Origin of the sequence: uncultured Pseudacidovorax sp., from assembly GCF_913773995.1 — a bacterium.
Taxonomy (GTDB): Bacteria; Pseudomonadota; Gammaproteobacteria; order Burkholderiales; family Burkholderiaceae_C; genus Xenophilus.
Window position 1 is genome coordinate 1 of sequence record NZ_CAJYES010000033.1, and the last position, 55656, is coordinate 55656.

General features: G+C 70.0%; 53 protein-coding genes (1 of these 53 only partly in view). 24 read left to right on the top strand and 29 right to left on the bottom strand.

From position 1 onward, the window contains the following. Positions 1 to 165: 165 nt before the first annotated feature. Both QZ772_RS02920 and QZ772_RS02925 read right to left on the bottom strand, forming a co-directional pair. The gene (locus tag QZ772_RS02920) at positions 166 to 966 is read right to left on the bottom strand and encodes an SDR family oxidoreductase (RefSeq protein ID WP_295522859.1); all 801 of its coding nucleotides are present in this window, start codon (positions 964 to 966) and stop codon (positions 166 to 168) included. A gap of 102 nt (positions 967 to 1068) precedes the next feature. Next, the gene (locus tag QZ772_RS02925; RefSeq protein WP_295522861.1) at positions 1069 to 1860 is read right to left on the bottom strand and encodes a UPF0149 family protein; all 792 of its coding nucleotides are present in this window, start codon (positions 1858 to 1860) and stop codon (positions 1069 to 1071) included. 104 nt (positions 1861 to 1964) lie between these two features. Here QZ772_RS02925 and QZ772_RS02930 point away from each other — a divergent pair, with 104 nt between their 5' ends. Together QZ772_RS02930 and QZ772_RS02935 are read left to right on the top strand one after the other, a co-directional pair. Then, positions 1965 to 2846: a hypothetical protein gene (locus QZ772_RS02930; RefSeq protein WP_295522863.1), complete on the top strand. Its 882-nt coding sequence runs from the start codon at positions 1965 to 1967 to the stop codon at positions 2844 to 2846. A gap of 162 nt (positions 2847 to 3008) precedes the next feature. Next, positions 3009 to 3752: a TetR family transcriptional regulator gene (locus tag QZ772_RS02935; protein WP_295522865.1), complete on the top strand. Its 744-nt coding sequence runs from the start codon at positions 3009 to 3011 to the stop codon at positions 3750 to 3752. 13 nt (positions 3753 to 3765) lie between these two features. On the opposite strand, the gene QZ772_RS02940 is transcribed toward QZ772_RS02935, so the two are convergent. The 5 genes from QZ772_RS02940 to QZ772_RS02960 form a co-directional block, all read right to left on the bottom strand. Next, positions 3766 to 4977, bottom strand: coding sequence for an ABC transporter substrate-binding protein (locus QZ772_RS02940; protein WP_295522867.1), 1212 nt, complete (start codon positions 4975 to 4977; stop codon positions 3766 to 3768). 91 nt (positions 4978 to 5068) lie between these two features. Then, complete coding sequence (locus QZ772_RS02945) at positions 5069 to 6097, bottom strand: aromatic ring-hydroxylating dioxygenase subunit alpha (protein ID WP_295522869.1); 1029 nt, start codon at positions 6095 to 6097, stop codon at positions 5069 to 5071. Between the two features lie 432 nt (positions 6098 to 6529). Beyond that, entirely contained in the window at positions 6530 to 7093 is a 564-nt protein-coding gene (locus tag QZ772_RS02950) for a Crp/Fnr family transcriptional regulator (RefSeq protein WP_295522871.1), read from the bottom strand. Beyond that, positions 7081 to 7803: a ligase-associated DNA damage response endonuclease PdeM gene (pdeM, locus tag QZ772_RS02955; RefSeq protein WP_295522873.1), complete on the bottom strand. Its 723-nt coding sequence runs from the start codon at positions 7801 to 7803 to the stop codon at positions 7081 to 7083. Before pdeM ends, QZ772_RS02950 begins: the two co-directional genes overlap by 13 nt. 179 nt (positions 7804 to 7982) lie before the next feature. Then, positions 7983 to 10700 (bottom strand): ligase-associated DNA damage response DEXH box helicase, encoded by a 2718-nt coding sequence (locus QZ772_RS02960; protein WP_295522875.1) that lies wholly within the window; start codon positions 10698 to 10700, stop codon positions 7983 to 7985. A gap of 259 nt (positions 10701 to 10959) precedes the next feature. On the opposite strand from QZ772_RS02960, the gene QZ772_RS02965 reads away from it, so the two are divergent. After that, positions 10960 to 11931 (top strand): tripartite tricarboxylate transporter substrate binding protein, encoded by a 972-nt coding sequence (locus QZ772_RS02965; RefSeq protein WP_295522878.1) that lies wholly within the window; start codon positions 10960 to 10962, stop codon positions 11929 to 11931. A 100-nt stretch (positions 11932 to 12031) separates the two neighbouring features. Beyond that, positions 12032 to 12841 (top strand): GntR family transcriptional regulator, encoded by an 810-nt coding sequence (locus QZ772_RS02970; protein WP_295522880.1) that lies wholly within the window; start codon positions 12032 to 12034, stop codon positions 12839 to 12841. Here QZ772_RS02970 and QZ772_RS02975 read toward each other — a convergent pair. Both QZ772_RS02975 and QZ772_RS02980 read right to left on the bottom strand, forming a co-directional pair. Next, complete coding sequence (locus QZ772_RS02975; RefSeq protein WP_295522882.1) at positions 12832 to 14619, bottom strand: ATP-dependent DNA ligase; 1788 nt, start codon at positions 14617 to 14619, stop codon at positions 12832 to 12834. The two genes, QZ772_RS02970 and QZ772_RS02975, sit on opposite strands and share 10 nt — an antisense overlap. After that, the gene (locus tag QZ772_RS02980) at positions 14616 to 15695 is read right to left on the bottom strand and encodes a ligase-associated DNA damage response exonuclease (RefSeq protein WP_295522884.1); all 1080 of its coding nucleotides are present in this window, start codon (positions 15693 to 15695) and stop codon (positions 14616 to 14618) included. Before QZ772_RS02980 ends, QZ772_RS02975 begins: the two co-directional genes overlap by 4 nt. Positions 15696 to 15862: 167 nt before the next feature. Here QZ772_RS02980 and QZ772_RS02985 point away from each other — a divergent pair, with 167 nt between their 5' ends. The 13 genes from QZ772_RS02985 to hpxZ all read left to right on the top strand — a co-directional run bounded on the left by QZ772_RS02985 (position 15863) and on the right by hpxZ (position 28163). Further along, positions 15863 to 16768, top strand: coding sequence for a LysR family transcriptional regulator (locus tag QZ772_RS02985; RefSeq protein WP_043117510.1), 906 nt, complete (start codon positions 15863 to 15865; stop codon positions 16766 to 16768). 165 nt (positions 16769 to 16933) lie between these two features. After that, the gene (locus QZ772_RS02990; protein ID WP_295522887.1) at positions 16934 to 17980 is read left to right on the top strand and encodes a tripartite tricarboxylate transporter substrate binding protein; all 1047 of its coding nucleotides are present in this window, start codon (positions 16934 to 16936) and stop codon (positions 17978 to 17980) included. Then, a complete protein-coding gene (locus tag QZ772_RS02995) occupies positions 17980 to 18909 on the top strand; it encodes a polysaccharide deacetylase family protein (protein WP_295522889.1) in 930 nt (309 codons plus the stop codon). The genes QZ772_RS02990 and QZ772_RS02995 overlap by 1 nt, the downstream gene beginning before the upstream one ends. Before the next feature lie 63 nt (positions 18910 to 18972). After that, positions 18973 to 19683 (top strand): GntR family transcriptional regulator, encoded by a 711-nt coding sequence (locus tag QZ772_RS03000; protein ID WP_294377268.1) that lies wholly within the window; start codon positions 18973 to 18975, stop codon positions 19681 to 19683. A gap of 64 nt (positions 19684 to 19747) precedes the next feature. Next, on the top strand, positions 19748 to 20446 hold the full coding sequence (locus QZ772_RS03005; RefSeq protein WP_295522893.1) for an aspartate/glutamate racemase family protein: 699 nt from the start codon (positions 19748 to 19750) through the stop codon (positions 20444 to 20446). A 192-nt stretch (positions 20447 to 20638) separates the two neighbouring features. Beyond that, complete coding sequence (locus tag QZ772_RS03010) at positions 20639 to 21841, top strand: ring-opening amidohydrolase (RefSeq protein ID WP_295522895.1); 1203 nt, start codon at positions 20639 to 20641, stop codon at positions 21839 to 21841. A gap of 5 nt (positions 21842 to 21846) precedes the next feature. Further along, positions 21847 to 23247 (top strand): amidase, encoded by a 1401-nt coding sequence (locus QZ772_RS03015; protein ID WP_295522897.1) that lies wholly within the window; start codon positions 21847 to 21849, stop codon positions 23245 to 23247. Continuing rightward, positions 23244 to 24617, top strand: a complete 1374-nt coding sequence (locus QZ772_RS03020; protein WP_295522899.1) for an FAD-dependent monooxygenase — start codon at positions 23244 to 23246, stop codon at positions 24615 to 24617. Before QZ772_RS03015 ends, QZ772_RS03020 begins: the two co-directional genes overlap by 4 nt. Before the next feature lie 32 nt (positions 24618 to 24649). Continuing rightward, positions 24650 to 25186, top strand: coding sequence for a glyoxalase (locus tag QZ772_RS03025; RefSeq protein ID WP_295522902.1), 537 nt, complete (start codon positions 24650 to 24652; stop codon positions 25184 to 25186). After that, positions 25173 to 26159, top strand: a complete 987-nt coding sequence (locus QZ772_RS03030; RefSeq protein ID WP_295522904.1) for an ABC transporter substrate-binding protein — start codon at positions 25173 to 25175, stop codon at positions 26157 to 26159. The genes QZ772_RS03025 and QZ772_RS03030 overlap by 14 nt, the downstream gene beginning before the upstream one ends. Before the next feature lie 8 nt (positions 26160 to 26167). Continuing rightward, on the top strand, positions 26168 to 27004 hold the full coding sequence (locus QZ772_RS03035) for an ABC transporter ATP-binding protein (RefSeq protein ID WP_295522906.1): 837 nt from the start codon (positions 26168 to 26170) through the stop codon (positions 27002 to 27004). Then, the gene (locus QZ772_RS03040) at positions 27001 to 27762 is read left to right on the top strand and encodes an ABC transporter permease (RefSeq protein ID WP_295522908.1); all 762 of its coding nucleotides are present in this window, start codon (positions 27001 to 27003) and stop codon (positions 27760 to 27762) included. The genes QZ772_RS03035 and QZ772_RS03040 overlap by 4 nt, the downstream gene beginning before the upstream one ends. Positions 27763 to 27773: 11 nt before the next feature. Continuing rightward, positions 27774 to 28163: an oxalurate catabolism protein HpxZ gene (gene hpxZ, locus QZ772_RS03045; protein WP_295522910.1), complete on the top strand. Its 390-nt coding sequence runs from the start codon at positions 27774 to 27776 to the stop codon at positions 28161 to 28163. 114 nt (positions 28164 to 28277) lie between these two features. Here the strand turns inward: hpxZ and QZ772_RS03050 are convergent, their stop codons facing one another. From QZ772_RS03050 to QZ772_RS03125, 16 genes are all read right to left on the bottom strand, one after another. Further along, positions 28278 to 28994, bottom strand: a complete 717-nt coding sequence (locus tag QZ772_RS03050) for a DUF3617 family protein (RefSeq protein WP_295522912.1) — start codon at positions 28992 to 28994, stop codon at positions 28278 to 28280. Positions 28995 to 29122: 128 nt separating this feature from the next. Next, positions 29123 to 30250, bottom strand: a complete 1128-nt coding sequence (locus QZ772_RS03055; protein WP_295523003.1) for a Gfo/Idh/MocA family oxidoreductase — start codon at positions 30248 to 30250, stop codon at positions 29123 to 29125. Positions 30251 to 30327: 77 nt separating this feature from the next. After that, a complete protein-coding gene (locus tag QZ772_RS03060) occupies positions 30328 to 31353 on the bottom strand; it encodes a sugar phosphate isomerase/epimerase (RefSeq protein WP_295522914.1) in 1026 nt (341 codons plus the stop codon). Positions 31354 to 31366: 13 nt separating this feature from the next. Further along, entirely contained in the window at positions 31367 to 32329 is a 963-nt protein-coding gene (locus QZ772_RS03065; RefSeq protein ID WP_295522916.1) for a substrate-binding domain-containing protein, read from the bottom strand. Positions 32330 to 32479: 150 nt separating this feature from the next. Beyond that, the gene (locus QZ772_RS03070; protein ID WP_295522918.1) at positions 32480 to 33508 is read right to left on the bottom strand and encodes an ABC transporter permease; all 1029 of its coding nucleotides are present in this window, start codon (positions 33506 to 33508) and stop codon (positions 32480 to 32482) included. Then, a complete protein-coding gene (locus tag QZ772_RS03075; RefSeq protein ID WP_295522920.1) occupies positions 33495 to 35018 on the bottom strand; it encodes a sugar ABC transporter ATP-binding protein in 1524 nt (507 codons plus the stop codon). Before QZ772_RS03075 ends, QZ772_RS03070 begins: the two co-directional genes overlap by 14 nt. 22 nt (positions 35019 to 35040) lie before the next feature. After that, positions 35041 to 36210, bottom strand: a complete 1170-nt coding sequence (locus QZ772_RS03080; protein WP_295523006.1) for an ROK family protein — start codon at positions 36208 to 36210, stop codon at positions 35041 to 35043. Positions 36211 to 36474: 264 nt separating this feature from the next. Continuing rightward, a complete protein-coding gene (locus QZ772_RS03085) occupies positions 36475 to 36894 on the bottom strand; it encodes a F0F1 ATP synthase subunit epsilon (protein WP_294377223.1) in 420 nt (139 codons plus the stop codon). Positions 36895 to 36908: 14 nt separating this feature from the next. Next, positions 36909 to 38315, bottom strand: a complete 1407-nt coding sequence (gene atpD, locus QZ772_RS03090; RefSeq protein WP_295522923.1) for a F0F1 ATP synthase subunit beta — start codon at positions 38313 to 38315, stop codon at positions 36909 to 36911. Positions 38316 to 38367: 52 nt separating this feature from the next. After that, on the bottom strand, positions 38368 to 39252 hold the full coding sequence (atpG, locus tag QZ772_RS03095; RefSeq protein WP_295522925.1) for a F0F1 ATP synthase subunit gamma: 885 nt from the start codon (positions 39250 to 39252) through the stop codon (positions 38368 to 38370). Positions 39253 to 39272: 20 nt separating this feature from the next. Then, positions 39273 to 40826: a F0F1 ATP synthase subunit alpha gene (gene atpA / locus QZ772_RS03100; RefSeq protein ID WP_017762130.1), complete on the bottom strand. Its 1554-nt coding sequence runs from the start codon at positions 40824 to 40826 to the stop codon at positions 39273 to 39275. Between the two features lie 50 nt (positions 40827 to 40876). After that, positions 40877 to 41407: a F0F1 ATP synthase subunit delta gene (locus QZ772_RS03105; protein WP_295522928.1), complete on the bottom strand. Its 531-nt coding sequence runs from the start codon at positions 41405 to 41407 to the stop codon at positions 40877 to 40879. 10 nt (positions 41408 to 41417) lie between these two features. Then, positions 41418 to 41888, bottom strand: coding sequence for a F0F1 ATP synthase subunit B (locus QZ772_RS03110; protein ID WP_017762128.1), 471 nt, complete (start codon positions 41886 to 41888; stop codon positions 41418 to 41420). Between the two features lie 37 nt (positions 41889 to 41925). Then, the gene (gene atpE / locus QZ772_RS03115; protein WP_038200332.1) at positions 41926 to 42180 is read right to left on the bottom strand and encodes a F0F1 ATP synthase subunit C; all 255 of its coding nucleotides are present in this window, start codon (positions 42178 to 42180) and stop codon (positions 41926 to 41928) included. A gap of 82 nt (positions 42181 to 42262) precedes the next feature. Next, entirely contained in the window at positions 42263 to 43141 is an 879-nt protein-coding gene (gene atpB / locus QZ772_RS03120) for a F0F1 ATP synthase subunit A (RefSeq protein WP_017762126.1), read from the bottom strand. 26 nt (positions 43142 to 43167) lie between these two features. Further along, on the bottom strand, positions 43168 to 43656 hold the full coding sequence (locus tag QZ772_RS03125) for an ATP synthase subunit I (protein WP_295522930.1): 489 nt from the start codon (positions 43654 to 43656) through the stop codon (positions 43168 to 43170). 117 nt (positions 43657 to 43773) lie between these two features. On the opposite strand from QZ772_RS03125, the gene QZ772_RS03130 reads away from it, so the two are divergent. The 5 genes from QZ772_RS03130 to QZ772_RS03150 all read left to right on the top strand — a co-directional run bounded on the left by QZ772_RS03130 (position 43774) and on the right by QZ772_RS03150 (position 47802). Then, a complete protein-coding gene (locus tag QZ772_RS03130) occupies positions 43774 to 44649 on the top strand; it encodes an aminotransferase class IV (RefSeq protein ID WP_295522933.1) in 876 nt (291 codons plus the stop codon). After that, positions 44646 to 44945, top strand: a complete 300-nt coding sequence (locus QZ772_RS03135; RefSeq protein ID WP_295522935.1) for a DUF493 family protein — start codon at positions 44646 to 44648, stop codon at positions 44943 to 44945. The genes QZ772_RS03130 and QZ772_RS03135 overlap by 4 nt, the downstream gene beginning before the upstream one ends. A 68-nt stretch (positions 44946 to 45013) precedes the next feature. After that, the gene (gene lipB, locus QZ772_RS03140; protein WP_295523008.1) at positions 45014 to 45667 is read left to right on the top strand and encodes a lipoyl(octanoyl) transferase LipB; all 654 of its coding nucleotides are present in this window, start codon (positions 45014 to 45016) and stop codon (positions 45665 to 45667) included. Between the two features lie 31 nt (positions 45668 to 45698). Beyond that, positions 45699 to 46709 carry a lipoyl synthase gene (lipA, locus tag QZ772_RS03145; RefSeq protein ID WP_295522937.1) on the top strand — a complete coding sequence of 337 codons (1011 nt, stop codon included), beginning with the start codon at positions 45699 to 45701 and terminating at the stop codon, positions 46707 to 46709. A 136-nt stretch (positions 46710 to 46845) separates the two neighbouring features. Further along, positions 46846 to 47802 (top strand): AEC family transporter, encoded by a 957-nt coding sequence (locus tag QZ772_RS03150; protein ID WP_295522940.1) that lies wholly within the window; start codon positions 46846 to 46848, stop codon positions 47800 to 47802. A 50-nt stretch (positions 47803 to 47852) separates the two neighbouring features. On the opposite strand, the gene QZ772_RS03155 is transcribed toward QZ772_RS03150, so the two are convergent. From QZ772_RS03155 to QZ772_RS03165, 3 genes are read right to left on the bottom strand one after another with little or no spacing between them, the layout of a single operon-like run. Then, positions 47853 to 48734, bottom strand: coding sequence for a hypothetical protein (locus QZ772_RS03155; RefSeq protein ID WP_295522942.1), 882 nt, complete (start codon positions 48732 to 48734; stop codon positions 47853 to 47855). A gap of 14 nt (positions 48735 to 48748) precedes the next feature. Next, positions 48749 to 49720 (bottom strand): tripartite tricarboxylate transporter substrate binding protein, encoded by a 972-nt coding sequence (locus QZ772_RS03160; RefSeq protein WP_295522944.1) that lies wholly within the window; start codon positions 49718 to 49720, stop codon positions 48749 to 48751. Between the two features lie 32 nt (positions 49721 to 49752). Then, positions 49753 to 51267, bottom strand: coding sequence for a sulfatase (locus tag QZ772_RS03165; RefSeq protein ID WP_295522946.1), 1515 nt, complete (start codon positions 51265 to 51267; stop codon positions 49753 to 49755). A 74-nt stretch (positions 51268 to 51341) separates the two neighbouring features. On the opposite strand from QZ772_RS03165, the gene QZ772_RS03170 reads away from it, so the two are divergent. After that, the gene (locus QZ772_RS03170; protein WP_295522948.1) at positions 51342 to 52352 is read left to right on the top strand and encodes a LysR family transcriptional regulator; all 1011 of its coding nucleotides are present in this window, start codon (positions 51342 to 51344) and stop codon (positions 52350 to 52352) included. Here the strand turns inward: QZ772_RS03170 and QZ772_RS03175 are convergent. Then, positions 52342 to 54426, bottom strand: a complete 2085-nt coding sequence (locus QZ772_RS03175; RefSeq protein WP_295522951.1) for a family 43 glycosylhydrolase — start codon at positions 54424 to 54426, stop codon at positions 52342 to 52344. The two genes, QZ772_RS03170 and QZ772_RS03175, sit on opposite strands and share 11 nt — an antisense overlap. A gap of 246 nt (positions 54427 to 54672) precedes the next feature. On the opposite strand from QZ772_RS03175, the gene QZ772_RS03180 reads away from it, so the two are divergent. After that, positions 54673 to 55656 carry the 5' portion of a porin gene (locus QZ772_RS03180; protein ID WP_295522952.1) on the top strand. It continues 165 nt past the right edge of the window, so 984 of the gene's 1149 nt are visible here — the first part of the coding sequence; its start codon is at positions 54673 to 54675; its stop codon lies beyond the right edge, outside the window.

Here is a 55656-nt window from a genome sequence, read left to right on the forward strand (position 1 = left end):
GCGCCACCGGGATGTGGACGAGTCCGAAGCTGATGGCGCCCTTCCACAGGACGCGCGGGCTGGATGCGGGCATGGCAAGGCTCTCCGTGCGGGGGAGCGCCAATCTAGGCCGACCTGCCCAGCATGGCCTGTAGGAGGAAGAAGCCGCCGCCCGCCGTGCGGCGCCTACACCACGATGGGCGTGACCGCGCCATCCATCGCCAGCACCGCACCGGTGACGTAGCTCGCTCGCGCCGAAGCGAGGAACAGCACCGCATCGGCCACCTCGCGCGCCTCCGCAATGCGGCCGAGCGGCAGCTTCGCCGTGGACTGCGCCAGAGCCTCCTCGGGCGAGACACCCTGCTGGGCGGCCTGGGCCTTCAGCCCTTCGTGCAGCCGCTCAGTGGCGGTGAGGCCGGGATTGACCACGTTCACCCGCACGCCCTTGCCGGCATAGGCGTTGGCCAGGCCCACACTGGCGAGCATCAGGGCCGCATTGGCCGAACCGCCGGGCAGGTGGATCGGGCTGGCCACCTTGCCGCCCGCGCCCACCACGTTGACGATCGCCCCGCGCCCGCGCGCGGCCATGCGCTTGATGAGCGGGTCCATCATGTGGATGTAGGTGAAGTACTTGGCCTGCATGGCGGCCTGCCAGTGGGCGGCCTCGAGTTCCTCGGCCGGTGTCCGGCGGGCGGCACCCGCCGAGTTGACCAGCACGTCGACCGGGCCGTGCGATTTCTCGATCCGGTCCAGCACCGCGATGGCGGCCTGCGGGTCGCTCAGGTCGGCCGCGAAGGTGGCGACCATGCGCGCCGCATCGGCCCGGGCATCGGCGAGCGCCAGCGCCGCGTCGACCAGCCCCGCCTCGTGGCGGGCCACCAGGCTGACGCGAGCGCCCTCCTGCAGAAATCCCCGTGCGCAGGCCAGGCCGATGCCCTTGCTGCCACCCGTGATCAAGACATGTTTGCCGGCAAGTTCGAGGTCCATGGCTGCATCGTCCGCATCGGGCGGGCCCTGTCAAACGAAGGTGGCAATGCCCCTGCCGGGCGCTGCGGTGTCACGCGGCTGTCAGGCCTTCGCCCTGCGGGCTCAGGCGCCGTGGCACTTTTTGTATTTCTTGCCGCTGCCGCAGGGGCAGGGATCGTTGCGGCCGGGCTCGTCGGCGCGGCGCACGGCCTGCACGCGCGGGCCCAGGCTGCGCCAGAGCTGGCGCAGGTCATACACGGCCCAGATGGCTTCGCCGAAGTCGTCCAGCCGCTGCTGGCTGACGGTGGGCGGGCCGTCTTCGGCGTACATCGACAGCGCGGGCGGGTGGGTGTCGTCTTCCGCCAGCGTGGCGATGCAGTCCAGGCCGTCGGCCAGCATCTCGGCCACCTCCTTGTCGCGCGGCGGTGCCCAGTCCTCGGACCAGTGCTCGACCGCGGCCAGGAAGCCCAGGGCCCACACCTGTGCGAAGGAAGGCAGCTCGCCCTCGGGCGCTTCGGCGCGCTCCTCGGGCGGCAGGGCGGCGATGGCGCCGCGCAGGTCCAGGCATTCGGGCTGGAAGCAGCGGTCGTCGTCCAGCGACTGCACATCGGCCGCGTCCAGGGCGGTCTGCATCTCGTGCCAGCGGCGCTTCCAGCGCCAGACGAACTCCATGTGCTGGGCCGGGGAGAAGCCGGGGCCGAAGAGCGCGGGCCAGTATTCGCTGGGCTCGACCACGCGGCGGGTGCAGACCAGCGCGGCCATGAAGCCGTCGCAGAACTCCCACTGGGGGATGTCCTCGTCGTGCTCGCGCATCGCATCGAGCGCGTCGTCCAGGGCGTCGAAGTCCTCGGGCGTCAGGGGAGGCAGGGCGGCAGCGGGGCCGACTTCGGCCGGCTGGGGGATGTCGGAAGTCATGGGAAAAGGTGTCGGGGAATGCCCCCTATGATGCAGCACACCGGGCCGCCGGCCGGCGAGCGCCTCTGGCGGCCCTGCGGCCGGCCCGGCCGATTCCCGTTTTCATGGCAGCGCTTCGCCCCTCCTTTCGACGTTCCTCGTCCTCTACCCCCCGCCGCGACGACGCCGCCGGCGGCGAGGCCCCGCCCCGGCGCGACCCGCATGCCTTCCTGCGCGAGATGCTGCCGCGCCAGGCGCGCAGCGTGGCCGACCACCGCCTGGACGACCGACGGGTCTGGCTCAAGAAGGCCGGCCCGCGCCACGGCCCGCTGCGCTACCGGCTGCTGTCGCTGATCGCCCGCACGCTGCGGCTGGAGGTGCTGACGCCCGTGCCCAATCCCGGCGGCACCGCGGCCATCGGCATCGAGGCCGCGCGCCTGCGCAGCCTGGCGGCCAGCGGCCTGCGGGTGCCCGAGGTGCTGGCCGAGTTGCCCGAGGGCCTGCTGATCAGCGACCTGGCCGGCACCGGCCGCGGCGCGGCCATGCTGATGGAACGCCTGGAGCAGGCCGCCACCCAGGGCCCGGCCGTGCTGCTCGCTGCCTGGGCCCAGGGGCTGCAGGCCATCGCCCATGTGCATGCCCGCGGCCAGTACCTGAGCCAGGCCTTCGCCCGCAACATGGTGCTGTGCCCCGATGGCGAGATCGGCTTCATCGACTTCGAGGACGACCCCGGCGCCACGCTGCCCACCGACCAGTGCCAGGCCCGCGACTGGCTGAGCTACCTGCACTCGACGGGCGCGCTGATCCTGGCGGCCGGCCCGCAGGCCGCCGCGGCGCACTGGCAGACGGCCATGGACGCGGCCGAGCCCGGCGTGCGCGAGCGCGTGGCCGAAGCGGCCCGCCGCATGCGCTGGCTGCGCCACCTGCCCAAGGGCCGCCGCTGGGGCCGCGACACGCAGCGCGTGCGCGCCGCGGCGGTGCTGCTGGGGCGTTGGCACGCGGGCTGAACGGGCGCCCCAGCAACCGAAGGAAGCGCTTGCGCGGGCAAGCTTCGAGCCACGACCTACCTTGCCCGATCGCCGGCGCTTCGCAGAGAACCCCATCGAGGAGGGCCTGCGCGAGAATCGCCCTCCGCCCGCCATCCAGCGCCCTGCAGGGCCCAGGTCAACGTGACCGAGAAGAACACCGCCTCCGCCGCCAACAAGTCCTCCCGCAACCGCCGCGCCATGCCGGTCGCGGACACAGCCCCGGCGCCCGCCGCGGGCGGTCCCACGCGGCGCGTGAGCGCCCGGGTGCCCGAAGAACAGATCGAGCACCGCATCCTGGCCGCCGCCATCGCCGAGTTCGCGGAGCACGGCTTTGCCGGCGCGCGCATCGAGCGCATCAGCAAGCAGGCCGGCACGGTGGACCGCATGCTGTACTACTACTACGGCAACAAGGAGCGGCTCTACCAGGCAGTGCTGGAGAAGCTCTATGCCGAGATGATCGGTGCGCAGCGCGATTTCGTGCTGCCGCCCGACCCGGTGGCCGGCATGCGCCAGCTGATCGAGCATGCCTGGGACCACTACGCGGCCAACCCCGACCTGGTGCGCGTGATCATGAACGAGAACCTGCTGCGCGGCAGGCACATCCGCCAGTCGCAGCAGGTGGGGCGCACGTCCTTCCCGCTGGTGGAAACGGTGGCCGAGATCCTCTCGGCCGGCCAGGCCCAGGGCGTGTTCCGCCGCGACGTGAAGGCTGAGCATGTGCTCATGAGCATCATGTCGCTCGGCTTCTTCTACATCTCCAACCAGTACACCTGCTCGGCCTGGATGGGCGTGGACCTGATGAGCCGCCCGCGCCGCAGCGCCTGGCGTGCGCACATCTGCGAGGTAGTACTTCGCAGTGTTGAGGCAGCGCCAGGCGCCGCCTGAACGCGGTCCGATATCAGCCTGGGTTGCGCAACTTGCGCACGGCGTCGTCCGGCGGCGCCAGCTTGCTGCCGTCGATGTAGGTGCCTGCCGGCATCACGCCCTTGCCGTCCTTGACCGCCGTGCGGCCCACGTAGATGCCCATCGTGGACTGGTTGTCCTGCGGGCGGAAGGTGGCGGGGCCGAAGGGGGTGGAGAAGTTCAGGCCCTTGAAGGCGGCGATCAGCTTCTCGGTGTCGGTGCTGCCAGCCTTCTGGATGCCGGCCGCCAGGGCTTTCACCGTGGCATAGCCCACCACGGCGTTCAGGCGCGGATAGTCGCCGTACTTCTTCTGGTAGGCCGCATAGAAGGCGCGGTGCTCGGGCGTGTTGATGGCGGTGTAGGGATAGCCGGTGACGATCCATCCCTCGGGCGCATCGTCCTTGAGCGGGTCCAGGTACTCGGGCTCGCCGGTCAGCAGGCTCACCACCTCGCGGCCCTGGAACAGGCCGCGCGTCTTGCCTTCGCGCGCCAGCTTGGTGAGGTCGCTGCCGAACATCACGTTGAAGATGGCGTCGGGCTTGGCATCGGCGATGGCCTGCACCACCGCACCGGCGTCGATCTTGCCCAGTGGCGGCGCCTGCTCGGCCACGAACTCCACGTCGGGCTGCAGCTTCTTGAGCTGCTCCTTGAAGGCTGCAGTGGCGGCCTGGCCGTACTCGTAGTTGGGATAGATGAGCGCCCAGCGCTTCTTGCCCAGTTTGGCGGCCTCGGCCACCACCGACGTGGCCAGCGCGTAAGTGCCCGAGCGCAGCCGGTAGGTGTAGCGGTTGCCGTTCTCCCACACCACCTTGTCGCTCAAGGGGCCGGAGGCGAGGAAGAACATCTTCTTCTGCCGCGCGAAGTCGGCCAGCGCCACGCCCACATGCGACAGCGTGACGCCGGAGAGGATGTCGATCTTCTCGCGAGCGATCAACTCTTCGGCCATGCGCACGGCGTCGCCGGGGTTGGCGTTGTCGTCGCGGAACAGCGTCTCCAGCTTGCGGCCGCCGAGCACGCCGCCGGCGGCGTTGATCTCTTCCTGCGCCAGCAGCCAGCCGTTGCGGTAGGGCACCAGGTTCTGCGGCAGCGCCTTGTAGCTGTTGATCTCGCCGATGCGGACGGGCTCCTGCGCGGCGGCGGGCAGGACGGCGGCGGCAGCGGCCAGAAGGCCGACGGTGAAGGCTTGACGCCAGGGCTTGGGGATCATCGCGGGTCCTCGTGGGTGGGTGTTGGACGGAGACGGGGGAGACCGAATGGGAGACGCGGCACGCCGGTGGTGCGGGCGCGCAGCCGGACGTTCAGGCCGATTCGGCCTCGACCATTTCCTGCACGATGCGGCGCATCTTGATGGCCGAGGCATCCAGGCCGAGCTGCACGCGCTGCCATTCACGCGGCTTGTCCTCGTTGCACTGGATGGCTTCGAGCACCGCCTTGTCCTCGTTGAAGGCCACGCGCAGACCGGCGCGCAGGCGCTCGTCGGTGGCGGCGTCGGCCGGCGAGTTCTTCAGCAGCAGCCAGTGCTGCACGCAGCTGCGCGCATCCACCGGCGTGATGAAGTGGCAGGCGAACATCTGGATGCAGTCGCCCCGCGCGCCTTCGGGCGCACCGGTGCCGGTGGCGGCCGAGCCGAAGTCGATGACGGCGATGCTCGGCGCGTGGTAGTGGTAGTAGTGCCAGCGGTCGACGTTGCCGCCGAAGTCCTTCAGGCCCTGGAAGATGGGAATGAGCGGCCCGTCGATCACCCAGCGCCAGGTGACCACCTTGCGGCCTTCGCGCTGGTGCTGCACGCGCGTCTCCTCACGGCCGGTGCTGCCCAGCGTGGTGGGATGCACGTACACCACGTGGGTCGGGTCGCACAGGTTGTCGGCCAGGCTCAGGTAGTTGGCGGCCACGGGCAGTGCGTCGCCCTCGATCACACTGAAGGCCGGGTCGTCGTACTCCGGCAGATGGAAGACCTGCGCCGGATCGGCCAGCGCGGCATCGCCCATCCATACCCAGACCATGCCCATCGACGTGGCCGTGGGATAGCTGCGCACCTGCGCATTGGCGGGCGCGCGCTGCATGCCGGGCGCATTCGTGCATTGGCCGGTGCAGTCGAAGGCCAGGCCGTGGTAGCCGCATTCCACCGAATCGCCGCGCAGACGGCCCAGCGACAGCGGCGCCAGGCGGTGCGGGCAGGCGTCGTCCAGCGCGGCCACCTCGCCGGTGCTGGTGCGGAAGACCACCAGGTCTTCGCCCAGCACGCGCCGCCTGGCCAGCGACTGGCCGATGTCGCGGGCCCAGCCGAGCGGGTACCAGGCGTTGCGGGGATAGGGCGTGCTTCTCATCGTGCGTCGGCTCCGTGGGATGTTTGATCCACATCAGCATACGGCGTGCCAGCCATGGAGTAAGTGTTTTCTTCACTTAATGGAGTATTCACTCCATTTTGAGTGCACCATGGCCGGCAACGGTGCGTGGGGTGCACTGCAGCAGGGCATGGCGAGAAGCGCGGGGGCAGCAGGCGAGGAAAGTCAGTCAGCCCGTGTGCCCCGGCGTGCGTCGGCGGGCTTCGACAGACTCAGCCTGAACGGTCGTGGGTGAACGGGCCCGCATGGGGGATGCGCCCTTGGCTGGGGAATCGTCCGGCCATGGCGCCACGCCACGCCATGCAAAGCCAAGCCGCCCGGCCTTGCGCCGCGCCGGCGAGGACACGCCCTGGCCAAGCCCGCCTTCGCGCCAAGCCAAGCCAGCCCACGCCACGCGCGGGCCCGCAGGAAGTCTCAGCCGCCCTTGCGCGCCTGCGCCGCCAGCATCCGCTTGTTCACCGCGTGCACCGCGCTCAGCTCCGCCTGCATGGCGCGGCTGATCTGCGACAGGGTGCGCAGGCGGCGGTTGCTCTCGCGCAGACGCTCGGCCAACGCGCGCGAGATGGAGAGCATCAGCCGCGCGGCCACGGCCGGCTGCACTTCCACCAGGCCGCGCAGCGCCTTGCGGGTGAGCACCGCCAGCTTGAGGTCGGTGAGGGCCGTGCAGGTGGCCGAGCGGGGCGAGCCGTCGATCAGGCCCATTTCGCCGAAGAGCTGGCCGGCGTCGATGACGGAAATGACCACCTCGTCGCCATCGCCCACGCCCGTGCCCTCGGCCCGCACCTGGCCTTCGAGCACCAGGGCCATGTAGTCGACGTCGTCGGTCTGGCCCTCGGTCATGATCACCGTGCCGGCCTTGACGGCCATGGGGCGCATGGCATCGACGATGACGCGCGCGTCGTGGATGTCCAGTTCGGCCACGATGGACGAGCGGGTGAGCATCAGCGCGGCTTCCTCGCGCAGGTTCACTGAGGCCATCGTGCTCCCTCTTCGCCATCGCCGGACGCTGCCGGCAGCAGCCACACGCGCCCGCCGCCCACCGCATGCAGCCGGCGCTGCGGCATCCGCGGCAGCAGCAGGCCGCCGGTGAATTCGCCGAAGGCCGGCAGGATCGCCAGGCCCGGTTCGCTGACGAAGCAGGGCAGGCGCAGGCTGTCACGGCCCGGGCCCTGCAGCGCGCAGGCCGGATGCAGATGGCCCGCCAGCACGAAGCGACCAGGCTGCGTCTGCGGATGGTGGCAGCAGGCGAAGGGGCCGAGCGCGAAGGGCTCGTCGGCCAGCGCAATGCGCAGCTCCGCTGGCGGATCGCCGGCCCGATCGTCGTGGTTGCCGCGCACGAGCGTCATGCCCAGCTGCGGATGCCGTTCGCGCCAGGCGGCCAAGGCCTGCAGCACCTGCGGCGTGCGGGCCTGCGGCGCATGCAGGAAGTCGCCCAGGAAGACCACCTCGCGCGCACCCTGACGATGGATCAGCCCGTCGAGGCGGGCCAGGTTCTCCTGCGTGGTGCCGCCGGGCACCGGTTGGCCCAGGGCCCGGAAGGTGGCGGCCTTGCCGATGTGCAGGTCGGCGATGAACAGGGTGCGGGTCGCCGGCCACCACAGGGCGCGCTCGGGCAGCAGGTGGAGGCGCTCGCCGGCCCAGAGCACTTCATGGGCGGCGGGGGCGTCGGAAACGGGAAGAAAGGACATGGCGCGGCGGAAGGAGGCAGCAGTTTACGTTTCGCAACCATCCGGAAAGCTGAACGGCCACGAAGTCCCGACCGACTGGCCGGCTTGATACCCAGGGCATTGCGTGCGAGCCGCGTGCCCGGCCTGCTCGCCAACGGCGTGGCCGCGCCGCCCTGCTCGGCCCCGCGGCGCGCACAGCGCTAGAGCGGCGGCAGCGGCTTCGACGGTTTTCGCGGACGCCGGGCGCGGCGCGGGGCGGGCGCGGCGCCCTCGCTGCCCTTGACCGGCTTGTCCGGCGGCTGCTCCTGCCCGAAGGCCAGGGTGCGCCTCACGTCCTGCGCGTCGCCCACGGGAATGTCGCCGCCGGCGGCCTCTTCCAGCTGAGCCACCATGCGGGCGATGCGGTCGGCCACGCTCTCGTTGCTGAGCTTCTCGCGAAAGCGCTCGACCATCAGCGGAAAGGCGAAGGGCGTGGGTCGCTTCGGCTGCACCAACTCCAGCCGCTGGCCGGCCATGCGCACCAGGCTTTCGCGCAGGCGGGCGATGTCCAGCTCCTGCGCCAGCAGCTCGGTCTCGGCCTGGACCAGCAGGCGGTTGGCCGGGTCGTACTTGCGCAGCACCTCCCAGAACAGGGACGACGAGGCCTGCAGCTGCCGGCTGCTGCGCTTCTCGCCCGGGTAGCCCTGGAAGATCAGACCCGAGACCCGCGCGATCTCGCGGAAGCGCCGCTGCGCCAGCTCGCTGGCGTTGAGGCTGGCCAGCACCTCGTGCAGCAGCGCGCCCTCATCGTCGTGCGCGGCCAGCGCCTCCTGCGCGGACGCATCATGGCCGGCGCGCAGCACCTCAGGCAGCAGCTGCGGCCAGTCGACCTCGGTGGCGCACAGCAGCTCGAAGCCGTAGTCGTTGACCGCGATGGAGAAGGTGCGCGGGGCATGCTGCGCCACCCGCCAGGCCAGCAGGCTGGCCAGCCCCAGGTGCACATGCCGGCCGGCGAAGGGATAGAGGAACAGGTGCCAGCCCTCGCGCGTGCGCAGCGCCTCGGCCACCAGCGTGTCGGGCGTGGGCAGGCGCGACCAGGCCTGCTGGATCTCCAGCAGGGGCCGCACGGCCTGCAGCTCGGGCGAGTCGTAGCGGCCCTCGGCAGCCAGCGCCAGCTGCTGCACCGTGGCATCGGCCAGCGTGGTGGACAGCGGCATACGCCCGCCGTTCCAGCGCGGCACGGCCGGGCGCTGGCCGCTGGCGCGGCGCACCCAGGCGGTCATCTCGCGGATGCGCACCAGCTCCAGCATGCGGCCGCCAAACAGGAAGCAGTCGCCCGGCTTCATGCGGGCGACGAAGCTTTCTTCCACCGTGCCGATACGCGCGCCGCCGACGAACTGCACGCTCATGCTGGCGTCGCTGACGATGGTGCCGATGTTGCTGCGGTGCCGCCGCGCCAGCCGCGCATCGGGCACGCGCCACACGCCCTCGGCATCGGGCACCACGCGGTGGTAGTCAGGATAGGCCGCGAGCGAGGGGCCGCCCTGGCGCACGAAGTCCAGGCACCACTGCCAGTTGGCCTCCGACAGATGCGCATAGGCCGCCGTGCGCCGCACCTCTTCCAGCAGCGCCTCGGGCCGGAAGCCACCGCCCAATGCCACCGTCACGAGGTGCTGCACCAGCACGTCCAGCGGCTCGCGCGGCGTGTGGCGCGATTCGATGTGGCCGGCCGCGATGGCGTCGCGCGCGGCGGCACCCTCGACCAGCTCCAGGCTGTGGGTGGGCACGATGCTGACGCGCGAAGGCCGGCCCGGCGCATGGCCCGAGCGACCGGCGCGCTGCAGCAGCCGCGCCACGCCCTTGGGCGAGCCGATCTGCAGCACGCGCTCCACCGGCAGAAAGTCCACGCCCAGATCCAGGCTGGAGGTGCAGACCACCGCCTTGAGCTGGCCGCCCTTGAGGCCCAGTTCCACCCATTCGCGCACCGCACGGTCGAGCGAGCCGTGGTGCAGCGCGATCAGTCCCGCCCAGTCGGGCCGGGCTTCGAGCAAGGCCTGGTACCAGATCTCGGATTGCGAGCGGGTGTTGGTGAAGACCAGCGTGCTGGGACTGGCATCGATCTCCTGCACCACCTGCGGCAGCATCGCCAGGCCCAGGTGACCGCCCCAGGGAAAGCGGTCTGTGCGTCCGGGCAGCAGGGTGTCGACCACCAGCGTCTTGGGCACCTGGCCCTGCACCAGCACGCCGGCTTCGCCCGGGCCCAGCAGCGCACCCATGGCCTCGTGCAGGTTGCCCAGCGTGGCGGACATGGCCCAGGCCATCAGTCCCGCGTTCCAGCTGCGCAGGCGTGCCAGGGCCAGCTGAACCTGCACGCCGCGTTTGTTGCCCAGCAGCTCGTGCCATTCGTCCACCACCACCAGGCGCAGATGGCGCAGGCGCTCCTGCGCATCGGCGCGGGCCAGCATCAGCGACAGACTCTCGGGCGTGGTGACCAGCACCGTGGGCAGGCGCTGGTTCTGCGCGCTGCGCTCGGAGGACGAGGTGTCGCCGCTGCGCGCGGCGGCTGCCCAGTGCGGTGCGGCGAGGGGCAGCGGCTCGGACAGGGCGCGCAGCGAATCGGCGGCCAGGGCGCGCATCGGCGTGATCCACAGCACCGTGAGCGGCGGTGGCGCGGTGTCCTTGGTTGCGGCGCCGGCCGTCGGCGGCTCGCCCGCCAGCGCCTGCAGGGCGCCCAGCCACACCGCATACGTCTTGCCCGCGCCGGTGGTCGCATGAAGAAGACCCGAGCGGCCGGCCGCGATGGCGGCCCACACCTCGCGCTGGAAGGCGAAGGGCTGCCAGCCGCGGGCGTCAAACCAGCGCTGGACGGCGGCTTCGACGGGCCGTGCAGGCACATCGTTCGAAGGGGCGGCGGGCGATCGGGCAGGCCGGCGAGGCATCGGCCGATTACAGCAAAGGCCGCCGCGCCGGGGTGCAGGCCGAGAGGCCGTGATGGAAGCCAGAGGCAAAGCCCATGCGCCTCGGCCTGGACCCGGCGGCGTCCCGGTGCCGGCAGACGACGCTGACGCCGCCGCCACGGCGCCGACCGCCGCCCGTCTCTGCGCGGCAGTCAGTGGCTCCATCGATAGGACCAGTTGGTCCCATTGAACGCCCCCGCCCCGCTGCCTAGCATGCCCCCAATCACAAGGAGACAGCCCGATGACATTCCCGCGCACACGCCGCGCCGCGCTGGCCGCGCTGCTGGCCGCCACCGCCGTCCTGCCCGGCCTTGCGCTCGCGCAGGAAGGCAGACCCCTCACCATCGTCGTGGGCAGCCCGGCCGGCGGCACCACCGACACCCTGGCCCGCATCATCGGCCGCATGATGGGCGAGAGCCTGGGCCGCCCGGTGGTGGTCGAGAACCGCGCGGGTGCCGGCGGCAACATCGCCGCCGCCTATGTGGCCAAGGCGCCGCCCGACGGCAGCACGCTGCTGATGAGCTTCACCGGCCACACCATCAACGCCACGCTCTACAAAAACCTGGGCTTCGACCCGGTGAAGGACTTCACGCCCATCACCATGGTGGCGCGCGTGCCCAGCGTGCTGATCGCCCGCAAGGGCCTGCCCTTCAGCGACATGGCGGGGCTCATCGCCTACGCGAAGAAGAACCCGGGCAAGCTCAACTTCGCCATCGGCGCGCAGGGCTCCTCGCTGCACCTGGCCAGCGAGCAGTTCAAGATGATGACGGGCACCGACATCGTCAACGTGCCCTACAAGGGGACCAACCCCGCACTGGCCGACGTGCTGGCCGGCACGGTGGACCTGATGTTCGCCAGCGCCGTCAACGTGCTGCCGCATGCGAAGAGCGGCGCCATCCAGCTGCTGGGCGTGAGCACGCGCGAGCCGCTGGCGCAGTTCCCGGGCGTGCCGCCCATCGGCCGCACCGTCAAGGGCTTCGAGTCGCAGGCCTGGTTCGGCCTGTTCGGGCCGGCGCGCATGCCGCAGGACGTGACCGACAAGCTCTATGCCGCGGTCAAGGCCGCCATCGACTCGCCGGCCTACCAGGAGCGCATGCAGACCGAAGCGGCCACCGCCGTCCACATGACGCCGCCGCAGTTCGGCCAATTCGTGGCGCAGGACGTGCAGGACTGGGCGAAGATCATCAAGGCCTCGGGCGCGACCGTCGATTGACCCGTCCGCGCACCGGCGACCGGCGGTGCACTGCGGACAAGGACGACCGACGCCAGGACCCGCCTTGCCCCGCACCAACGGCCCTCCTACATTCGGCCGCATGCCTGCCGCTGCCGAACCCTCTCTCCTGCCGCGCTTCCAGCAGGTGCGCCTGCTGCTGCGCGAGCGACTGAAATCCGGCCACTACGAACGGGGCCTGCCGCTGCCGGGCGAGCGCCAGCTGGCGCGGGAATTCGGCGTGGCCCGCGTGACCGTGCGGACCGCGCTGGCCCGCCTGCAGGAAGAAGGCCTGGTGATGCGCATGCGCGGCAAGGGCACCCTGCCCACCGGCACGGGCGAGCCGCCGCGCCACTTGCCCCTGCGCGCCGGCCTGCTCGACAGCATCGTCAGCCTGGGCGAGCGCACGCGGGTGCAGGTGCTGGACCACGGCGTGGTGGAAGCGCCTTCGCATGCGGCCGAGGCGCTGGGCCTCGCGGCCGGCGCGCCGGTGCTGCGGGTGGTGCGCATCCGCAAGTTCAAGACGCAGCCCTTTCTGTACTCCGAAGTCTTCCTGCCGGCCGATCTGGCCGCGGCGGTGCAGCGGCACACGCTGCAGGACATGCCCATGCTGGTCGCGCTGGAGCAGCATGGCGTGCAGGTCGATTCGGCCGAGCAGACCATGGGCGCCGCCCTGGCCGACCTGCAGGTGGCGCAGGCCCTGCGCATGCAGGCCGGCGAGCCGCTGCTGCGCATCGCGCGCGTGGTGTGCGATGCAGGGGGCCGGCCGGTCCAATACCTCACCGGCCTGTACCACCCCGGCCGCTACGAGTACCACATGCGCCTGTCGCGCGTGGGCGGGCCGACGCGGGTGTGGATCGAGAACAACCGGCCGGACGACCCTGCTGGCGCCCGCCCACGACTTCAGCCCTGAGGCAACAAAGCCTGCAGCGTCTGCAAGGTGTCCGCCTCTTCCACCGGCTTGTCCTGCCGCCAGCGCAGCATGCGCGGGAAGCGGGTGGCGATGCCGCTCTTGTGGCGGGGGCTGCGGGCGATGCCCTCGAAGCCGAGTTCGAAGACCAGCGTGGGCCGCACGCTGCGCACGGGGCCGAAGCTCTCGATGGTGGTCTTGCGGATCACGGCGTCGACCTTGGCCATCTCGGCGTCGGTGAGGCCCGAATAGGCCTTGGCGAAGGGCACCAGCTGGCGGCCCTCCTTCCCCGGCGGACCGTCCCACACGGCGAAGGTGTAGTCGCTGTAGAGGCTGGCGCGGCGGCCGTGGCCGCGCTGGGCGTAGATGAGCACGGCGTCGACCGTGAGCGGGTCGATCTTCCACTTCCACCACAGCCCCACGTCCTTGGTGCGGCCCACGCCGTACTGCGCATCGCGGCGCTTGAGCATGAAGCCCTCCACACCCAGGCTGCGCGAGGCCTCGCGCTGACGCGCCAGGTCGGCCCAGCTGTCGCCCGTGAGCACGGGGCTGGGACGCAGCACCGGGTGGTTCACGGCCGCCAGCAGCGCGTCGAGGCGGGCGCGGCGCTCGTGCTGGGGCAGCGGGCGCAGGTCCTGGCCGGCTTCTTCGAGCAGGTCGTAGGCCAGCAGCACCACGGGCAGCTCGCGCAGCAGCTTGGGGCCGAGCGTCTTGCGGCCGATGCGCTTTTGCAGCTCCGCGAAGGGCTGCACGCGGCCGGCCGTGCGCGCCGGCATCGGGGCGACGCCGGCCGCGGCCGCCTCGGCGGCGCGAGCGCCCGGTGCTGCGCCGGCCGTGGGCGCCTCGGCGTCCGCATCGTCATTGCGAGCGCGGGTTTCAGCCTCGGCCGGTGCGTCCCGCCACACCACGATCTCGCCATCCAGCACCGTGCCCTCGGGCAGCACGTCGCCCAGCGCGGCCAGCTCCGGAAAGCGCTCGCTGACCAGTTCCTCGCCCCGCGACCAGATCCAGGCCTGCCCACCGCGGCAGACGATCTGCGCGCGGATGCCGTCCCACTTCCATTCCACTTGCCAGCCGGAGGGCGGCCCCAGCAGCTCGTCGAAGCGTTCGAGCGGCTCGTTGAAGGGATGGGCCAGAAAGAAGGGATAGGGCTGGCCGCCGCTGATGGGCGCGCCCTCGCCCTCTGCCGCTTCGGGCGCGATCAGCGCGGCATAGTCCGCCTCGCCGGGCCGCGCGCCGATGTGGGTGTAGCCCATCAGCCGCTGGGCGACACGCTTGGGGTCCAGCCCGCCCACGGCCGCGAGGGCCTGCGTAACCTGCAGCTTGGAGACGCCGACGCGGAAGGCCCCGGTTATGAGCTTGAAGTAGACGAGGCGCTCCTCCGGCGCCAGCAGCCGCCATTGGGCGCGCAGCGTGTCGGGCAGGCCCTCGGCCGGCGCGCCGCGCAGGGGCAGCAGGTGCTGCTCCACCCAGTCGGCCAGGCCCAGCTCGTGGGTGCCGTCGGAAGGCGGCAGCAGCAGCGCGATGGTCTCGGCCAGATCGCCCACGGCCTCGTAGCTTTCGACGAACAGCCATTCGGGCAGGCCCGCCGCCTCCTGCGCCAGCAGGCGCAGCAGCTTGACGGGCACCAGCTGGCGCGGCTTGCCGCCCGCCAGGAAGTACACCGCCCAGGCCGCATCGCGCGGCGACGCGGCGCGCAGGTAGCGCTGCAGGGCGGCCTGCTTGACCAGGTTGGAAGTGCTGGCGTCCAGCTCTCGGTAGAGGGCTGCGAAGGCCTTCATGACGCCGCTGCCTCCGGCGCATCGGCGATGTCCTCGTCGCCGTATTCGGTGGCGAAGGCCTGGGCGTCGAGGCCGTTCTCGCGCAGCCAGCGCACCATCACCGCCACGCTGCCGTGCGTGACCATCACCCGCTCCGCGCCCGTGGCCGCGATGGCCCTGTGCAGGCCGGGCCAGTCGGCGTGGTCGCTCATGACGAAGCCGCGGTCCACGCCGCGGCGCCGGCGTGTGCCGCGCAGCAGCATCCAGCCGCTGGCGAAGGCGTCCGAGGCGTTGGCGCCGAAGCGGCGCATCCACGGCGTGCCCTGCGCCGAGGGCGGCGCCACCACCAGGGCGCGGCGCAGCAGTGCGGCATCGACGCCGGGGTCGGTGACGCGCAGCGTGGGCGGCAGCGCCACGCCCGCCGCGCGGTAGACGGCATTGAGCGGCTCGACCGCGCCGTGCACCACGATCGGCCCGATGGAGGCGTCCACGCCATGCAGCATGCGTTGTGCCTTGCCGAAGGCATAGCCGAGCAGCACGCTGGCGCGGCCTTCCTCGGCATTGCGCCGCCACCAGTCGTCGATCTGTGCGAACAGCTCGGGTTGCGTGGGCCAGCGGTAGATGGGCAGGCCGAAGGTGGATTCGGTGATGAAGCAATCGCAGCGCACCGGCTCGAAGGGCGTGCAGGTGCCGTCGGGCTCGGTCTTGTAGTCGCCCGAGGCCACCCAGACCTGGCCGCCGTGCTCCAGCCGCACCTGGGCCGAGCCCAGCACATGGCCGGCCGGATGCAGCGAGATGCGAACGCCGTGGTGCTCGATGGCCTGGCCGTAGGGCAGGGTCTGCAGCGTGATGTCGGCGCCCAGCCGCGCGCGCAGGATGCCTTCGCCCTGCTCGTGCGCCAGGTAGTGGTTGTGGCCCCAGCGCGCATGGTCCGAATGGCCATGCGTGATGACGGCCCGGTCGACCGGACGCCAGGGGTCGATGTAGAAGTCGCCGGGCGGGCAGTACAGGCCTTCGGGGCGGGCGACGACCAGATCGCCTGGGCGCGACGCGGCGCGCGGTGGCGGGAGCGATTCGGTCTCGTGCGGTGTCTCCATGGGCATGGCTCGCCGATGTTAGGCAGCGGGGCGCGCGGGCGCATGCCCCGGGGGGCGCTTCGCCCTGTGGGCAAGTGCCTACGCCTGCGCCGGGCCTGGGCGTCGCAGCGCCCCGGCATGCGGCTCGGCAGGGCCCGCTGCAACAGCCCCTGCACAATGCCCTCGCCATGCTCCACCCGCCGCGCTCCTTTGTCTATCTGGACGCCGTCGCCCGCGCCGGCTCGATCCGCAAGGCGGCCGAAAAGCTGCACGTCGCCTCGACCGCGCTCAACCGCAAGATCCTGGAGATCGAGGCGGAGATCGGCACGCCCCTGTTCGAGCGCCTGCCCCGTGGTGTGCGGCTGACGGCGGCCGGCGAGGTGCTGCTGACGGCCGTGCGCCGCACGCTGGGCGACCTGCGTTCGGCCGCCTCGCAGATCGAGCAGCTGCGCGGCCTGGTGCGCGGCACGGTGCGCATCGGCTGCGCGGAGTCGGTGGCCAGCGACCTGATGCCCCGCACCATCGCGCACTACCAGCAGGCGCACCCGGGCGTGCAGTTCCAGGTGGTGTCGGGCGTGACGGCCCAGCTGGTGCAGCAGTTGATGGCCGACGACGTGGAGATGGTCCTCGTGCACGACCCGCAGCCGGCCGAGTCCCTGCGGGTGATCAGCGCACTGGATCAGCCGCTGTGCGCCATGCTGCGCCCCGACCACCCCCTGGCCGGCCGCGAGAGCCTGCGCCTGGCCGACTGCCAGGAGTACACCGTGGCGCTGGGCGACCGCTCCTTCGGCAGCCGGCGGCTGCTCGATGCGGTGATGGCCCGATCGCGGCTGCAACTGAAGGTGGCGCTGGAGGCCAGCGCCGTGCAGACGCTCAAGGAGTTCACGCGCCAGACCGGGGCGATCAGCTTCCAGTTCCAGATCGGCACCCTGCGCGAGGTGCGCACCGGCGAGCTGGTGTCGATCCCGCTAACGGACCGCTCGCTCACCAGCAGCCAGCTGGTGCTGGCCACGCGCGAAGGAAGGATGCTGCCGATCGCGGCGCTGTCCTTCCAGGAGGCGCTGGTCAACGCGCTGGCGGCGCTGCCGCACTGAACGCCCGATCCGGCGGCAGTGGTCCGGCCCGTGCCTGCGGCCTGGCACGAAAGCCGCTTGCGGATTGAATTGTGCACAATCAAATCAGTGAAGTGCACAATCCAGGTGCAGGCACTTCCCGAGGCGAAGCGCGGCACCCGCCCAACCCTTTCGCTGGAGCCCGCCATGCACCGTCCTGTTGTCCACACTTCCGCCGCACAACTCCCGGCCCGATCCACCCGCCGCACCTGGTCCGCCGCGCTGCTCGGCGGGCTGCTGGCCGCGGCCGGGCTGGGCACCACCCTGTCCGCCACTGCCGCCGAACCCGCCGCCTGGCCCGACCGCCCCGTGAAGATCGTCGTGCCCTTCCCGCCCGGCGGCGCCGCCGACGTGTATGCCCGCCTGGTGGGCCAGAAGCTGGCCGAGGCCACGGGCAACCGCCAGCCCATCGTGATCGACAACCGGCCCGGCGCGGGCGGCATCATCGGCACCGACGTGACGGCCAAGTCGCCGGCCGACGGCAGCACCTTCCTGATGGTGACCATCGGCCATGCGGTCAACCCCTTCATGTACGCCAAGCTGCCCTACGACACCCGCGCCGACTTCGTGCCCGTGGGCGTGGTGGCCGAGGTGCCCAGCGTCATCGTGACCGGCCCGGCGCTCAAGGACAAATCGCTCAAGGACCTGCTGGCCATGGCCCGCGCCAAGCCGGACGAAGTGCAGTACGCCTCGTCCGGCGTGGGCACGACGAGCCATGTGGGCGCGGCACTGATCGAGTCGATGACCGGCGTGCGCATGACGCATGTGCCGTACAAGGGCGCCGCCCCCGCACTGCAGGACGTGATGGCCGACCGCGTGCCGCTGTCGGTGGACATCATCACCTCCTCCCTGCCGCTGGTGACCAGCGGCAAGCTCAATGCCGTGGCCGTGACCGGTGCCAAGCGCGCGCCCAAGCTGCCCAACGTGCCCACGGTGGCCGAGGCCGGCATCCCGGGCTACGAATTCGTTTCCTGGTACATGCTGCTGGCGCCGGCCAAGACGCCCAGGCCGGTGCTGGAGCAGGTCAATGCCGAGTTGCGCAAGCTGGCCGCCCTGCCCGAGTTCCGCACGCGCATCGAGGACACTGGCGGCCAGGTCGTCACGACCACGCTGCCGCAGGCCAACGACTACCTCAACGCCGAGTTCACGCGCTGGGCCAAAGTCGTCAAAGACCGCAACATCAAAGCAGACTGATGAACCAGCCTCACCCCGCCCAGCCCCGCGACTTCATCGGCTACGCCAATCGCCCACCCGCCGTGGCCTGGCCGGGCGGGGCGCGGGTGGCGGTCTCCTTCGTGCTGAACTTCGAGGAGGGCGCCGAGTTCTCGGTGGCCGATGGCGATGCACGCAACGAGTCGGTGTACGAGGTGATCGACCCGCGCACCGGCTGGGATCCGTGCATCGACAGCCACTTCGAATACGGCACCCGCGCTGCCTGGTGGCGGATCGCCGAGCTGTTCGAGCGCCATCACGCGCCGATGACGGTGAGCGCCTGCGGGCGCGCGGTGGAGCGCAGCCCCTGGCTGGCGCAGGATGCGGTGGCCCGCGGGCATGAGGTCTCGGCCCATGGCTGGCGCTGGGAGAGCCATGCCGGCATGGCGCCCGCCCAGGAGGCCGCCGCCATGGACGCCTGCCTGGGCGCCATCGAGGCGGCCTGCGGGCGGCGGCCGGTGGGCTGGCACACGCGCTCGGCCTGCACGCCGAATACGCGGGCGCTGCTGGCCGAGCGCGGCTTCCTCTACGACAGCGACGCCTATAACGACGATGTGCCCTTCTTCGTGCCGGTGGCCGGCCGGCCGCACCTGGTGCTGCCCTATGCCTTCGACACCAACGACATGCAGTTCCAGCACACGCAGCGCTTCGCCACCGCCGCGCAGTTCGCCGAGTACGTCTGCGATGCCTTCGACTGGCTGCACGACGAGGGCGCCACACGGCCACGCATGATGTCGGTGGGACTGCACCTGCGCATGATCGGGCGGCCAGCACGCATGAAGGCGCTGGCGCTGATCCTCGAACACCTGCAGCGCCGCGGCGGCGCCTGGATCGCCACGCGCGAGCAGATCGCCCGCCACTGGCTGGCCCACGCTCCCCGCCCCGGCTCGGTGGCCACCGCCGCCGGATGACGGCGTCCGCCGACAGGGATCGCGCGGATGGGCGTCCCGAGGGCCTGCGCTAAAGTCATCCGGATGCATCCGACGGAAGAGGCCATCCACCGCACCCTGGCGCAGACGCTGCTGGCCGGGCGGCTCGCGCCCGGCACCCAGCTGGTGGAAACGCGCCTGGCGCAGATCTTCGGCGTCTCGCGCGAGCGGGTGCGCAAGGTGCTGCACCGGCTGGGCCACGAGCGGCTGCTGGACCTGATGCCAAACCGCGGCTGCTTCGTCAGCAACCCCACACTGGCGCAGGCGCGCGAGATCTACGACGCCCGCCGCATCATTGAAGGCGGCATCGTCGGCAGTCTGGCCGGCACGCTGAGCCCCTCGCAGCTAGAGGCGCTGGCCGAACACGAGCGGCGCGAGCATGCCGCGCTGCATGCGGGCGACCGCGCGGCCTCGATCCGGCTGTCGGGCGAATACCACCTGCTGCTGGCCGAGTTCACCGGCAGCCCCTTCGTGGTGCGTCAGTTGCAGGAGCTGGTCAGCCGCACCGCCATGCTGGTGGCCTTCTTCGAGCCGGCCAGCGCCTCGGGCTGCGGCTGCGAGGAGCACGAGGCCATCGCCCTGGCCCTGCGCCGCGGCGATGCGGCCGGCGCCATGAAGGCCATGCAGGTGCACCTGTCGCTGATCGAGACGCGGCTCAAGCCCCGCGCCGCGCCCGAAGCCGAAGTGGACGCCGAGCAGGCCATCGCGGAGGCCTGGGCCGACGCCCAGGCCGGCCTGGCCCAGCCGGCCGCCTGACCCCCGCGGGCACGGGCGCTGCTTTCTTCGACCGGCACCGCTGTCACCTTCACCGGGCCCTGCCATGACCCAGACCGCTCCCGCCCTGCCGCCACGCCCCCGGCTGCTGGTGCTCAATCCCAACCGCACGGCCGCCATGACCGACGCCGTGCTGCACGAGCTGCGCCGGCTGACGGTCGGCCAGGTGGAGCTGCGCGGCTTCACCTGCGACGACGGGCCGCCGGTGATCGCCACCCGCGAGAGCTTTGCCGCCGGCGCCGCCGCCGCCGCCCGGGCCTGGCCCGCAGTGGACGACGGCTGGGCCGATGCCGTGCTGCTGTCCTGCTACGGCGACCCGGGGCTGGCGGCGCTGCGGGCCGCCAGCCGCGTGCCGGTGCTGGGCATGGCCGAGTCCAGCATGCTGCAGGCGCTGGCCCGCGGGCGCCCCTTCCACATCGTCACTGCCGGCAAGGCCTGGGGGCCGATGCTGCATGAGCTGGCCGCGCGCCACTCCAGCGCCTGGCCGCTGCTGCACGGCATCACCACGCTGGACACCACCGGGCTGGCCGGCAGCCAGAACCCGGCCGCCTTCTCGGCGCTGGTCCAGCGGGCGCTGGACGATCTGGCCGGCGCGCACCCGGGCGGCATGGCTCCCGACTGCATGCTCGGCGGCGCCGGCTTTGCCGGCATGCGGCCCACCCTGCGCTACGGCGGGCTACTGGAGGACGGGTTGCAGGCCGCGCTGGCGCAGTGGCGGCCGCTGCCGGTCACTCCGGCTTCCTGAAGCGAAGCTCACCTTCCGCTACCGGCGGCTTTGCGCCGGTCCGGCAGGCCTCGGCGGCTTGGTGCGCCGGCATACACGGGCACAGCTTGGCCCGTGTCGACCGCACACAATTTGCGCTCGCTCCGAGCGAAACAATGCTCTGGAAGTTGGCGCAGCCGCTGCCCATACTGCGGTCATCTTGTGCAGCGCATCATGACTTCCGCCTTCCTTTTCCCCTCTTCCGACCTGCGCCCGCAACTGGCCGTGCACCGTCTGGCCATGGCCCATCCCGGCGATCTGTCGGCCCTGGCCGCGCTCTTCGACGCCGGCACCGTGGGCGCCGACGAGGTGGTGGCGGTCATTGGCAAGACCGAGGGCAATGGCGGCGTGAACGACTTCACCCGTGGCTACTTCACCCAGTCGCTGATGCAGCTGCTGGCCGAGCGCACCGGGCGGCCGGCCGAGGCGATCTGGCGCGCGCTGCCCTGCGTGCTCTCCGGCGGCACCGAAGGCGTGCTGAGCCCGCATTACGTGGTCTTCTCGCGCCGTCTGGTGCCGGCGCATGCGGCGCGCGGCGCCAGCACCGACGCCCCGGTCGACGCCCCCGCCAACGCCCGGACGATCAATGCGGCCTCCGCCGCCCTTGCCATCGGCACCGCCTTCAGCCCCCCGATGGCCGCTCAGGACATCGGCCGCTGGACCCATGTGCGCACGGTCGCCCAGGCCGTGCGCGCCGCCATGGACCAGGCCGGCATCGACCGGCCCGAGGACGTGGCCTTCGTCCAGCTCAAGTGCCCCTGCGTCACCTCGGCCCGGGCCCAGGCGGCCGCGGCGGCCGGCCACACCGTGCTTACGGCCGATCCGGGTCGCTCCATGGCCTTCGCCCGGGCGGCGGGCGCTTTCGGCGCCGCCATCGCGCTGGGCGAACTGCCCGACGACCCGGTGCTGGAAGGTGCGCTGCTGCAGGACTTCGACCGCTTCTCGGCCCGCGCCAGCGTTTCCTCCGGCGTGGAGGTGGAGGCCAACGAGGTGATCGTGCTCGGCCACAGCACCCGCTGGCAGGGCCCGCTGCGCATGGGCTGCGCGCCGATGCGCGACGCGCTGGACATCGCCGCCGTCGGCGAGGCGCTGCGCCCGCTGGGTCTCTCCGCCACGCCGCAGTTGCCGGCCGAGCAGGCCATGCGCGTGGCGGCCGTCTTCGTCAAGTGCGAACCCGATCGCCGCGGCCAGGTGCGCGGCGTCCGCCACACCATGCTGGACGACACCGACATCAATGCCCAGCGCCACATCCGCGGCGCCGTGGGCGGGCTGGTGGCCGGCGTGCTGGGCGATGGGCGCCTCTTCGTCTCCGGCGGCGCGGAACACCAGGGTCCGGACGGCGGCGGCCTGGTGGCCGTGATCGCGGCGGTCGCCTGACACGCATGACCGCCATGCACGCCTGGCAGATGAGCGCCGAGGCCCTGTCGCAGGCCTATGCGCGGCGCACGCTGTCGCCGGTGGAGGCACTGCTGTCCGTGCTGAGCCGGGCGGAAGCGGTGCACCCCGTCATCAACGCCCTGGTGGTGCGCGATGACGCCGCAGCACTGGCGGCGGCCCAGGCCAGCGAGGCCCGCTGGCGACGGGGCGCGCCGCTGTCGCCGCTCGATGGCGTGCCGCTCACCGTCAAGGACAACCTCCCCGCGACCGGCCTGCCCTGCCGCTGGGGCAGCCGGCTCTTCGCCGACCACTGGCCGGCGCGCGACGAAAGCCCCGTGGCGCGGCTGCGCGCGGGCGGCATGGTGATTCTGGGCAAGACCAACGTGCCCGAGTTCACCCTGCAGGGCTACACCGACAACCCGCTCTTCGGCCCCACCGGCAACCCGTGGGCCCCGGCGCTCACGCCCGGCGGAAGCAGCGGCGGCGCCGTGGCGGCCGTGGCGGCAGGCATCGGCCCGCTGGCCCTGGGCACCGATGGCGGCGGCTCGGTCCGCCGGCCCTGCGGCTTCACCGGGCTGTATGGCCTCAAGCCGGGTCGCGGCATGGTGCCGCGTGTCGATGGCCTGCCCGTGCTGCTGCCGGGGCTGGAAGAAGCGGGCCCCATCGCCCGCGGCATGACCGACCTGCTGCTGGCGCTGCGCCTGCTCGCGCCCACGCTGACGCCGCTGTGTGAAGCCCCCGGTCCGCTGCGCATTGCGTACTGGCGCACCATCGGCGACAGCCCGGTCGATGCGGCCATCCTGGCGCGCAGCGATGCCGCGGCCGAGCGGCTGCAGGCCATGGGACACACCGTGGTCGTGCAGCCCTCGCTTCCCGAAGTCGAGGCCTTCAACTGCCAGGCCTGGCCGGTCATCGCCAGCACCGGCATGGCCGCCGCGCTGCAGGAGCGCATCGACGGCCGCGAGGACGAGCTCACACCCGCCATGGCCGCGCTGTTTGCGCAGGGCCGCAGCCACAGCGCGGTCGAGCTGTTCCAGGCCCAGGCGCTGCAACGCGCGCTGGCGCGGGCCTTGCAGGGCCTGTTCGCTCAGCACGACCTGCTGCTCACCCCGGCCAGCGCGGCCTTGCCCTGGCCCGCCGACCAATCCCATCCCACCACCATCGCCGGCCAGCCGGTGGACGGCCGCGGCCATGCCGTGTTCACCGCCTTCGTCAACGGCGCCGGACTGCCCGCGCTGGCGCTGCCGGCCGGCCCGACGGAAGAAGGACTGCCGGTCGGCCTGCAACTGGTGGCCCCGCGCGGTGGCGACGCGCTGCTGTGCGCCGTCGGCGCGATGTGGGAACGCGATGCCGCGCCAGCCTGGTGCTGGCCGCCTGCCCTCGACAAGGAAGAGATGCCCTCATGAAGATCGTGATCGTGGGCGCCGGCGTGGCCGGTGCCATCCTCGCCCGCCGACTGGCCCGCCTGCCCGGCGTGGAACTGCACTGCCTGGAGCGCGTCGGGCCCGACGACCATGCCGAGGCCGGCACCGGACTGAACGTGGGCCCGAACGCCATCAAGGCGCTGCGCCGCCTCGATGCCGCGCTCGCGGCCGAGGTGGAGGCCGCCAGCCTGCCCTGGACCCGCTGGGACATCGCCCTGACCGACGGCACGCCGCTGATGGCGCTGCCCCTGTCGCAGGTGGCCGACAACCCGGGCATCCGCATCCGCTGGTCGGAGCTGTACCGCGTGCTGCGCCAGGGCGCGGGCGCAGCCTTCCGCTATGGCTGCACGCTCGAATCGGTGGGCGCCAGCGAGACGGCGCCGGGCAAGACCCGCGTGCGCTTCACGCAGCACGGCGCCACGCACGAGATCGACGGCATCGACCTGCTGGTGGGCACCGACGGCCGCTACTCCCGCGTGCGCGAGACCTTCTCCGGTGCGCCCGAGCCGCGACACATCGGCGTCGCCATCCTGCGCGTGCTGGTGCCCGACACCAGCGCCGGCCTGGTGGACGACTACGGCCAGTGGTTCAGCGGCTGCCACCGGCTGCTGGCCTTCCGCGTGCCGCCGGACCATGTCTACATCGCCGCCACCTACCCGGTGGCACCCGGCGCCCCGGTACAGGACGCGTGGAAGACCGAGGCCGTGATGCGAGCCACCTACCAGCCTGCCCAGGGCGAGGCCAGCCCCGCCGTGCGCTGGCTGCTGGACGCCATGTGCGCCCAGTTGCACGACGCGCACTGGGCCCGCATGCAGGAGGCCGACGTGCGCTTCGCCGAGCCCGAGGTGGACGTGCTGTACCTGGGCGACAGTGCCCACGGCATGGCGCCCACGCTGGGCCAGGGCGCGACGCAGGCCATGGAAGACGCCTGCGCCGCCGCGCTGATCGTGGAGGACGCCTGGGCCCGCGGCCAGCGCACGCCGCGCGTCTGGCTCGACCGCATCGCCGAGGCCCGCACCGAGCGCCTGCGCTTCGTGATGGACCTGTCGGTGCGCGCCACCGACACCATGCTCGACGGCGCCGACCCGGTGGCCGGCACACGCTGGAAGACCCAGGCACCCTTCCAGGCCGAGCTGGCGGCGCTGTTCCGCGACGTGGCGCTGGGCGTGCCGGACGAGGCCCAATGCCAGTCAGCGAATCACAGTCCGTTCGGGCTGAGCCTGTCGAAGCCGGGCGCAAGCCCTTCGACCCTTCGACCCTTCGACAAGCTCAGGACAGGCCAAGCTCAGGACAGGCCAAGCTCAGGGCGAACGGGTGATCCGACTGGCAGGGGGCCAAGGCCCACGGCCTGATTCCTGCTCGGCCTTCTGCAACGCACCACCCCATGAACAACGCTCTCACCCACGGCCTCTTCCACCTGGCCATCAAGACCGCCGACCTGGCTGCCACGAGCGCCTTCTGGATCGGCGTGATCGGTCTGCGTGAAGTACCCCGGCCCGACTTCGGCTACCCCGGCGCCTGGCTCGCCTGCGGCCAGCCGGGCGGGCAGGCCATCATCCACGTCTATGCCGGCGGCCCGGCCCTGGGCGGCCAGGCCAGCGTGCCGCAGGGCACGGCCGCCATCGACCATGTGTCGCTGGCCTGCAGCGGCTACCACGCCTACATCGCGCGCTTCCGCGCCGCAGGGCTCGCCTGGCGCGAGTTCTTGGTGCCCGGCACCACGCTGTGGCAGCTCTTCGTCTACGACCCCAGCGGCGTGCAGCTGGAGTTGACCTTCGAGGGCGCCGTCGAAACCGGCGCGCCGCCCGACATGTCGCCCGGCCGCGTCTACCGCGCCGGCGAATCCTTCTTCGACACCGCCACCTATCCCACCCTTTCCCTGAACACACCCTCCGGAGAACCCGCCCATGCTTCGCACTGACTTCCTGCGGCTTGCCGCACGCGCCACCGCCGCATTGGCACTGGCCCTGCCCTTCGCGGGCGTCGCCCATGCGGCCGACAAGATCAAGTTCGGCGTCTTCCCGTCCAGCGCCGCGCTGCCCTTCTACATCGCCCAGAACCGCGGCTGGTTCAAGGAGGCCGGTCTGGAGGTGGAAGAGGTGCCGATGACCAGCCATCCGCTCACGGTGCAGGCCATCGTCTCGGGCAACATCGACGGCGCCGCCAACCTGGTGACGCTGGAAGGCGCCAACATGGAGTCGCGCCGGCCCGGCACGCTCAAGTACATCTCGCTCAATGGCCAGAACAGCCAGCATGTGATCGAGCAGTTCGTGGTCAAGGCCTCCAGCCCGGCCAAGTCGCTCAAGGACTTCAAGAACGGGTTCAAGCTCTTCTCGGCGCCCGGCCCGGCCAACATCGGCGCGGCGCGCGCGGTGCTCAAGAAGGTGGGTCTGGTCGAAGGCAAGGACTTCACCATCCAGGAGCAGCAGATCGGCGTGCACGTCGGCGCGCTGCAGTCGGGCAACTTCGACGGCGGCTACACGCTGGAGCCCTCGGCCACCATCATGGTGGCGCAGGGCGTGGGCCGGCGCGTGGAGACGGGCGTGATCGCCACCTACCTGCTGGGCCGCAAGGAGGCCTCGGCCTTCGCTGCCGGGGCCGTGCTGTCCGACAAGTTCATCGCCGAGCGGCCCGAGGTCGCCAAGCGCTTCGCCGCCGTGTGGGCGCGCGGCGTGAAGGCCGCGCAGACCGACACCAGCACCCGCGGCTACCTGATCCAGGGCATGAAGGTGCCGCCCGAGCTGGCCGCCACCGTGCCGCTGCCGCGCATCGTGATGACGGGCGACCTGTCGCCGGCCGACGTGGCCGACTTCCAGAAATTCCTGGACATCGGCACCGAGCTGGGCGTGATCAAGGACAGGATCGACGGCAAGGCCGTGGTCAAGGCGCTGTGATGCGGGCCATGGACGTCTCCCCGCCGCGCACTGCGCCCCCCACCGACGCCGACGCGACCAGCGCCGCCGCGGGCCACCGCTGGTTCGCGCCCGGCACGCACATCACCATCCGCGGGCTGACCAAGCGCTTCGGCGATGCGGCGGTGTACGAGAACTTCGACCTCGACATCCCGCACGGCAGGATCACCTCGGTCTTCGGCCCCAACGGCTGCGGCAAGAGCACGCTGATCAACATGATCGCGGGCATCCTGCCGCACGACGGCGGCCAGATCCTGTTCGAGGGCAAGACGGCGCGCGAGACGCGCATCGGCTACGTCTTCCAGAACTACCGCGAGGCGGTGTTCCCGTGGATGCGGGCCATCGACAACATCCGCTACCCGCTGCAGTACCTGGGCCTGTCGAAGGCCGAGCGCGAGGCGCGCATGGACCGGCTGATGGCCGAGTTCGACGTCAAGCTGGACCTGTCGCGCTACCCCTATCAGATGTCCGGCGGCCAGCAGCAGCTGGTGTCGATCATGCGGGCGCTGGTGGTGGAGCCGGAGGTGCTCTTCCTCGATGAGCCCTTCTCCGCGCTGGACTACGAGATGGTCATGTTTTTGCGCGAGCGGCTGCAGAGGGTGCTGGTGGGGCGCAAGGTGACGACGCTGCTCGTCTCCCACGACCTGGACGAGGCCGTGCTGCTGGCCGACCATGTGCTGCTGCTGACCAAGCGGCCCACGCAGGTGGCCGACAACCTGCCCTTCGACGTGCCGCGCCCGCGCACGGCGGCCACCACCGTCTCGCCGGAGTTCATCGACGTGAAGACGCGGGCGCTGGAGATCTTCCAACGCGAGGTGCGCAAATGAAGACGCCGATCGCTGCACGCCTGCGGCCGCTGTGGGGCATGGCCCTGATCATCGCGCTGTGGGCCTTCGCCCATGCCACCAAGGCGGTGGACCCGGTGCTGCTGCCCTCGCCCGGCGAGGCGCTGCAGGCCTTCTGGAAGGGGCTCTCGGGCGGCACGCTGTGGGGCGACTTCGAGAAGACCATCGTGCGCACACTGGTCTCCTTCGTCATCGCGCTGGCGGTGGCCGTGCCGCTGGGCGTGATCCTGGGGGCCAACGAGAAGATCTACGAAGGCATCGAGTTCGCCATCGACTTCTTCCGCTCGACGCCGGCCTCGGCCATGTTCCCGCTCTTCCTGGTGCTGTTCGGCGTGGGCGAGAAGACCAAGATCGCCGTGGCCGCCTTCGGCGCGGCGCTGGCCATCCTGTTCAACGTGGCCTACGGCGTGATGAGCGCGCGCAAGCAGCGGCAGCTGGCCGCCCGCGTGATGGGCGCGCCGCGCTGGCGGGTGCTGACCGACGTGACGCTGCTCGAATCCATGCCGCAGGTCTTCGTGGGCATGCGCTCGGGTGTGTCCATCGCGCTGGTGATCGTGATCGTGGCCGAGATGTTCATCGGCTCCACCGACGGCCTGGGCCAGCGCATCATGAATGCCCAGACCATCTTCGACATGCCCGACATGTACGCTTCGATCTTCGCGGCGGGCCTGCTGGGCTACGTGATGAACCTCATCTTCCTGGTGGCGGAGCGGCGCTTCGTGCACTGGGGCGGAAAGTAAGAGACGACCCCATGACTGTGTCCATGAACGAGATCAACCTGCCGGACGTGCTGGCCGAGGTGAACGCGGTGTTCGACGAGTACGAGCGCGCCCTGACGACCAACGACGTGCCGGTGCTCGATCAGCTGTTCTGGGACTCGGAACACACGCTGCGCTACGGCGCCACCGAGAACCTCTATGGCTACGCCGCGATCCAGGCCTTCCGCCAGGGCCGCCCGGCCAACAACCTGGAGCGCGAGATCACCGCCCGCTCGGTCACCACCTTCGGCCGCGATTTCGCCGTCGCCAACGTGGAGTTCCGCCGCACCGGCAGCACCCGCATCGGCCGCCAGAGCCAGACCTGGGTGCGCCTGCCCGAGGGCTGGAAGGTGGTGGCGGCCCATGTGAGCCTGATGGGCTGATGGGCTGATGGGCTGATGGGCTGATCGCCCCATCCCCGTTCGGGCTGAGCTTGTCGAAGCCTTGCGCAGCGCTTCGACAAGCTCAGCGCGAACGGCTGTGATGACGCCGAGCCACTACTTTCCGCCCCCAGCCGCCATCGCCTTCTGCATCTCCGCCGCCATGCGACGCATGTCCTCGGGCGACATGGACTGCTGCATCTGGCCCATCATGCGCTGGATCTCGGCCTGCGTCGGCGCCCGGCCCGCGGCCGCGGCGGCGCCCATCGGCGCCGTCATGCGCTGCATGTCGACGACGTTCATCTTCATGCCGCCGGGCAGCACCATGTCGCCGGGCCGCATGCCGGCGGGGCAGGCGCCCTTCCATTGCGCCTCCATCGTCATGTCGCTCTCGTCCTGTTTGGCTCGGGGCGGGGCATAGGTGGTGTGGGAGCTCACGCGGTAGCTGCTGTTCATGTCGCCGGTGACGACGGTCAGCCGCGTCATCGTGGTGTCGGGCAGCTTGCAGACCTCCTTGTGCGTCAGCACGCGGCCCACCTCGCTGCGCATGTCCTCCTGGCAGTTCGTGGGCTTGCGCGCCTCGGCCTGACGACTCGCACCCTGCTCCTGCAGCAGTCGGTCGGTGGCCGCATCGGCGCACTGCTGCAGGGTCATCGGCTGGCCCTTGGCGGAGGTTTCCACGCGCATCTCCCACAAGCCGTCCTTGCGGCGCGGGAAAGCTGGGCCGGCGAACACGGCGGCGGTCTCGGCGAGCAGCGCGAGGGCGATGGTGATGCGGGCGGTGCGGAAGGGACGGAAGGGACGGAAGGGACGGAAGGGACGGAATGCGGACATGACGGCTCCTCGGCGGGTGGGGGCGTTCCGCCTGCCGCGGTTGTAGTGGCCCGCGCCGCCGCTGCGAATATCGCGCGCGTACTAGGTCGAAGGTCGAGCCAGCCCGCCGAGCTCCGCCGTGATCCCGCTCAGAACGCCGTCCACTTCTGCGCGCTGGCTGCGCTCTCCACCGCCTTCTCGATGAAGCGCACGCCGCGCGCGCCATCGGCCAGGGTGGGGTAGTCGGCCCGCAGCGGATCGGGCGCCACGCCCTGCTGCAGCGCGCGGATGTGCGCGATCACGCCCAGGTAGACATTCGCGAAGGCCTCGATGAAGCCCTCCGGGTGGCCGGCCGGCAGCCGCGTGGCCAGGCGCGCAGAAGCGCCCAGCCACGGCGAGCCGCGCGTCAGCAGCCGCCGCGGGCCGTCCAGCGGTGAATGCACCAGCAACTCGGGCTGCTCCTGCCGCCAGTCCAGCGTGCCGGTGGTGCCGAAGACGCGCAGGCGCAGGTCGTTCTCGCAGCCCACCGCGATCTGCGAGGCCACGAGCACGCCACGCGCGCCGCCCTTGAAGCGCAGCAGCAGGCTGGCGTCGTCGTCCAGCCGACGGCCGGGCACCAGCGCCGACAGGTCGGCGCACAGGCTGTCCAGTTCCAGGCCGGTGACGGTGGCCACGAGGTTCTCGGCATGCGAGCCGATGTCGCCCAATGCACCGGCCGCACCGCTGCGTGCCGGGTCGGTGCGCCAGCCGGCCTGCTTGTTGTCGCCGCCTTCGAGGCGCGTGGCCAGCCAGCCCTGGTGGTAGTCGACCACCACCTTGCGCACCTCGCCGATGGCGCCAGCGGCCACCATATCGCGAGCCTCGCGCACCATGGGATAGCCGCTGTAGTTGTAGGTCACGCCGAAGACGCTGCCGCTGCGTGCCACCGTGCTCACGAGATCCTGCGCCTGCTCGCTGGTGTGGACCAGCGGCTTGTCGCACACCACATGGATGCCGGCCTCGGCGAAGGCGCGTGCGACCTCGTGGTGCAGGTGGTTGGGCGTGACGATGGTGACGAAGTCGATGCGCTCGTCGGCGCTGCGGCGTAGCTCATCCTGAAGCAGCGACTGCCAGTCGGCATGGTTGCGCGCATCGGCCAGGCCCAGTTCGCGCCCCGAGGCGCGCGCGCGCTCGGGCGTGGAGGACAGGGCGCCAGCCACCAGCTCGGCCTGGCTGTCCAGCGCCAGGGCCTGGCGGTGCACGGCGCCGATGAAGGCGCCCTGGCCGCCGCCGACCATGGCATAGCGCAGCTTGCGGGTGGCCTGGGGCGCGTCTGCGCTGTCCATGGCTGTGGGCCGTGCCTCGGTGTGTTCGCTCATGTGCCTGCCATGCCGCCCTGGGCGGCCTTGTCGAAGGCGGCATCGAAGGCACCGGCCGCGGGCGGAAAGTCCAGCCGGCGGCAGAAGGCGGCGCTTTCGGTGGCGCCATGCACGCGGTCCATGCGGCTGTCCTCCCACTCCACCGAGAGCGGGCCGGCATAGCCGATGTCGTTGAGCGCCACGATGATGGATTCGAAGTCCACCATACCGCGGCCCACACTGCGGAAGTCCCAGAAGCGGCGCGCGTCCCCGAAGCTGGTGTGGCCGCCGAAGACGCCCACGCTGCCATCGCCCCTGCCCCACCACACGTCCTTCATGTGGGCGTTGTAGATGCGGTCGGCAAAGCCGCGGATGAAGCGCACGTAGTCCACGCCCTGGTAGGCCAGGTGGCTGGGGTCGTAGTTGAAGCCGAAGCGCCGGTGGCCGCCCACGGCGGCGACGGCCCGCTCGGCCGAGGCGATGTCGAAAGCGATCTCGGTGGGATGCACCTCGAGCGCGAAGTTCACGTCCTGCTGCTCGAAGGTGTCCAGGATGGGCCCGAAGCGCCGCCCGAAGTCCGCGAAACCCGCATCCCAGTAGGCCTGCGTCGTCGGGGGGAAGGCATAGGTGGCGTGCCAGATCGACGAGCCGGTGAAGCCGGTGACGGTCTTGACGCCGAATTTCGCCGCGGCGCGCGCCGTGTCAGCCAGTTCGCGAGCGGCGCGCTGGCGCACGCCTTCCGGCTCGCCGTCGCCCCACACATGGGCGGGCAGGATGGCGCGGTGCCGCTCGTCGATGAGGTCGCACACCGCCTGGCCCACCAGGTGGTTGCCGATGGCCAGGCAGGTGAGGCCATGCTCGCGCAGCAGCGCCCACTTGTCGCGCACATAGGTGTCGGAGGCCAGGGCCTGCTGCACGTCGAAGTGGTCGCCCCAGCAGGCCAGCTCCAGGCCGTCATAGCCCATGCGCCGGGCCAGCGGCGCCAGTTCGGTCAGCGGCAGGTCGGCCCACTGGCCGGTGAAGAGGGTGATGGGGCGCGGCATGGACCGTCCTCCGTCAGAACGGGGAGTCGGGGTGGTAGAAGTCCTTGGCGTTGTCCTTCGTGATCAACACCGAAGGAATGATCGTGGTCGCCGGCAGCTTCTCGCCCTTCAGGCGCGCCTCGGCCGTGAGCTTGATCGCGTCGTAGATGAACTTGGGCGAGTAGCTCACGTCGGCCTGGATGCGCGGGTCCTTGTTGTCGAGGATGGTCTTGACCATGCCCTTGGCCCCGGCGCCGCCGAAGACGATCTTGATGTCGTTGCGCTTGGCCTGCTCGATGGCCTTGAGCACGCCCACGGCCATGTCGTCGTCGGCGGCCCAGATGGCGTCGATTTCCTTGAAGCGCGTGAGGTAGTCCTGCGTCACCTTGAAGGCATCGTCGCGGTTCCAGTTGGCGTACTTGGCGTCCAGCAGCTTGATGTCCGGGTAGTTCTTGAGCACGGCGTTGAAGGCATCCATGCGCTCGTTGTCCAGTGTGGTCGCGATGCCGCGCAGCGCCACCACGTTGCCCTTGCCGTTCAGCTTCTTGGCGATGTACTCGGCGGGGATCTTGCCGAAGGCGGTGTTGTCACCGGCCACGTAGGCGTCCTGCGCGCTGGTGTCGGTGAGGCCGCGGTCCACCACCGTGACGTAGGCGCCCTTGGCCTTGACCTGCGCCACCGGCTTGGTCAGCGCGGCCGACTCGAAGGGGAAGACGACCAGCGCGTTGATCTTGGTGACGGTGCTCAGATCCTGCAGCTGGTTGGCCTGCTCGGGCGCGTTGGCAGCCGTCTTGATGGTGATCTTCAGGTCCTTGTACTGCTTCTCCAGGTCCTTCTTGGCCTGGTTGGCCCAGTAGTTGATGCCGCCCATGAAGCTGTGGGTGGCGGCCGGGATGGACACGCCGAGGTTCACTTTCTCGGCGGCCAGCGCGGGCACGCTGGCGAAGGCGGCGGAGGCCACGGCGGTGAGCGCGAGGCGGCGGGTGACGAAGGTCATGGGGTTGTCTCCTGGGTTGGATGGAAGGTCACTGGCACACGAAAACATCCGTTCGCGCCGAGCCTGTCGGAGCGCCGGCACCCGGCTTCGACAGGCTCAGCCCGAACGGTGGGAGAGAGGCGCGCTGCCCGAACGGCTGGGAGAAGGCGTTCATCGCCGCCCCCTCTGCAGAAAGGCCACCACGATGATCACGAAGCCCTGCACCGCCGCGTTGAGGTACACGCTGATGATGCTGGTGAGGTTGAGGATGTTGCTGATGACCGAGAGCAGGATCGCCCCCACCACCGTGCCGGCGATGCTGCCCGCGCCGCCCTTGAGCGCGGTGCCACCGACGATCACGGCGGCGATGGCCTCCAGCTCCCAGAGCAGGCCGGTGGTGGGCGAGGCCGAGCCCAGACGCGGCACGTACAGCAGCGTGGCGATGCCCACGCACACACCCAGCAGCATGTAGGTGAAGATCTTCACGCGGTCCACGTCCACGGCCGCATAGCGCGCCACCTGCTCGTTGGAGCCGATGGCCTGCACGTAGCGCCCATAGGCCGTGCGGTTGAGGATCACGCCGCCCACCGCCGCCACCGCCACGAACACCCACACCGGCACTGGAATGCCCAGCAGGCTCGCGTAGTAGACCGGCGCGTACAGGTCCGACAGGTCGTTGTCGAGCGTGAGCGCCCCTCCGTCGGCGAAGTAGGTGAGGTAGGCGCGGAAGATGCCCAGCGTGCCCAGGGTGACGATGAAGGGCTCGATGCGGCCCTTGGTGATGAGCAGCCCGTGCGCCAGGCCGAACATCGCGCCCAGCACCACCGCCAGGCCCGCGCCCAGTACCACGGCCAGCAGCGGCGAGCCGGTGGCCGGCCCCGCCCAGTTGATGAACATGATCACGCTGCCCGCGATCAGCGCCGCCATCGAGCCCACCGACAGGTCGATGCCGCCCGAGATGATCACGAAGCACATGCCCACCGCGATGATGCCGATGAAGGCCGTGCGCGTGAGCACGTTCATGGCGTTGTCCACGGTCGCGAAGTCGCTGTTGAGTGCGGCCCCCGCGATGCACAGCAGCACCAGGCCGATGATGGGGCCCAGGCCGTGCAGGCGTTCGGCCCAGCCCGGCCGGGCGGCGGCGCGGTGCTGTGCCCCTTCGGCCGCGGCGGTGGAGGAAGCGGTGTCAGGCGTCGACATGGGTTGTTCCCGTGGCATGGGCGATAAGCTGTTCTTCGGTGAGGCCGTCGGCCGGCAGCGTGGCGACGATACGGCCCGCGCGCATGACGGCCACGCGGTGTGCGAGGCCGATGAGTTCCATCAGCTCAGACGAGATGACGATGACGGCCAGGCCTTCGCGCGCCAGGCGCTGCACGAGAAAGTAGATGTCGCGCTTGGCGCCCACGTCCACGCCGCGCGTGGGTTCGTCGAGCACCACCACCTTCGGATGCGGCTGCAGCACCTTGGCCAGCGCCAGCTTCTGCTGGTTGCCGCCGGAGAGCGACGAGGCGCGCACGTCCAGCGAGCCGGTGCGGATGCCGTAGTCCTTCACGGCGGTGTCGAGCGCGGCGCGCTCGGCATCGGGCCTCAGCCAGGGCCGCGCGTACTGGTCCAGCGCCATCAGCGTGAGGTTCTGCCGCAGGCCGAAGGCCACGTGCAGCCCCTTGCCCTTGCGGTCCTCGCTGAGGTAGGTGAGGCCGTGGCGGGCGGCGTCGCGCGGCGAGCGCAGCTGCACCGCGCGGCCCGCCAGCTCGACCTGGCCGCGCCCCGGGCGCAGGCCCAGCAGGCCTTCGAAGAGCTCGGTGCGCCCGGCACCCACCAAGCCGGCGAAGCCGAGGATCTCGCCCGGCCGCACCTCGAAGCTGGCCTGCTGCGCCCAGCCGGGCACCTCGAAGCCCTGCACGCGCAGCGCAGGTGCGCGGCCGGCCGGCACCGGCTCGCGCGGCGGATAGAGGTCGGCGATCTCACGGCCGACCATCAGGTTGGCCATCTGGTGGCGCGTGACCTCGGCCGTGGCCGCGCGCGTGACGAAGCGGCCGTCGCGCATCACGACAACCTCGTCGGTCACGCGCTCCACTTCGTCCAGCTTGTGCGAGATGTAGACGATGGTCACGCCGTCGGCCCGCAGTTGCGCGATGAGGCGGAACAGGCGCTCCGTCTCGCCCGGCGTGAGCGTGGCGGTGGGCTCGTCCATGATCAGCAGCCGGGCGCGCCGCGCGATGGCCTTGGCGATCTCGACCAGCTGCTTCTCCGCCACGATCAGGCGCCGCACCTTGGTGGCCGGATCGACCTGCAGGCCCACCTGGGCCAGCGCCGCAGCGGCCTCGGCCTGCATGGCGCGCTCGTCGAGGAACGGGCCCTTCTTCTTTTCGTGGCCCAGGAAGATGTTGTCGGCCACGCTCAGGTCTTCGGCCAGGTTGAATTCCTGGTGGATCAGCACGACGCCCAGCGCCTCGGCATCGCGCGAGCTGCGGAAGGCCTGCGGCTGGCCGTTGATGCGCAGCACGCCGCCGCTGGCGCTTTCGTAGCCGGCCAGGATCTTCATCAGCGTGGACTTGCCGGCGCCGTTCTCGCCCAGCAGGCCGACCACCCGGCCCGGCGGCAGTGCGAAGCTCACGCCGTGCAGCACCTGAACCGGGCCGAAGGCCTTGGTGATGCCGTCGAACTCGACGGCGACGCCGGGCGTCGCTGCCGTGGAGGGGGAGGTCATGGCCGCCATCGCGCGCTCCGGCTCAAGGTGCGACGCCGCGGGCGCGCAGCGTCTCATGCATGGCCAGCACGCCGGCGCCGGTCACGCCCGAATCGGCGCCCAGGGGCGTGTACTGGATCTCCAGGTGCCGCGTCGACAGGGCCAGCGAGCGTTGGTAGACGCTCTGCCGCACGGCCGCCAGGAACAGCGGACCGATCTGCGTGATGCCGCCGCCGATGAACACATGCGAGGGATTGAAGAAGTTCACCACCGAGGCCAGCATCTGCCCGATCAGGCTGCCGGCGCGCTGGATGATGGCGTTGGCGGCCACGTCGCCTGCGCGGCTGGCGTGGCCCACGTCGATGGCTTCGATGCGGCCCTGGGTGCGCAGCACGGCCGCCAGCGCGGGCGACTCGCCGCGCTCCGCGGCCGCCTGCGCCATGCGCACGATGGCCGGACCGGCCGCCATGGCCTCGACGCAGCCCACGTTGCCGCAGTGGCAGCGCGGCCCCTGCTGGTCCACGCAGATGTGGCCCACGTCGCCGGCCGAGCCGGCCGCGCCGCGGTAGACCTCGCCGTGGCACACGATGCCGCAGCCGATGCCGGTGCCCACCTTGATCACCAGGAAGTTGGACAGCCCGCGCTGCAGCCGCCACAGCTCGCCCAGCGCCATCAGGTTGACGTCGTTGTCCACGAAGACAGGCGCCGCGTAGTCCTCGCGCAGGTAGTCGCGGATGGAGAAGCTGTCCCAGCCCGGCATCAGCGGCGGATTGACGAGCTGGCCGGCCTCGAAGTTGACCGGCCCGGGCACGCCCATGCCGATGCCCAGCACCCGCCGCGCGGGAATGCCGAGCGCCTGAAGCAACTCGCGCAGGCGGTGGCGCACGCGGGCCAGCACCACGCCCGGGCCTTCGCGCACATCGATGGTCTCGGCGTGCCGCGCGAGCACCGTCAGGTCGGGCTGCATCACGGCGACGTCGAGGCTGGTGGCCCCGATGTCCACCGCCAGCAGCACGCCCAGTTCCGCCGGCAGCTGCAACTGCTCGGGGCGGCGTCCGCCGGTCGAGGCGCGCGGACCGGCCTCGGCCAGCAGGCCCTGCTCGATCAGGCCGGCGATCAGCGTATTGGCGCGGCTGCGGGAGAAGCCCAGCCGCTCGGCCATGCCATGGCGCGAGCCGCCCGCCGACCAGAAGAGGGTCGAGAGCAGATCCAGCTCTGCGGCAGAAAGGCCGTTCCAGGGCGCCATGCGGCGTTGTCTCCGTGCTTTGTGTTGCCAATCTTGACCGAATGGCAAAGTGGCACGGATGCTAGGCGGCCGACTTTGGACAGACAAGGCCGAACTTTGGCCAGAAATCGGCAGAAGTGGCCGACGCACGTCTCTTGGCTTCATGCGTTGGCAAGCCAAAAGAAAAAAGCCAGTCAGCGAACTGACTGGCTCTTCTGCGGAGGCAAAGGCGCGGCGGGATGCCGCAAGGCCTTACTTCTTCTGGCGGTACTTGCGCAGCGCGGCCAGCTGGGCGGCCATCACGGCCAGCTCGGACTGGGCCATGGCGATGTCGATCTCGCTCTTGGCGTTCTTGAGGGCTTCCTCGGCGGCGCTCTTGGCAGCGGCGGCCTTCTCGTCGTCCAGGTCCTTGCCGCGGATGGCGGTGTCGGACAGCACGGTCACGCAGTCGGGCTGCACTTCGAGGATGCCACCGGCCACGAACACGAACTCCTCGCCACCGTCGGCCGTCTCGATGCGCACGGCACCAGGACGGATACGCGTGATCAGCGGCGTGTGGCGCGGGAAGATGCCGAGCTCACCGGCTTCGCCGGGCAGCGCGACGAACTTCGCCTCGCCCGAGAAGATGGACTCCTCGGCGCTGACGACGTCGACGTGAATGGTGTTTGCCATGGATGGTGCGCCGATCAGCCGAGCTTCTTGGCCTTCTCGAAGGCCTCGTCGATGGTGCCGACCATGTAGAAGGCCTGCTCGGGCAGGTGGTCGCACTCACCATTGGTGATCATCTTGAAGCCGCGGATGGTTTCCGACAGCGGCACGTACTTGCCGGGCGCGCCGGTGAACACTTCGGCCACGTGGAAGGGCTGCGACAGGAAACGCTGGATCTTCCGGGCACGGGCCACGGCCAGCTTGTCCTCGGGGGCCAGTTCGTCCATGCCCAGGATGGCGATGATGTCGCGCAGTTCCTTGTAGCGCTGCAGCGTGCCCTGCACGGCGCGGGCCACACCGTAGTGCTCTTCGCCGACGACGTTCGGGTCCAGCTGGCGCGAGGTCGAGTCCAGCGGGTCCACGGCGGGGTAGATACCGAGCGACGCGATGTCGCGCGAGAGCACCACGGTGGAGTCCAAGTGGGCGAAGGTGGTGGCAGGCGACGGGTCGGTCAAGTCATCGGCCGGCACGTACACGGCCTGGATCGAGGTGATCGAGCCGACCTTGGTCGACGTGATGCGCTCCTGCAGGCGGCCCATTTCCTCGGCCAGCGTCGGCTGGTAGCCCACGGCGGAAGGCATACGGCCCAGCAGGGCGGACACTTCGGTACCGGCCAGGGTGTAGCGGTAGATGTTGTCCACGAAGAACAGCACGTCGCGGCCTTCGTCGCGGAAGGACTCGGCGATGGTCAGACCGGTCAGGGCCACGCGCAGACGGTTGCCCGGGGGCTCGTTCATCTGGCCGTAGACCATGGCCACCTTCGACTCGGACAGGTTCTCCTGAACCACGACCTTGGAGTCGGACATCTCGTGATAGAAGTCGTTGCCCTCGCGGGTACGCTCGCCCACACCGGCGAACACCGACAGACCGCTGTGGGCCTTGGCGATGTTGTTGATGAGCTCCATCATGTTCACGGTCTTGCCGACGCCGGCGCCGCCGAACAGGCCCACCTTGCCGCCCTTGGCGAACGGGCAGACCAGGTCGATCACCTTGATGCCCGTTTCGAGCAGTTCGGTGGAGGGCGACAGTTCGTCGTAGGCCGGGGCCTTGCGGTGGATCGAGGCCGTCAGCTCTTGCGAGACCGGGCCGCGCTCGTCGATGGGGTTGCCCAGCACGTCCATGATGCGGCCGAGCGTGGCCTTGCCGACGGGCACCGTGATGGGCGCGCCGGTGTTGACCACGGTGATGCCGCGGCGCAGGCCGTCGGAACTGCCCAGCGCGATGGTGCGCACCACGCCGTCACCCAGCTGCTGCTGCACTTCCAGCGTCAGTCCGCCGCCTTCGAACTTGAGGGCGTCGTACACCCTGGGCATCTGGTCACGGGGAAACTCCACGTCGACCACGGCGCCGATACATTGAACGATTGTTCCTTGAGCCTGAGCCATGTTGTGCTCCAGTAATTTGTCTTGAATCTGCTGAATGCCGGATCGGGCGGAATCAGTTGCCGGTGGCCGCGGCCGCACCGGACACGATTTCCGACAGTTCCTTGGTGATGCCGGCCTGGCGGGTCTTGTTGTAGACCAGCTTCAGCTCGTTGATCAGGTTACCCGCGTTGTCGGTGGCCGCCTTCATGGCAACCATGCGCGCCGACTGCTCGGAGGCCATGTTCTCGGCCACGGCCTGGTAGACCAGCGACTCCACGTAGCGCACCAGCAGGTCGTCGATGACGGTCTGCGCGTCGGGCTCGTAGATGTAGTCCCAGGCATGCTGCGGGGCGCTGCCCTCGCCGCCCTTGAGGCTCTCGGCCTTCAGCGGCAGCAGCTGCTCGACCACCGACTCCTGGCGCATCGTGTTCACGAACTTGGTGTAGCTCAGGTACACGGCGGACAGGCGGCCTTCGGCGTAAGCGTCCAGCAGCACCTTGACGGGGCCGATCAGCTTCTCGAGGTGGGGCGTGTCGCCCAGCTGCACGGCCTGCGAGACCACCTTGGCGCCCACGCGCGTCAGGAAGCCCAGGCCCTTGTTGCCGATGGCCACCGCCTCGGTGGACACACCGGCCGACTGCAGCTCGCGCAGCTTGCTGGTGACGGCACGAAGCACGTTGGTGTTCATGCCGCCGCACAGGCCCTTGTCCGTCGTCACCACGATCATGCCAGCGACCTTGGCGTCGTTGGTCTTCATGAAGGCGTGGGTGTACTCCGGATTGGCCTGGCTGAGGTTGGACGCAATGGCGCGGATCTTTTCGCTGTACGGACGCGCGGAGCGCATCCGTTCCTGCGCCTTGCGCATCTTGGACGCGGCCACCATTTCCATGGCCTTGGTGATCTTCTTGGTGTTCTCCACCGATTTGATCTTGCCGCGGATTTCCTTGCCGGCTGCCATAGCGCTCTATGCCTCTCGAATCAGGCGAAGGACTTCTTGAACGAGGTGATCGCGGCCGTGAGTTCGGCTTCCGCGTCCTTGTCCAGGGCCCGGGTCTGCTCGATCTTGTCAATCAGGGCAGCGTGGCTGGTCTTCAGGAACTGATGCAGGCCATGCTCGAAGGGCAGAACCTTCTTGACCTCGATGTCGTCCATGAAGCCCTTGTTGGCCGCGAACAGCGACGCGGCCATCAGCGACACGGGCAGCGGGCTGTACTGGGCCTGCTTGAGCAGTTCGGTCACGCGGGCGCCGCGGTCCAGCTGCTTCTTGGTCGAAGCGTCCAGATCCGAGGCGAACTGCGCGAAGGCGGCCAGTTCGCGGTACTGCGCCAGGTCGGTACGGATACCGCCGGACAGGCCCTTGATGACCTTGGTCTGGGCAGCCGAACCCACGCGCGACACCGAGATACCCGCGTTGATGGCGGGCCGGATGCCGGCGTTGAACAGGTTGGTTTCCAGGAAGATCTGGCCGTCGGTGATCGAGATCACGTTGGTCGGCACGAAGGCGGACACGTCGCCGGCCTGCGTCTCGATGATCGGCAGTGCGGTCAGCGAGCCGGTCTTGCCCTTGACTTCACCCTTGGTGAAGGCTTCGACGTAGTCGGCGCTCACGCGGGCGGCGCGCTCGAGCAGGCGGCTGTGCAGGTAGAACACGTCGCCGGGGTAGGCTTCGCGGCCCGGCGGGCGGCGCAGCAGCAGCGACACCTGGCGGTAGGCCACGGCCTGCTTGGACAGGTCGTCATAGACGATCAGGGCGTCCTGGCCGCGGTCGCGGAAGTACTCGCCCATCGTGCAGCCCGAGTAGGCCGACACGTACTGCATGGCCGCCGATTCAGACGACGAGGCGGCGACGACGATGGTGTATTCCATCGCGCCAGCCTGCTCCAGTGCGCGCACCACGTTCTTGATCGACGAAGCCTTCTGGCCGATCGCAACGTAGACGCAGGTCATGTTCTGACCCTTCTGGTTGATGATCGCGTCGATGGCCACGGCGGTCTTGCCGGTCTGGCGGTCGCCGATGATCAGCTCGCGCTGGCCGCGGCCGACGGGCACCATCGCGTCGATGGACTTCAGGCCGGTCTGCATCGGCTGGTCCACGGACTGACGGGCGATCACGCCGGGCGCAACCTTCTCGATCACGTCGGTCAGCTTGGCGTTGATCGGGCCCTTGCCGTCGATGGGCTGGCCCAGCGCGTTGACCACGCGGCCGATCAGCTCGGGGCCGACGGGCACTTCCAGGATGCGGCCCGTGCACTTGACGGTGTCGCCTTCGGAGATGTGCTCGTACTCGCCCAGAATCACGGCGCCGACGGAGTCGCGCTCGAGGTTCAGCGCCAGGCCGTAGGTGGGCTGGCCACCGGGCGTGGGCGGGAACTCCAGCATTTCGCCCTGCATCGCGTCGGACAGGCCGTGCACGCGCACGATGCCGTCGGTCACCGAGACCACGGAGCCTTCGTTACGGATGTCGGCGCTGACGCCCAGCCCTTCGATGCGGCTCTTGATCAGTTCGGAAATCTCTGCGGGATTGAGTTGCATGACTCTTTCCTTCTTTCAATCGGGTGTAAGGACGCGCGCCACCAGCCGGGTCAGGCGGTGAGCGCCGCCTTCATTTGTTCGAGACGGGCCTTGACCGAGGTGTCGAGCACTTCGTCGCCGACCACGGCGCGGATGCCGCCGATGAGCGACGGGTCCAGCTCCACGCGGGTGGTCAGCTTGCGGCCGAAGCGGCGCTCCAGTGCGGCCTGGACTTCGCCCAGAGCCGTGCCTTCGATCGGGAAGGCGCTGAAGAGCACGGCATCGGCAGCGCCGCTGGCGGCGTTCTGCAGGGCGCGGAACTGCGTCGCCACTTCCGGCAGAGCGGCCAGACGGCCGTTGTCGATCACGGCGTGCAGGAAGTTCTGGCCCTGCTGCGGCAGGCCGCCCGGCACCATCCCGGCGATCAGGTCGAACACCTGCTGCGAGGACACCTTGGGGCTGGCTGCGAATTGCTGCAGCGGCGCGCTGCCGGCCACCTGGGCCAGCGGCTCCAGCCATTCGGCCGTGGCCTGCGCGTTGCCGGCAGACGCCTTGTACAGCGCTTCGGCGTAAGGACGGGCAATGGTGGCGAGTTCGGCCATCGATTCGTCCTTACAGCTCGGTCTTCAGGCGATTGAGCAGGTCGGCATGCACGTTGGCATCGACTTCCTTGCGCAGGATCTGCTCGGCACCCTTGACGGCCAGCGTGGCGACCTGCTCGCGCAGGACTTCACGGGCACGCACGGACTGCTGCTCGGCCTCATCGCGCGCGGCGGCCACGATCTTGTTGGCCTCCTCGGTGGCACGGGCCTTGGCCTCTTCGATGATCTGCTGGGCGCGGCGCTCGGCATCGGCCAGGCGATTGCTGGTCTCGGTGCGCGAAGCCTGCAGCTCCTGCTCGACGCGTTGGTTGGCGGAAGCGAGTTCGGCCTTGGCCTTCTCGGCGGCCGCCAGGCCCGCAGCGATCTTTTGAGCCCGTTCATCCAGCGCCTTTGCGATCGGCGGCCACACGAACTTCATCGTGAACAGCACGAGCAGCAAAAAGACGACGGCCTGAACGAACAGGGTTGCGTTGATGCTCACGACAACACCTTTCTACAGACGGTGTGGACGAAAAGGATCAGGCGCCGGCGACGACGAAGGGGTTGGCGAAGGCGAACAGCAGGGCGATGGCCACGCCGATCAGGAAGGCGGCGTCGATCAGACCGGCCAGAATGAACATCTTGGTCTGCAGGTCGTTCATGAGTTCAGGCTGGCGAGCCGAGGACTCGAGGAACTTGCCACCCATGAGGGCGATGCCGATGGACGCGCCGATAGCGCCGAGACCGACGATCAGACCACAAGCCAGAGCGACGAGACCGAGAACGTTTGCCATGATGACTCCTTAGATGAAAGGCAAGAGAGAGGGAAAAACGAAACGAGAGGAAAAGCGAGAGCGTGAGGGCCGCAGGGGCCGCTCAGTGGGCTTCGTGCGCCTGGCCCAGGTAGATGAGCGTCAGCATCATGAAGATGAAGGCCTGCAGCGTGATCACCAGGATGTGGAAGATCGCCCAGATGGTGCCGGCGATGATGTGCCCGATGGGCAGCAGCACGCCCGACAGCGAAGCCGCCATGGCGCCGCCCATCAGGGCGATCAGCATGAACACCAGTTCACCCGCATACATGTTGCCGAACAGCCGCATGCCGTGCGAGATGGTCTTGGCCAGGTATTCGATGATCTGCATCAGCAGGTTGATGGGCCACAGCAGGGGGTGGGCCCCGAAGGGCGCCGAGATCAGCTCGTGGCCCCAGCCACCCAGACCCTTGATCTTGACGCTGTAGATCAGGCACAGCAGCAGCACCGAGGTCGACAGGCCCAGCGTGGTGGACAGGTCGGCGGTGGGCACCACACGCATGTAGGCATGGTGCGGGTCGTGACCCATGGCCGCGTAGGCCTTGGACCAGATCGCCGGCAGCAGGTCCACCGGCAGCATGTCCATGGCGTTGAGCAGGAAGATCCACACGAACACGGTCAGCGCCAGCGGGGCGATGAACTTGCGGCTCTTGGCGTTGTGGATGTTGGCCTTGGCCTGGTTGTCGACCATCTCGACCAGCATCTCGACGGCGGCCTGGAAGCGGCCGGGCACGCCGGCCGTGGCCTTGCGTGCGGCGAGCCACAGCACGAAGCAACCCAGCGCGCCGATCACCAGCGCATAGAGAACGGAGTCGAGGTTGATGACACCGAAGTCCACGATGGCCTTCTGGACCACGGGCTTGAGGCTCCAGTCCACCTGCCAGTGCTGCAGGTGGTGGACGATGTACTCACTCGCGGTCGGGGCGTGTCCTTCGGCGGCCATCTTTCAGCGTCTTTTCTCTTAAACAGTCAAATACGGTTCGGTTTGCGGGGCCGCATGACCAGCGCGAGCCAGTACATCTTGAGCGCGACCACCGCGCCGGCCAGCAGAGCCAGCCAGTGAATTCCCTCGACCAGCCACGGTGCCGCGGCAAGCAGAGCCACGGTCAGCGCGATCTTGATCAGTTCCCACACCATAAAACCCAGCATGGCAGCCGATTGCGACACGCCACCACGCATGCGACCCATGGCACGGGCGAACAGCGCAGCGGGCACAGCCACCGCCATGGCTCCGTAGAACGCGGACACCGCCGCCACCGGCCGCTGCGTCCAGCCCCAGGCCACCGCCGCCACGATCAACCCCGAGGCGATCTGGGCCCCGACCACCCACCAGGGGGAGAGTTCGGGATGGCGCTCGCGCAGCCGCTGGGCCTCTTCGGCGGTCAGCGGGGTGAAGCTGTCTTCGTCAGCTTCCGCGGGCTCGGTGTCGACCGTGGGGATCGGGGCCTTGGTTGTCATTCGAATGGCAGCCGTCGGTCCAAACGGTCAGGTTGGGAAATCTACAAAGCCACTCATTATAGGTAGCAAAAACACGTAGAGGCCAGCCCAGAGTGGTGCGGCTTCGATAATCGACCCATGCCTAGTGCCACGCCCCTGCCCGAATCCCTGTGCCATCTCGATGGCGAATACCTGCCGCTGCGCGACGCCAAGGTGAGCGTCCTGGACCGCGGCTTCATCTTCGGCGACGGCATCTACGAGGTGGTGCCGGTGTACGACGGCCGCCTGTTCTGCTTCGACGAACACATGGCGCGCATGGAGCGCTCGCTGGACGAATTGCGCATTCCCAACCCCCACGACCGTGGCGGCTGGCGCGCCATCGCCGAGCGGCTGATCGAATCGTCCGAGCAGTCGCCCTCGCAGTCGCTCTACATCCAGATCACCCGCGGCGTCGCCATCCGCGACCATGCGATGCCTGCGGGCCTCATTCCCACGGTCTTCGTGATGCTCAACCCGCTCAAGCCGGTGGCCGACAAGGCGCGGGCCGAGGGCGTGGCCTGCGTCACGGCCGAAGAGTTCCGCTGGCAGAAGGCCCACATCAAGAGCACCAGCCTGCTGGGCGCCGTGCTGGCGCGCCAGATCAGCGTGGAGGCCGGCGCCGCCGAGACGCTGATGTTCCGCGGCGAGCTGCTGAGCGAGGCCTCGTCGAGCAACGTCTGGGTGATCAAGGACGGCGCCGTCGCCGGCCCCGTGCCCGACCACCGCGTCCTGCGCGGCATCCGCTACGGGCTGCTGCAGCGGCTGTGCGAATCGCGCGGCATTCCCTTCGCGCTGCGCGACATCACCCGCGACGAAGTCTTCGCCGCCGACGAACTGCTGATCTCCTCCGCCACCAAGGAGATCGTGCCCGTCACCCGCCTGGACGGCCGCCCGGTTGGAAAGGGCGTGCCCGGCCCCATCTACCAAGCCTTGTATGCGGCCTACCAGGACGCCAAGCAGGAGCCCCAGCCATGACCGACACCCCCGCCACCCCCGGCTCGACCGACCCGCGCAAGGATTCGCTGATCGAATACCCCTCGCGCTTTCCCATCAAGGTGATGGGTGCGAAGGTGGACGGCTTCGTCGGCGCCGTGACGCACATCGCCAAGCAGTTCGACCCCGAGTTCGACGCCGGCACCATCGAACTGCGCGACAGCCGCGCCGGCAACTACCTGGGCGTGACCATCACCATCACCGCCACCAGCCGCGAGCAGCTGGACGAGCTGTACCGCACGCTGTCCTCGCACCCGATGGTCAAGGTCGTGCTGTGAGCGTGGCCGACGGCGAAGCCCCGGCCGCGGCAGAAGCCGTCCGCCCGCCCACGCCCACGCCCGAGTGGCTGGGCCGGGTGGACTACGCCGCCACCTTCGCCGCCATGCAGCGCTTTACCGCCGAGCGCATGCCCGAAACGCCCGACCGTCTCTGGCTGTGCGAACACGACCCGGTCTTCACCCAGGGCCTCGCCGGCCGGCAGGACCATCTGCTGCTGCCGGGCGCCATCCCCGTCATCCAGACCGACCGCGGCGGCCAGGTCACCTACCACGGCCCGGGCCAGGTGGTGGCCTATCCGCTGCTGGACCTGAAGCGCGCCGGTTACTTCATCAAGGAATACGTCTACCGCATCGAGGAGTCGGTGATCGGCACGCTGGCCCACTTCGGCGTGACGGGCCATCGCGTGCCCACGGCGCCGGGCATCTACGTGCGGCTGGACGACCCTTTCTCGCATTCGGCTCTGACCGGCCCCATGCCGGGCGGCGACCCCTTCCGCGGCCTGGGCAAGATCGCCGCGCTGGGCCTGAAGGTCAGCCGGCATTGCACCTACCACGGCGTGGCACTGAACGTGGACATGGACCTGGAACCCTATTCGCGCATCAACCCTTGCGGCTACGCAGGGCTGCGCACGGTCGACCTTTCTACAATCGGCGTCCCCGTGGCCTGGGACGATGCCGCCCAGGTACTGAGCCGGAAGCTGCAGGCCTACCTCCTGCCCTGACACCCCCCGGCCCCTCCCAGAAAGCCTCCCAATGAGCTCCACCGAAGTCGTCCGCGACGCCCAGAGCGCCGACACCTACAACCCGCTCGCGAAGCAGAAGGCCGCCGCCAAGCTCTCGCGCATCCCCGTCAAGGTCGAGCAGACGGGCGAGGTGCTCAAGAAGCCCGAGTGGATCCGCGTCAAGGCCGGCAGCCCAACCACGCGCTTCTACGAAATCAAGCAGATCCTGCGCGAGTCCAACCTGCACACGGTCTGCGAAGAGGCCTCCTGCCCCAACATCGGCGAATGCTTCGGCAAGGGCACGGCCACCTTCATGATCATGGGCGACAAGTGCACCCGCCGCTGCCCCTTCTGCGACGTGGGCCACGGCCGGCCCGACCCGCTGGACAAGGACGAGCCGCTCAACCTGGCCAGGACCATCGCCAAGCTGCGCCTCAAGTACGTGGTGATCACCAGCGTCGACCGCGACGACCTGCGCGACGGCGGCAGCGGCCACTTCGTGGAATGCATCCAGAAGACGCGCGAGCTCTCGCCCACGACGCAGATCGAGATCCTGGTGCCCGACTTCCGCGGCCGCGACGACCGCGCGCTGGAGATCCTCAAGGCCGCGCCGCCGGACGTGATGAACCACAACCTGGAGACCATCCCGCGCCTGTACAAGGAAGCGCGACCGGGCTCCGACTACCAGTTCAGCCTGAACCTGCTCAAGAAGTTCAAGGCGCTGCATCCCAGCGTGCCGACCAAGAGCGGCATCATGGTCGGCCTGGGCGAGACCGACGAAGAGATCCTGCAGGTCATGCGCGACATGCGTGCGCACGACATCGACATGCTGACCATCGGCCAGTACCTTGCGCCCAGCAACAGCCACCTGCCGGTGCGCCGCTACGTGCACCCGGACACCTTCAAGATGTTCGAGGAAGAGGCCTACAAGATGGGCTTCAGCCATGCCGCCGTGGGTGCCATGGTGCGCAGCAGCTACCACGCCGACCAGCAGGCCGGCCATGTGCTGGCCGCCGGCGCCGAAGCCGCGCCTGCTGCCTGATCACCTGATCTCCTGATCGCCCGAGTCCCGTGCGCAGGCGCGCGCGGGGCGCGAAGGCGACTCGGGCACGGCGCATGCGTGCATGGCACGCGTCTCGCGCCATCGCCGGCTACCCTCCTGGCTCGCCGGACCCGCCATGCTTGCCATCCTCTCGATCACCGTCCCTATCTACCTCGCCATCGCCGCCGGCTGGCTGGTCACACGCAGGGGGCTGTTCGCCCGCGGCGACATGCGGGTGCTGGGGCTGTTCGTGATCCGGCTGGCCTTGCCGGCCCTGCTGTTCAGTGCGCTGGTGCAGCGGCCGACGGGCGATGTGCTCAACCTGCGCTACATGCTGCTGTATGCGCTCGGCTCGCTGCTCACGCTCTTCGTGGGCCGCTGGTGGGCGGCGCGGCAGGGCCCGGCGGGCAACCCCGTGCCGGCGCTCATGGCCATGGGCATGAGCTGCCCCAACAGCGGCTTCGTCGGCTATCCCATCCTGTCGATGGTGATCGCGCAGACGGCCGGTCTGGTGCTGGGCCTGAACATGATCGTGGAGAACCTGCTGCTGGTGCCGCTGGCCATGGCGCTGGCCGATGCCGCCGACGGCCGCGGCGACTGGCGCCTCACGCTGCGGCGCACCGCGCACAGCCTGGCGCGCAATCCCATGATCTGGGCCATGGCCGCGGGGGTGGCCGTGGCGCTTACGGGGCTGCGCCTGCCGGCGCCGCTGCTGCGCACCATCGGCCTGTTCGCGCAGGCCAGCACGGCGCTGTCGCTGTTCGTGATCGGCGGCTCGCTGGTGGGGCTGGGCCTCGCCGGCATGCGCCGCCAGGTGCTGCGCATCGCGGCCGGCAAGCTGCTGCTGCATCCGGCCTTGATGCTGGCGGTGCTGCTGGCGGCCGAGGCGCTGGGCATGCCACCCATGGAGCCGGCGCTTCGCCTGGCGCTGGTGCTGTCGGCGGCTGCGCCCATGCTGAGCATCTATCCGATCCTGGCCCAGCCGCATGGCCAGGATTCGCTGGCGGCCGCCTCGCTGCTGGCCACGACGGCACTGTCCTTCTTCACCATCAGCGCGCTGCTCGCGGTGCTGCCGCACCTGCTCGGCGCCTGAGGCGGGACTGGCCCGGCGGGCTCTTGCGGCCCGGCACGCGAAGGCTGGCGTCAGGCGGGCGAGCGCCCCGTCTCGCAGTGGCAGGTCCACGTCAATGCGCGAACCTCGCCGGGTTGCAGCACCGGGTCCGCCTCGCCCAGCCGACCGGGAAGGGCCGTGACAGGTTCCGCGCACACGTAGTCGCCGATCACGGGACGATGCAAGACCAGCGACGTGGCGCCCTCGCATCGCGTCACGATGACGCGTCGTCCGGCCACGGGGAGGCGCATCTCACCGGTCCAGCCGGTGAAGACGGCCGTCTCACCGGGTTGCCCCTCGAACACGGCCGCTTGCGGCGCCGCCTCGGCCCGGCCCTGCTCGTCCAGCGCATGGCGCGCCGCCGCGGCGAATTGCAGCGACGAAACGGCCTGGGCCGACGCAGCCGGGTGGTAGGGGTGCCATCCCAGGCCGGCGGGCATGGCGTGGTCGCCGTCGTTGCGCAAACGCAGCGTCACCTGCAGGCCCCGGTCGTCCAGCACGATGTCCTGTTGCGCCGTCCAGGGCCAGAGCCACCCCTCTTCGCCGGCCTCGTGCACCTGCTCAAGCTGTGCATGCCGGCTCGACACCTCACGCACCTGCCAGGGCCGCCGATGGGCCATGCCATGCAGCGCGAAACCCGAAGGACCAGGCTGCGGACGATGACGCGCCCCCGCAAACAGGAAGCCGTCGGGCGGCAGCCGGTTGGCAAAGGGCAGCATGGGGAAGGCGCCCGCCTTGGGCCATTGGTGTCCGTCGAATTCGCTGCCGGTCCATTCGACCAGCAGCGGAACCGGACCCACGCCATCGTCCCACGTCAGCGACGCGACGCGCCCCCCGGCGGCCGGCACGACCACGGCCGTGTACGGACCGCAGCGCAGGACCAGCGGATCACCGCGGAGCAGTCGCCGGCCCATGGCTGCGTGGCTCTTCAGTCCAGCCGTGCGCCAGAGAGCTGAACCGCCTCGGCCCAGCGTGCCATCTGGTCGGTCACGAAAGCCGCGAATTCCTTCTGCGAAGTGCGCCTCACTTCGAAGCCGAGTGCGCCCAGCTGCTCCTTCACCTCGGGCATGTCCAGCACCGCGTTGACCTCGTCGTGCAGACGGGCCACCAGCTCGGGCGGCGTCTTCGCCGGCGCGTGGATGCCGTTCCAGCCGGCGGTGCCAGCATCCGCCAGCTTCATCTCTACCAGCGTCGGCACCTGCGGCAGGAAGCTCGAACGGCTCGCCGTGGTCACCGCCAACGCGCGCAGCTTGCCGGCCTTGATGTGCGGCGCGGCCTCCGGAAAGCCGGACATCATCGCGGGCACCTGGCCGCCCAACAGGTCGTTGAGCGCAACCGCGCCGCCCTTGTAAGGGATGTGGTTGATGCTGAGGCCAGCCTTCTTCTTGAGCAATTCCAGCGCCAGGTGCTGGGCCGAGCCGTTGCCGGGCGTGGCCACGGCCAGCGGCTTGGCCGGATCCTGCGCCAACTTGATGAATTCCTGCATGGTCTGCGCCGGCGTGGACGGATGCACCACCAGCACGGTCGGCGTGTTGGCGATCTGCGCCACCGGCGCGAAGTCCTTCACCGTGTCGAAGGGCAGCGTGCGGTACAGGCTGGGGTTGACCGAGAAGGGCCCCGAGGACAGCAGCAGCGTGTAGCCGTCCGGCGCGGCCTTGGCCACGTCGGCCGTGCCGATGTTGCCCGAGGCGCCTGCCTTGTTGTCCACGATGACCGGCTGCTTGAGCCGCTCGCCCAGGTGGCGCGCGACCAGGCGCGCGGCGGCATCGGAGGAGCCACCCGCGGGCCAGGGCACCACCAGGCGGATCGGCTTCTCGGGCCAGGCGGCATGCGCCTGGAGACTGGGCGCGCCCAGCGCCAGCAGGGCCGCCAGGGCGGCAAGGAATCGTCGGGTGGTCATGGCTTGTCTCCGTCGTCGTGTTGTCGTGTCGTTCAGGCGTTCAGGCCCAGCCGCTCGAAGTACTCGGCGGGTGCGTCGTTCTGCTTCATCAGGCGCACGATCTCGCCGCAGAGGCGGTCATGGATCTGCGCATCGGTGATCGGGTGCGCCTGGCCCGGATCGGTGGCCAGGTCGAACATCACCGTCACCGTGTCGTTCTGCGCGGCTGGCCCGTGCAGCCGGTAGTTGGGAGATTTGGGCGTGGCCGGCACGCGCAGCACCGGTGTGCCCTTGGTGAAGGGCAAGGGCGGCGCCAGCTGCGCTTCGGCCAGTTCCTCCACCGCGAACATCTCCTTCATGTGCATCGGCATCAGCGTGTACTGGTTCAGGCCGGCACGGTGCATCTCGGGCGGATAGAGGAAGAGCGTGTAGCGGCCATCGGTGACGTTCACCGCGCTGCCGAACACGCCGTAGATCGCCGCCGTGCGCACCGTGCATTCGCGCGCCAGCAGCGGCATCAGCGAGACGCCGGTCACCTCCGGCGGCGGCGTCATGCCGTGCATCTCCAGCAGGGTCGGCATGAGGTCGACCGTCTGCGTGAGCCCCTGCCGCCGCGTGCCGGCCTGACCGCGGAAGTCCGGGTGATGGACGAACAGCGGAATGTGCGCCACCTCGTCGTAGCAGGGCATCACGTTCTTCGACCACCAGGAGTGCTCGCCCAGCAGGAAGCCATGGTCAGTGGTCACGACCAGGGCCGTGTCGTCCCACATGTGGTGGGCGTCCATGTAGTCGAGCAGGCGGCCGAGCTCGTGGTCGCACAGTGCCACGATGGCTGCGTAGTTGGCGCGCAGCTCATCGCACTCCTCGATGGTCTCGCTCACGCGCTTGTAGGGCGGGAAGTCGAAGATCGGCCCCTTGTAGGCGGTGGGATAGTCCTTGCGGAACTCTTCGGGCGCATGGAAGGGCTCGTGCGGGTCGAAGGTCTCCAGGTGCAGCAGCCAGTCGGCCGCCTCGCGGTTGCCGTCGAGGAACTCGAAGCCGGCGTCGAAGCAGCGCACCGACGGGAAGTCGCCGTAGGCGCGGATCGACTCGCGATTGATCATGTGCGCCGAATGCTTGTGGCGTCGCTCCTGCGTGAACTGCTTGGGGTGGTACATCTCGCGGAAGCGCTCCCAGGGCGGCTGCACCATGGCTTTCCAGGGGTCGCGTTCCTGGCCGCGGATGAACTCGTAGGTGTCGTAGCGGTTGTGGTACGTGGCGCCGCCATCGCCCCAGTAGTGGTAGTGGTCCGACACCAGGTGCGAGTACACGCCCTGCTTGTGCATCAGCGCCGCGAAGGAGTTGTCGAAAGGCTCCAGCGGGCCCCAGCCCCGGTGCAGGAAGTTCAGCCGGCCCGTGTGCATGTCGCGCCGCGCCGGCATGCAGGGCAGGCTGCCCACGTAGTGGTTGTCGAAGGTGACGCAGCGCTCGGCCAGGCGGCGGAAGTCGGGCGTCTTGATCGTGCTGCCGCCGTAGCACTCCAGGCTGCGGCGGTTGAGCGAATCGAAGAGGAGAAAGATGGTCTTCATGGCGGTTGCACGCCATACTAGGTGCGCCTCGTGCATGCATCCAATCGAATCTGCGTGGCCATTTATTGATTCCCGTGATCCATCCCAACCCCCGCCATCTGCGTGCCTTCGCGGCACTCGCCGACACCGGCTCCTTCAGCCTGGCCGCCGAGGCGGTGCACCTGGGCCAGCCGGCGCTGAGCCAGGCCATCGCCAAGCTCGAATCCACGGTGGGCGTGCGGCTCATCGAGCGGACGACGCGGGCAGTGCGGCTCACGCCGGCCGGCGAGGAGTTCCTGGTCGAGGCCCGTCGCGTGCTGGAGGCCTATGAGCGGCTGATGCTGCGCGGCAGCGAATGGGCGCATCTGCGGCGTGGCCGCATCGAGCTGCTGACGGTGCCTTCGATGGCGCATCGGCTACTGCCGGCGCTGGTGCGCGAGTTCACGGCCCAGCACCCAGGCGTGAGCATCGACTTCCACGACCATGCCGACCCGGTGCTGCGCCAGCGCCTGGACCGTGGCGAGGGCGACCTGGCCATCCTGAGCCAGCGCGGGCCGGTGGCCACGCCGGCGCTGCTGCCCTTCCTGCGTGACCGCTTTCGTGTGGTGCTGCCACGCCAGCATCCGCTGGCCGCGCAGGAGGTGATCGAGGCGTCGCAGCTCGCGGGTGAACGATTGATCCTGCTTCGGCGCGGCGCGCTGTTCCGCTCCTACATGGACGCCGTGATCAGCGGTCTGGCGCTGACGCAGGAGCCGATGGAGGTGGAGCAGTCCGCCACGCTCACGGGCCTGGTGGAGGCAGGACTGGGCGTGTCGCTGCTGCCCTCGCTGTCGTGCCCCAGTCCGGCCCTGCGCTCGGTGGTGAGCCGGCCGCTCGCACGGCCGGAGGTGTCGCGCATCATCGCCTTCGCGCTGCCGCCCGACCGCGAGCCCATGCCGCCCGTGCAGGCCTTCGTGGCCAGCACCTTCGATTACCTGGCAGCCAACGTGGACAAGCTGCCAAAGGGCTGCGAGCTGCTGCGCGCCAGCACGCAGCGCATCCGCAAGTTCCTGGCCGCGCGGCCGGCGGTGCCCAGCGTGCGCGCGGCCCACCGGCTCAAGGCGTGACGTCGAGCGTGACCGGCACCGAGGTCGCGCTGCCGGCCTGATTGAACACGGTCACGGTGTAGGTGCCGGCGTCGGCCGTGCTCACCGGCGGCAGGCGCAGTGCGGCCGTGGTCGATTCGTTGTAGCCGTTGGGCGAGACGATCACCTGGCCGTTGCGCTGCCACTGGTAGCCCAGCCCCACGCCCTCGGCCTGCACCACGAAGCCCACCGCGGTGCCCGCCGCCACACGGATCGACCGGGGCTGCGCCGTGATGCGCGGCGCCGGCACGGCCGTGGCGGAGGTCGACAGCAGCATCTCGGCCTGCGCCAGCACCGCCGGCTGGCCCGCCTTGACGGCGCTGTACTGGCTGTTGACCAGGCCGCCTCGGCTGCCCACCGCCACGCCGTAACCGCCGTTGGTGGCGCTGCTGCTCAAGGTCAGCGTCACGCGGCCGCCGCCCTTGAAAGGCTCCGGCAGATTGAGCGGCACCTTCTCGGGCGCCCAGGCGACCGTCCGCGGATCGATCTGCCATTCGTGGCTGCGGCCGTCGGGCAACAGCAGCCGCGCCACCAGCGGCGCGTTCACGTTCGGCTCCTGGATGATGGCCGAGGCAGCCGCTGAAGCCGACTTGTCCGGCGTACGCTGGAACACCGAAGGCAGCACGGCGGCCAGCGTGTCTCCGGGCGCTATGTCCCAGGACTGGGACATCGACTTCGTGCTGTCGATGCCCAGGTTGGCCTGCCAGGCCCGCGCCGGCGTGCTGGCGACGGCCTTGGCGAGCGGGAAGCGCTGCGTCGGCGCCGTGCTGAGCGGCTGGATGCGCCCGTCGGCATCGAACTGCAGCGGCACCGTGTACCAGCCCGACAACGCCAGGTTGTTGTCGCCCGGCTGGTTCACGCCGGTGCCCGGCGCACCGGTGGGGCTGGAGCGGTAGTGCGTGCCCGGCAGCAGGATGTTCGTGCCACCGCGCAGGTCCGGCAGCACGAAGGGCGCCTTCATCTGCGCGTAGCCCGAGTCCGAGGAGAGCAGCACGGGCTGCAGCGGCGTGGTGGCGGAATCGTCCGCCGGGCTCAGCCAGGGGCCGTGCGGATCGCGGGCGCGCAGGTAGTACAGCCGCGAGGCCAGGCAGTTGCCGCAGCTGTTGGTGCCCGTGAGGTACCACCAGCCGTTGCGGTAGGCGAGGCCGATGCCGCCGCCGATGACGTTGCCGGCGACGGTGATGTCGGTGTGGTCCAGCGTGCCCGTCTTCTCGTCGTTGAGCAGCATGGTGTTGAGCACCCCATGCGAGGTCGCCATGTACGACTTGCCGTCCGGCCCCGTGGCCAATGCGAAGTCGACCGGCCCGGCATCGCCCGAAGCGATGGTGGGCTCGAAAGGCGTGCCCCAGGGGCCATAGGGGGTGGACGACTGCGCCACATAGCGCTTGCCCGTACGGCCCGACTGCGTGAGGCCGGCCTGCCCGTTGAGGAACCACATGTTGTAGAGCCGTGTCTTGGGCGAATACACCACGCGCGGCTTCTTCACGTAGTAGTGCTCGCCCGTCTGCGGATCCTGGATGTACTGGTGGCCGCCCACCAGCTTCCAGTTCATCAGGTCCGAGGACGTATAGACCGTGAGACCGCAGTAGCGGTAGGTGGAGTTGGGCTGCGTGGGGATCAGCGGGCAGGTGTTCACGCCCGGCGCGTAGTTGAAGGCGCCGCAGCTGAAGGAGGGCCCGTAGAGGTAGTACTGGCCTTCGAAATACTGCAGATCCACCTCGTCCACGGCCTGGATGGCATTGCCGTCCGTATCCATGCCGATGGCGATGGGGCCGTAGGAGACCGTCTGTGCGGGCGAGGTCGGCAGCCCGTTGTCGCCGGCCAGCGGATCGTCGGCGATGAAGTTGGTGAGCACGGCCTCGGTGGCCAGGGCCGGTGCCACCGGCGCTGGCGCCGGGGCAGAGGTTGCCGGCGGGCTGGGCGCAGGCGCCGCCGGTGCGGGCGCAAAGCCCACGGTCGAGCCGCCTCCACCGCCACAACTGACCAGCAGAAGCAGGCCTGCCAGCTGGGGAATTCGCGCCATGCGCCACGTCGAGGGCGTGCGCGGGCTTGTCATGTCTGCCTTCATCGGGTTGTCTCCACGTACGTGTGCATTGCGCATGAACGAGCGCAGCGGCGCGAAGCGTACGGAGGCCCAGGCAGGCTGTGAATTCGATTCTTGCGTGGCACTTATCAGTCGCGTCGATAGGCCCGATCAAGATTCCTCCGACTTTGCCCCCGACCATTCGTCCACGCCGGTCTCCTGCCGGCGTCCATGGTCCCAGCCGACGGCTGGCCATGGCTCGAAAGGAACGGAGCAAGAATGAAGAACACCCTCGTCGCCCTGGCCTGCGGCGCGCTCGCCGGGGCCGCCTCGGCCCAATCGTCTGTCACACTCTTCGGCACCATCGACACGGGCGTGACCTACCAGTCGGCCACGGCCACCGATGCCACCACCGGCCTCACCACGCGCCAGAGCCGCACCAGCCTGGGCAACTCGGGCTACGGCAACAGCAGCCTGGGTCTGCGGGGCGTGGAAGACCTCGGCGGCGGGCTGGCGGCCAGCTTCTGGCTGGAGGCCCCACTTTCCAGCGATGACGGCGCCAGCAGCCTGGCGTTCACGCGGCGCTCGACGGTGAGCCTGTCGGGCCATTTCGGCGAGCTCCGCCTGGGCCGCGATCGCACCGCCAACTCGCTCAACGACACGATCTTCGACCCCTTCGGTGGCAACGGCTCGGGCGCCAACGTCATCGGCGCGGTGAGCGCGGCCGACACCGGCCTGGCGACCCACTACCTGCGCGCCAGCAACATGGTGGGCTACTTCCTGCCGGCCACGCTGGGCGGCTTCTACGGCAACGTGCAGTACGCGGCGCACGAGAACGTGGACACCAGCACCAGCCTCACCGGCACCAGCGACGCCGGCCGCTACACCGGTGCGCGCTTCGGCTATGCCAACGGGCCGCTGGACATCGCCCTGGCCTCCGGCCAGACCACCGTGACCGACAGCGGCAGCCTCACCCGCACCGTGCGCCGCAGCAACCTCGGCGCCACCTACGACTTCGGGCCGGTCAAGCTCTTCGGCGAACTCTCCAACGTGCGCGACCGATCCGACACGCTGCAGACCTCGCTGGCGAACAACTACGACGGCTATCTGATCGGCGCCAGCATGCCGGTAGGTGCGGGCCTGATCCGCGCCTCCTACGGCCAGGTGCGCTACGACGAAGGCTCGCTCGCGCCGCTCTACGGCGAGGCGCCGCGCTCGCGCAAGCTGGCGCTGGGCTACGTGCACAACCTGTCCAAGCGCACG

What these genes read in the sequence shown, in the direction of transcription:
- QZ772_RS02920 (WP_295522859.1), bottom strand. Translation starts at nt 966, where the DNA reads ATGGACCTCGAACTTGCCGGCAAACATGTCTTGATCACGGGTGGCAGC.
- QZ772_RS02925 (WP_295522861.1), bottom strand. Translation starts at nt 1,860, where the DNA reads ATGACTTCCGACATCCCCCAGCCGGCCGAAGTCGGCCCCGCTGCCGCC.
- QZ772_RS02930 (WP_295522863.1), top strand. Translation starts at nt 1,965, where the DNA reads ATGGCAGCGCTTCGCCCCTCCTTTCGACGTTCCTCGTCCTCTACCCCC.
- QZ772_RS02940 (WP_295522867.1), bottom strand. Translation starts at nt 4,977, where the DNA reads ATGATCCCCAAGCCCTGGCGTCAAGCCTTCACCGTCGGCCTTCTGGCC.
- QZ772_RS02945 (WP_295522869.1), bottom strand. Translation starts at nt 6,097, where the DNA reads ATGAGAAGCACGCCCTATCCCCGCAACGCCTGGTACCCGCTCGGCTGG.
- QZ772_RS02950 (WP_295522871.1), bottom strand. Translation starts at nt 7,093, where the DNA reads ATGGCCTCAGTGAACCTGCGCGAGGAAGCCGCGCTGATGCTCACCCGC.
- pdeM (WP_295522873.1), bottom strand. Translation starts at nt 7,803, where the DNA reads ATGTCCTTTCTTCCCGTTTCCGACGCCCCCGCCGCCCATGAAGTGCTC.
- QZ772_RS02960 (WP_295522875.1), bottom strand. Translation starts at nt 10,700, where the DNA reads ATGCCTCGCCGGCCTGCCCGATCGCCCGCCGCCCCTTCGAACGATGTG.
- QZ772_RS02965 (WP_295522878.1), top strand. Translation starts at nt 10,960, where the DNA reads ATGACATTCCCGCGCACACGCCGCGCCGCGCTGGCCGCGCTGCTGGCC.
- QZ772_RS02970 (WP_295522880.1), top strand. Translation starts at nt 12,032, where the DNA reads ATGCCTGCCGCTGCCGAACCCTCTCTCCTGCCGCGCTTCCAGCAGGTG.
- QZ772_RS02975 (WP_295522882.1), bottom strand. Translation starts at nt 14,619, where the DNA reads ATGAAGGCCTTCGCAGCCCTCTACCGAGAGCTGGACGCCAGCACTTCC.
- QZ772_RS02980 (WP_295522884.1), bottom strand. Translation starts at nt 15,695, where the DNA reads ATGGAGACACCGCACGAGACCGAATCGCTCCCGCCACCGCGCGCCGCG.
- QZ772_RS02985 (WP_043117510.1), top strand. Translation starts at nt 15,863, where the DNA reads ATGCTCCACCCGCCGCGCTCCTTTGTCTATCTGGACGCCGTCGCCCGC.
- QZ772_RS02990 (WP_295522887.1), top strand. Translation starts at nt 16,934, where the DNA reads ATGCACCGTCCTGTTGTCCACACTTCCGCCGCACAACTCCCGGCCCGA.
- QZ772_RS02995 (WP_295522889.1), top strand. Translation starts at nt 17,980, where the DNA reads ATGAACCAGCCTCACCCCGCCCAGCCCCGCGACTTCATCGGCTACGCC.
- QZ772_RS03000 (WP_294377268.1), top strand. Translation starts at nt 18,973, where the DNA reads ATGCATCCGACGGAAGAGGCCATCCACCGCACCCTGGCGCAGACGCTG.
- QZ772_RS03005 (WP_295522893.1), top strand. Translation starts at nt 19,748, where the DNA reads ATGACCCAGACCGCTCCCGCCCTGCCGCCACGCCCCCGGCTGCTGGTG.
- QZ772_RS03010 (WP_295522895.1), top strand. Translation starts at nt 20,639, where the DNA reads ATGACTTCCGCCTTCCTTTTCCCCTCTTCCGACCTGCGCCCGCAACTG.
- QZ772_RS03015 (WP_295522897.1), top strand. Translation starts at nt 21,847, where the DNA reads ATGACCGCCATGCACGCCTGGCAGATGAGCGCCGAGGCCCTGTCGCAG.
- QZ772_RS03020 (WP_295522899.1), top strand. Translation starts at nt 23,244, where the DNA reads ATGAAGATCGTGATCGTGGGCGCCGGCGTGGCCGGTGCCATCCTCGCC.
- QZ772_RS03025 (WP_295522902.1), top strand. Translation starts at nt 24,650, where the DNA reads ATGAACAACGCTCTCACCCACGGCCTCTTCCACCTGGCCATCAAGACC.
- QZ772_RS03030 (WP_295522904.1), top strand. Translation starts at nt 25,173, where the DNA reads ATGCTTCGCACTGACTTCCTGCGGCTTGCCGCACGCGCCACCGCCGCA.
- QZ772_RS03035 (WP_295522906.1), top strand. Translation starts at nt 26,168, where the DNA reads ATGGACGTCTCCCCGCCGCGCACTGCGCCCCCCACCGACGCCGACGCG.
- QZ772_RS03040 (WP_295522908.1), top strand. Translation starts at nt 27,001, where the DNA reads ATGAAGACGCCGATCGCTGCACGCCTGCGGCCGCTGTGGGGCATGGCC.
- hpxZ (WP_295522910.1), top strand. Translation starts at nt 27,774, where the DNA reads ATGACTGTGTCCATGAACGAGATCAACCTGCCGGACGTGCTGGCCGAG.
- QZ772_RS03050 (WP_295522912.1), bottom strand. Translation starts at nt 28,994, where the DNA reads ATGTCCGCATTCCGTCCCTTCCGTCCCTTCCGTCCCTTCCGTCCCTTC.
- QZ772_RS03055 (WP_295523003.1), bottom strand. Translation starts at nt 30,250, where the DNA reads ATGGTCGGCGGCGGCCAGGGCGCCTTCATCGGCGCCGTGCACCGCCAG.
- QZ772_RS03060 (WP_295522914.1), bottom strand. Translation starts at nt 31,353, where the DNA reads ATGCCGCGCCCCATCACCCTCTTCACCGGCCAGTGGGCCGACCTGCCG.
- QZ772_RS03065 (WP_295522916.1), bottom strand. Translation starts at nt 32,329, where the DNA reads ATGACCTTCGTCACCCGCCGCCTCGCGCTCACCGCCGTGGCCTCCGCC.
- QZ772_RS03070 (WP_295522918.1), bottom strand. Translation starts at nt 33,508, where the DNA reads ATGTCGACGCCTGACACCGCTTCCTCCACCGCCGCGGCCGAAGGGGCA.
- QZ772_RS03075 (WP_295522920.1), bottom strand. Translation starts at nt 35,018, where the DNA reads ATGACCTCCCCCTCCACGGCAGCGACGCCCGGCGTCGCCGTCGAGTTC.
- QZ772_RS03085 (WP_294377223.1), bottom strand. Translation starts at nt 36,894, where the DNA reads ATGGCAAACACCATTCACGTCGACGTCGTCAGCGCCGAGGAGTCCATC.
- atpD (WP_295522923.1), bottom strand. Translation starts at nt 38,315, where the DNA reads ATGGCTCAGGCTCAAGGAACAATCGTTCAATGTATCGGCGCCGTGGTC.
- atpG (WP_295522925.1), bottom strand. Translation starts at nt 39,252, where the DNA reads ATGGCAGCCGGCAAGGAAATCCGCGGCAAGATCAAATCGGTGGAGAAC.
- atpA (WP_017762130.1), bottom strand. Translation starts at nt 40,826, where the DNA reads ATGCAACTCAATCCCGCAGAGATTTCCGAACTGATCAAGAGCCGCATC.
- QZ772_RS03105 (WP_295522928.1), bottom strand. Translation starts at nt 41,407, where the DNA reads ATGGCCGAACTCGCCACCATTGCCCGTCCTTACGCCGAAGCGCTGTAC.
- atpE (WP_038200332.1), bottom strand. Translation starts at nt 42,180, where the DNA reads ATGGCAAACGTTCTCGGTCTCGTCGCTCTGGCTTGTGGTCTGATCGTC.
- atpB (WP_017762126.1), bottom strand. Translation starts at nt 43,141, where the DNA reads ATGGCCGCCGAAGGACACGCCCCGACCGCGAGTGAGTACATCGTCCAC.
- QZ772_RS03125 (WP_295522930.1), bottom strand. Translation starts at nt 43,656, where the DNA reads ATGACAACCAAGGCCCCGATCCCCACGGTCGACACCGAGCCCGCGGAA.
- QZ772_RS03130 (WP_295522933.1), top strand. Translation starts at nt 43,774, where the DNA reads ATGCCTAGTGCCACGCCCCTGCCCGAATCCCTGTGCCATCTCGATGGC.
- QZ772_RS03135 (WP_295522935.1), top strand. Translation starts at nt 44,646, where the DNA reads ATGACCGACACCCCCGCCACCCCCGGCTCGACCGACCCGCGCAAGGAT.
- lipA (WP_295522937.1), top strand. Translation starts at nt 45,699, where the DNA reads ATGAGCTCCACCGAAGTCGTCCGCGACGCCCAGAGCGCCGACACCTAC.
- QZ772_RS03150 (WP_295522940.1), top strand. Translation starts at nt 46,846, where the DNA reads ATGCTTGCCATCCTCTCGATCACCGTCCCTATCTACCTCGCCATCGCC.
- QZ772_RS03155 (WP_295522942.1), bottom strand. Translation starts at nt 48,734, where the DNA reads ATGGGCCGGCGACTGCTCCGCGGTGATCCGCTGGTCCTGCGCTGCGGT.
- QZ772_RS03160 (WP_295522944.1), bottom strand. Translation starts at nt 49,720, where the DNA reads ATGACCACCCGACGATTCCTTGCCGCCCTGGCGGCCCTGCTGGCGCTG.
- QZ772_RS03165 (WP_295522946.1), bottom strand. Translation starts at nt 51,267, where the DNA reads ATGAAGACCATCTTTCTCCTCTTCGATTCGCTCAACCGCCGCAGCCTG.
- QZ772_RS03175 (WP_295522951.1), bottom strand. Translation starts at nt 54,426, where the DNA reads ATGACAAGCCCGCGCACGCCCTCGACGTGGCGCATGGCGCGAATTCCC.